Here is a 43883-nt window from a genome sequence, read left to right on the forward strand (position 1 = left end):
TTCCTCATCCTGGCTCAATGTAAAATGGTATTCCAGATCGCCGGGATCTGTATTTGTGACTTCTGCTGTGCACTCCTGTTGGCTTGCCCGCGTCTGGATCAGACTCCATACCTGCTGCGCAAAACGCAGTTGCTCACCATCAGTAATACTCACCGGATGTTCGGACCCAACTTCCTCATAACACCAGGTTTGCTCAGCGCTATTAAAATAGACTATTAGCTCAGGATCAGACTCACTTGGCAGTAAATGATAATTTTCCAGCTGGATCACAGGTACCTGCTCATCAACAAGCTCATCGTGACTATAAGGCACCAGTAAGTCCTCTGGTGGTGCCAGGTCCGTTACACTGAAGCTATGACTGCTTGAATCTGAAAAGCGAATTTCATCATTCACATTTAGAGCAACATCCTGGTTATAGGGAACGCGTGCGTCATTTAGCCAGGTGCCGTTACGACTCAAATCTCGTAAATACCAGTACCCTTGTTGCCATTCAATAACGGCATGAATGCGGGAAATAGCCAGTTCGTCAAAGCAACTGTCCACTGAATGCCTTAGCCGACCAAATCGATGAAAGGACTTTAAATACAAATACTTAGATTGCTGTTTATGTTGTAACGTGGCCATGCTCGCTCCTCGATAACTGTTCCGGGCAGCCGCCATAGCACATCAATCGACCTGACCCGGAAAACTGTTCCTTAATAAGCATATCACTGTTTCGCAAAAACACCGATTTCACCACATTACACCAAAATATTGCCATATCTAAAACAATCTCATCCGACCTACTCACCTGATAGACTGGCATTTGATTTGCTTAACCGTTACTATTGCTATTCGGTACATGTCGTTCTTTTTGAACGTCATTTTTCCGGCGATACATATGCCCTCCAGGCATTGCCACTCCTAAGGTACAAGATAAAAAAGAAAATGGATAAATCGCAGCCATCAACTAACTCAGAGCAGCCCAAAGGGGAATCCTCCATTTCTCAGCAGAGGGGTTTGCCCGAACACTATCATGTTATAAAAGTGTTAGGAGAAGGCGGAATGGGCGAAGTTCTGTTGGCGCAAGATATCCGGCTCAACCGTAAAGTGGCAATAAAGCGTCTCAAAACACAGGCTGCAGGCACCGAGGTCTCTCTCGCGGTCGCTGAGGCACAAATTCTTGCCAGGTTAAACCACACATACATAGTTCAGCTTTACGACATAATAACAACCTCAGAGCAGGTTTATCTGGTGATGGAATACGTCGATGGCACCACATTGTTTTATCACCAAAAAACTCAGATACTGAGCCTGGAGCAAAAGCTAACCCTGCTGATTCAGGTTGCAAATGGTATTGCAGCCGCTCATCAGTGTGGCGTGATACATTGTGACCTAAAGCCCGCCAATATCTTGCTGGATCAGGATCAACAGATAAAAATTACCGACTTCGGTATCGCCCGCATCACACACTCACCCCAGACTGCAGCTCACGCTGACACAACACAAAGCCACGCCAGTATGACCGCCACTTCGCCCGAACAGCTTAAAGGCGAAGCACTTTCACCTCAGTCGGACCTATTTGCTTTTGGTGTCCTTGCTTATGAATTGATAAGCGCCCGTCACCCTTTTGGTAAAACTCAGTTGCGTGAGCGTATATTACAAGGTAAGCATGACGATGCCGCGGAGATCTTGCCGGCTCTGCCTGAACCTCTGATTCACCTGTTAAACCAGCTGTTGTCGGTTGACCCTGAAAAACGTCCGGCCAATGCCAGACAAGTGGCCAAACGACTTGAGCAAATTCTGATAGCAATTACACAAAACGCTATCATGGAACAAGAAACTGTGCCTTTCGAGCCTGATGTATCGGCACCAGTTGCTCCACAGCCATCTCATACACAGCCAAATAAGCGCGCTAAATTCCTCGCTATAATCGCTTGCTCTCTGGTGTTTGTAGCCATATTAGTCGTCTGGCTGTTTAGCCAGCCCCCACAAGAGAAGCGATATGTGTTGGTGCTTAAGCCTCAACTTACCCTGACAAAACAGCTCAGTGACGAGCGAACAAAGAGCACCCTTGCCAGCGTCGATCACGCGCTGCGCCAGCTCATCATTGACGGAAAGTATACTGAATTGATTGCTCACCGCCCGGAGGCGGAACGCTCTTTGCTCCAGCTGGCTGCAACGACGGGGGCAACAGACATAATTAGCACTGAGCTTACCTGTAGTGAACATAGCTGTGAAACAGTTGTAAAACGGCTGGGAGGCGAGAAGTGGACCGTTCAGCAGCAGATCAGCTGGCCAATGGCACTTACCAGTGAAATAGAAAACTTTTATTCCACCCAAGCGCAGGCTGTCAAACTGTTTCCTGATCTAACGCCTAACAGCTTGCCTCTCGAAACCATCAGGCAGCAAGATTACCTGAGCTATCTGCAAATTTACCAGGATGTATCTAACCAGGGTGCTTATAACCTGGGCAATCTGGACAAGTTACGGCAGGTGCTGACGAATTCCCCCTACCTGTTTGCGGCCTATGGACTATATAGCGACATAAGCTTAACGGTATACGATCAGACCAAAAGAGAAGAATTACTAACACAACTGCGCGCTACTTTGAGAAATGCACCCGCACGTTACAAGCAAAAAGCCATTTTTAACAAAGAGATGATGCTACTTGCCCTGACCAGCAATGATGAGGCCTTGTTCGAAACGCACCTCGCGCTCGCCCGGGCACGACATTTTAGTGTTTACGACATCGAAGTGATCCTGTCAAAACGGGCCAAGCAGCAAGGCGATCTTAAAGCGGCAATTGCACACCTTCATGAGGCTATGGCACTTAGAAAAAATACTTCTATCATGTTCAACCTTGCGAATACCTACTATCAGAATGGTCAATTTGAACAGGCATGGCATTATCTTGATGAAGTACTCAGATTGGACCCAGATGACTACTTAGCCAATCAGTTGCTCGCAGACATTCACCTTACTGAGGGTAGAGTTTCAGCGGCAATTGAGCGCTACAAGAAAGTGATCTCGGTAGATGCTCAACCTTTCGACATCAACGCACTCGTACTGTCTTATATGCTTGACGGACAATTCTCAGAAGCATTATCCGCCGCTAAACCCCTCACGCAAATCGAGAACAATTCTTTGTTTTTACTCAATCTGGCTGACATTGAAAAGCTCAACGGCAACATGGAAAAAGCGGCGTATTTTTATGAGCAGGTAATAGAGAAAAACAAAGCATCTGATGATTTTTATGACCTACTTGATGTCGCTCAGGCTCATGCCCAGCTCAGTAACCATGAACAGGCCGTGACAGTACTCAACCGGGCCATAAAACAGTCTCCCGACAATCGCGAGTACGCATTTACAGCAGCCCTTGTATATACTCAGGTGGGGGAGCTCACTTCCGCCATGGTGAACGTAAAATCAGCACTGGAACTTGGCTACGGTGCAGTCTGGTTTAATTTGCCGTGGTTTGAAGCGCTTTGCCAGCGAGATGAATTTAAACAGATTATTTCAAGCTATCACAAAGCAACGCTTTGTCAGAAGCGTCAACCCTAAAGCTGACGCTCTGTCACCGTACAACTGATGATTATGCTGGCTTATCGCGTCGCACGCCAAGACGCGGATCTTGAGAATAGAAGATTTCGTTAAGTGCACCTGCTGAATTGTTTAGTCTGACAGCCACAAACCTGAAGTCGATTTCATCAAATTTGCCTGCTGCGGATGCCACACCACTCAGTACATTATTGATAGTCAAAACCAGTGTCTTACCTTGATTCTGAATATCGGTGGTCAGTTTATAATCCTGCGCATCCTGCTCACACGATAGAGAAATACCACTTTGCCAGAAGCGCCAGTCACTATCTGCACAATCTTCCATCTCTACAATGAACACAGCCTGCTGCTTCGAGATCAAAGCACGACGCGCATTCTCTGAAATACCCGGTATGTCACCCAGATTAAACACGACATCAAGCTGAGTACCTTGGGGAACCGGTCTATATTCTCCACTTTCGCTATCGTAATACTGCAACCCCCAATCTTCAGTGGTCGTTGTTGGGCTCAGTCGAAATAAATAGCTGTCGCTGTTTAGGTCAAAGCTTAAAATTTCATTTTGCATTTTAGTCACTCCTTATTGGTTTTTGCGCTCAACAAGCTTACGCTGAGTTTTTTAAAAACACCAATGAAATCCGATAATTATTAATGCATTTAACACAACTATCTAAACTTTCCCGTTCAACACAGCACATGTAATGCCGGTGTAATGGTTACCAGCAGCAGATCCCTTCATAGTACCAGGCAGTAAAGTTGACTGACTAAGTTATGACAATGGCTTTTGAACATAAAAAATGCTCTGGTGTATCGGAAAAAGCAATCTATATGACGGGTGTTCAGGTACGGCCTGACGGTTTGGACGGGGCTAAGCTTATTGCTATCGGTGGTGAAAAAGCCTTTCAGGCGCATCTGGATACCACACGGAAAAATTACCCTGCGACAAAGCTGTTACTAAGCCTGTCACCCGATGATAACGGCCTGCGCTATCTGAGTCAGGATATCAATGGTCGTCAGGTATTCTGCCAAAGTGTGGTTGAATTTTTGCAACAATATCAACTGGACGGGCTAAATCTGGATGCCGCGTTTTATCATGCCCAACTTGAAACGCAAGCCATTAGTGGAAGTGCCCATTTTCAGAATATTGCCGTCATCTCACCACATGATTTTGATGCACTCTTCCTGGGTTTAAAATACCAATTTGACCAAGCCGCTGTGCTTAACGGGCAAACCTATCTGCTCACACAGATCTCTAACAGTACAGCACCTTTGCTAAATCATAGTTATCCGGGCGAGCTGGCACCGAGCAGTGACATAGCTGGAGAGATGCTGGCTGCAACAGAGACGTCGTCAGACCCTACTCGCCTGAGCAAGGAAGAGGCTGCATCCTTGAGTGGTGGCAGTGCCACAACCAACCTGCGCGGTGTCGTCAGGTATCATGATACACCACTGACCAGCACGCAGGAACGTGATTACTTCAGGTACAGCCGCTAATTATAAGGTGGATAATTACCTGTGTACGTGAAGGTTGTCAGCTTGACGCAGCGAGTTCGACCAATGCATTCAGGGCAGCCTGCGCATGTTCAGTTTTAACAAAGAGATGATCATGATAAAAAGCAGCGACCACATTGGCACTGATCCCGTGTTCGGTCAGGCACTGCGCCACAGCTGCAGTCAGCCCTACCGCATCTAAACTGGAATGCACGCTTAAAGTTAATTGTCGAAAAGGCCCCTCAAACTCAAGCCCATAGGACTGTGCTGCAGCTTTTTCAACTATCAGGGTTAGCCCTTCTTGCTCCCTAAATGTTGCCAGCGGATGTAGTGGTGCATACTCTTCAAGACTACCTGATACGCTACAAAAGACATATTCTTCTGGGTTTAGAACCGGCTCCATCGTTTTAAGAAGCGCCGTCAAATTAACAATGCCTGACATTATTTTATTTCCTTTATTATTTGCTTAGCGAAAGGTACTAGTTCACAGAACCACGCAATTGCGTAAATCGCGCCTTATAATACAGAGCTCTGTCTATATCACCAGCATCATTATAATATTTTGCGGCAATGTCGAAACACTCTATCAGTCGATTGGTTAACTCAAGCGAAGCAAAGTGCTTTATAGCAATATCAAGCGCAGCAGGCACCTTGCTCTGCTCTGTGGCGATACGCCAAACCAGATTGTGATAAATGACAAAAGACAGCACCTCTATGTTGTTCAGCGCTTTGTCGGCTTTGAGCTTGAATAGTGTCTCAATGTCTTTTTCAGCCTGTAACCAGTCAAGCCTGGATGGTGCATATTGCCAGCCGACCCAGCGATAATAAATGCGCCTTTGCGCATCGTCGGCGAACCGGGTTTGTAATTGTTCTACCAATGCCAGCGCCTGAGCTTGCTGTCCTCTGGCAAATGCCAGCTTACTGCGCATAAAATCAATTGCCGGTTTCAGCTCTGTATGCTCATTTTTATCAAACATCACCGCCTCAGCAATTTTATCTTCGGCTTGTGTTGTGTGTCCCTGGCTAATGTATACCGCAGCTTGCTTGAGCCGGGCCAACCCCATTTGTTGTGGATCATGCCTTCTGCTGGCATAGCGATACGCATTATCGTAATAACGCAATGCCAGCTGATACTTCCCCTGCTGACGCTGACTGTCTCCTTGCGCCAGCCAGGCCGCAGCTTGGCGTTTGAATCGGGTGACCTGATAGTCTCGTTCCGGTGCCGAAGAACATCCTGACAGCCAGAGCATGCAGATCAGAAATAGCCATACCACTTTAATCATGCATTTCTATCTCCCCATTTTTTACCGGGGTACTGATCCCGTCCCTGAACACCGGATGATTATTCAATGCCTCCAGAGTTTTTTCCATCTGTTCAAGCACCTGCTGCACACTATGAACAGTCAGCGCAAACTGTTCACGTTCACCGTGAACATCTTTAAGCATTTGCTGCATCACTGTCAGGTTGGCATTGAGGTTGTGAAGCACCAGAGGTAGCTGACTATCGGTCATCTCTTTGACAAGTTCGGTGGGCTGTCCATAAGTGGTTAACGTGCTTTGTGCCTGCGTTAGCATGCCATCAGTCTTCACCAGCGTTTGGTTTAACTGAGCGAGTAATTGTGGCATCTGGGCAAGCCATACCTGGCTTTGTTTTAGTGTTTTCTCAGCCTCGGGCAACAACTCACTTTCACGCAACTCTTCGCTGACAATCATGATATGGTCACTGATTTTGGCAACCCTGTCGAGCGCTCGGAACAAAGAGCCTGCTTCCGGGTTATCCTCTTTTTGCAGGTTTTGTAACAGCTCCTGAATACTGGCCAAAATAGATTCCACATCGTCTTTAGAGCGAGACACGTAACCTGCTGTCAGATACTGCTGGCCCAGTGCACTGTTAATATGGGGTACCAGTGCCCCGGCAGGCAGAGCCACAAAGGGGCCGACTTTATCGGGCTCAGGTAAAATCAGGTCTAATGTCGTGACGTCATCAAAAATGGGGTGTTGCTCACCGGTCAGCAACGCATATTTCACCACTTTAGTGCTGTATTCCTGAAATACCCAAAACTCCACGTCAATTTCGTTGTTTTGCAAATTTAGCCGGTAATCATCTATGCGCCCAATCTCCATACCTTTAAAGTAGATCGCCGGTAAGGCGCTCAGTCCCCGGGCATTATCCAACACGGTTTTGTAATAAACCTTGTCTGCAAAAGTGTGATTATTCACTAAGATCATGATACAAAACGTGGCTAGCAACAGCACGCCGGTAAGGCTAAATGCTATCACTATCCTATTGGCATTTTTGGGCTTGTGCTGCATGCGCTCCCCCTGACGCTAATTCTTCCGGTAACCCAAGCTGAAGCTGCTGGTCTGCTAAGCTCACGATCAACTCCTGGCGATTAGAGCAGAGAATTAACGTTGTTCCTTTTTCTTTGAGGTGCTTAAGTAAAGCCAGCTCATGACGGCACCAATGTCTGTCCACCTGCGCCATAGGGGCATCCCAAATCAACGCCTTTGGCTCCATGAGCAAGGCTCTCGCTAACCCAGCCAGAGACGCCAGCCCTGAGGAGAGTCGATCGGTGCGTTGATCCAGATACTGAGTCAGACCAAACTCTTCACAGATCCCGTACACCTTTTGCAGCTTTTCATCGTGACTTAAACGGCTATGGTGACGATTCAATGGCAGAAGCAGGTTTTCTTCCAGAGTCAGATTAGATATCAACGCCGAAACCTGAAAAATAACCCCCAGATCACGACGAAAACGCGCATATTGCAGCGCAGTCATTGCTGGCATTGCTATGTCATCAATCAATACCGTCCCTTGCTGAGGTCGGGTAATGTCACAAATGATACTGAATAACAGCGACTTGCCACTACCAGAGCGACCAGTGATCAGCAAGCACTGCCCGCTTTCAACAGTGATGCTGATATTGGCCAATATGGGTTGTTCAGCCAGGCTGTGACTAATATTCCTAAGTTCTATTTTCATCACCAGTCACTCATTAGCGCAAAGTACAGCAAAGTGAACAGTACGTGGATAATACACAAGGCAATCAATCCGCGGCCAACGGCTTTTATGTTTCGTTGCGGCACTTCAGTGATCGCACTTTTGACGGTCAGGCCGTGATAGCTGGCTATCAGGCTAATCATCAACCCGGAAAATGCGACTTTGGCCAGCATAATCACCATATCCAGCCAGTGCAGTTGTGCCATCAGCTTAACAAAGAAAGTGCTCACTGGAATCGAGGCAAACGCGTTACTCACCAAATAGCCACCAAAAATGCCACAAGCAACAAAGTAACTCATCAGCAGGATCAAAGACGCGACCATACCCAACACCCGGGGCGCAACCAGATACGAAATTGGTGACACCCCCATTGCTATCAGTGCGTCAATTTCCTTGCGCACTACCATGTTCCCCAGTTCTGTAGTAATTGCCGTGCCTGAACGAGCCAACACCACAAAACACACAATAAAAGGACCGAGATCTCTCACAATTGTTGATATTAAAATGGCGTAGATCCATTTGACCTGGCCGATAGAAGACAACAAAGGATAGCCCTGGACAATGATCAATGCCCCGATTAACAAAGCAATCAACATGACCAGCCCAAGGGCTTCAACTCCGGTGAAGCGGATCTGTCGTAATAAGATTTCCAGGCTAATAGAACGGTTGCGATGAAAGACTAAAAAGTCTGAAACCACATAAGCCGAAAAAGGCAAAAATCCATAATTAATCATTACTGCTCCCTATTGTATTGGTACAACAGACACAGCATGCTCTGGCCCTAATTGATTCAGTTAACTTTAAGCGTAGCAGTAATTTGATGTATTACAGTGAACAAAAAGTGATTACTTAGTGAACTGTGGTTGATGTTGATAATTAGCACGCAAGTTGGGCACTCAGAGGGGTTTTTCCATCGTGTAATTAATCAAAGTGACGCCATGCCTCACAATTTCGTTGCGTTTTACCATTGCAAAACCGCGCGTGGCAAAAAAGCGACGTGCAGGTTTAGAAGCTTCGACATACAAACGGGGCAGCCCCTGCTCTCTGGCCTGCGCTTCTAACTTACGGTAAAGCGCGCTTGCAATGCCCTGTCCCTGAAACTCTGGGTGCGTATAGGCGCAATCGATATGACCATCATCATCCAGTTCGATAAAACCTGCAATACGTCCGTTTAGCACAGCGACCCAGGGACGCTTGTTTGCCAACCGCTGTGACCAAAATGCATAGTCGGGCGGTGTTGGCGCCCACACGGCTTTTTGCGCCTGAGTGTAGTCGTTTTTAGCAATTGCATGCACTGCACTATGAAATAAGTCTGCAATTTCTCTGGCCCAGCTACTTTGATACCGCTTAATATCCATACAATACTCCGTACTCAAAGCGCCAGTGTACCTCAGGTTTGCACGTGATTTAACAGTGATAGCAGACAAAATCTGACGCCAGTCATTGCCTGCACTAACCGGGTGAATTCTTCTCGTTTGATGCGGGTCAATGTAGCATAAAATGGCTATGCTAGGATAATCACTCTAATCGTGCTCATCCAGTCAGGGATATTGTTATGACAGACATTCAAACTCCAGATGCACCAGCCAACCTGCTACAAAAAAAGCGGCTCTGGCTGCAAATAGTGGTTGCGTTGATACTTGGCATCACCATAGGTTTACTACTTTCTCCGCAGGGCATGGCGCTGGTCAGCCAATCGGCAGCAATGGACATTGCTCAATGGGTAGCGCTACCCGGGCGGGTGTTTCTCGCCCTGATCCAAATGGTTGTTATCCCGCTGGTACTTTCCTCGATCATTCTTGGTATCGCAGGTAATAAAGATACCGCGTTTTTAAAAAAAGTTGGGGTCCGCATCTTACCTTACTTTGTTACAACCACTTTCGTCGCGGTCATTCTGGGCCTGGCTGTGGTCTACCTCATTGAACCGGGTAACTATGTCGATAGCGCTCTGTTTAGCGCAATTGCCGATCAGCCTGCGCAAGTCGTGGCGACCCAAGTAACGCAGACCTCGCTGCCAGATAAAGTGGCGGCCATTATCCCGGCGAATCCAACTCAGTCCACACTGGACAAAGACATGTTCGCCATCGTCATTTATGCAAGTTTTATTGGTATGGCGTTGACGACATTGGCCGCACAGCGCAAGGCACTGATGATAGATTTTATGGACGGGATCCAGTCTGTTTCATTACAAATTGTGAACTGGGCCATGTTACTGGCTCCCCTTGCAGTGTTTGGCCTGCTGTGTGATATAACAATCCGTATTGGCGTAGATGCCCTGATTGGCGTATCCGCTTATGTCGCCACGGTATTGTTAGGACTCGCCGGGTTATTACTCATTTATACCCTGGTCGCTTCGTTTGTTGCCAAAGTACACCCCATGGCCTTTTTAAAGGCTATCCGAAGCGCGCAATTGCTCGCATTCTCAACCTCCAGTTCTGCTGCCGTTATGCCATTGTCAATGCGCACAGCCCAGGAGCAACTGGGTGTAAAAAAACCGATAGTGCAATTTATCATACCACTTGGTGCCACCATCAACATGGATGGAACGGCACTTTACCAGGTGGTTGCGGCTATTTTCCTCACTCAGGTTTTCGGTGTGGATTTATCGGTGAATCAGGTGATATTACTTATTCTCACCACGGTGGGCGCATCCATTGGCTCGCCCAGCACACCTGGGGTAGGCATCGTGATCCTCGCATCTGTGCTCGCTACGTTTGGCATACCAGCAACTGGCATTGCGCTTATCCTGGGTGTCGACCGTATTCTGGATATGTGCCGTACGGTGATCAACGTTAGTGGTGACCTGACTGCCTGTGTGGTGATGAACCGCTGGTTGAGAAATGAAACATCTTTGGTTGAACGGGCGCAAATAGGCAACGATAAGGTTGTGACCAGTTAAGGTTCAGGGCGCTAGGCTCAAATTATTGCTTATGCGTCCATATTCGCTGCAAGTGAGGTACATATGCTTTGTCCTCACTTGTGAAGAGTGCCTCACTTATCAACACATTACTTACCTTGTAAACTTTCAATCTCCTGCCAGATTGATTCTGCCTCTGCAGTGAGCATCGCATAACCACGAATATCACCATTACGCTGTGCATGCATGGCTTGCTCTAGTTTGGCATCATAGGCCTTACGCAGCTTTTTGACCGGATCACGTTTTAAGAACTGAAACATTGTTAGATTTTCCTGATGGCAAATTTAACCTGTTAAACGAGCCTCAAACCTCTGCGGATCATCGCATAGTCGGAACTATACCTGCTCAAAGTATTAATAAGCGCCGATAAAGGCCCACTTTTGCAAACTGTAATCTGCTGTAATTGCCCTCATGAATGGCATGACCTATAAAGTTCCAGATAATACCGATTCGGACAATCACAACGGCCAATCCCTGATCACCATTCGCGAACCAAAAGGACCAATATCATGACTGAAATTTCGACCATGCCTTTACCTGCGCCTATAAATTGGGACGAAAAAAGCTCGGAAGCAGAACTACATATACTGGGCCTGGATGGCGTGTTTTTAGAAAATCAGCTCAATTTGCTGTGGTATCTCGAGGCTCTGGCAGAGGTATGTTCTGAAGTAAACCTTGCCAGACGCAAAGATATCGCAACTTTCTGGCAGCCCTATTTATACAGAGAGCCCGGATTTACGCTGCAAAATTTCTTTTCTCAATGGTTAACTTATACCCCAACACCGGACAACCCGGGTTTATACATCGAATACTGGGACTACCTGGTCAATACCGAGTCCGGTTTAAAGCTGGCTAATGACGGCTATTTCAGAGGCTGGTTTCGACAGTTTCTGAACTTTCATGGTGACTGGATAAACAGCACATCGTCAACAGACACATTAAGTGCCTGGATGACATATACAGGTACAGAAGAGCACCCGTTTAATATTGATCATTATGAGCGCCCGGATCCACATAGCCCACAAGGGGGGTTTCGGTCTTTTAATCAGTTTTTTTTACGTAACCTCAAGCCCGGACAGCGGCCTTTGTGCAACTGTGCAAGTGACAGTGGTGTCGTGATCTCCCCCTGTGATGGTGGCGTGTTTTTTTTAGAGCGCGGCAGCAATGAGCACAACGATAGCCAGGCAAGCAATCGCTACTTGCTACCGGGTAAATCGGGAGATCATTTTAATCTGATTGAAGCTATCCCCGGTTATGGCCGCTGCTTTGTCGGTGGTCCTCTACTTGACATTCTGCTCTGGTTTACCGATTACCACCATTTCCATGCCCCCGTATCCGGCACCGTCATAGAACAGGGTTTGTATGAGGGCTCTTATAATTATGACTTTGACAATTTTAACCCGAGACACCCCTATGATCCGCTACCACCAAAAAACAGCGACAAAGTTGGTTGGTACCAGAAACTGGGTAAGCATCAGCGTTATGTCTGGGTGATTAAAACACCCGATCTGGGGTTAGTCGCCATGGTTGCGATTGGCTTTTGGGGTGTGGGCAGCATAGTCAACGCCATTGAAACCGGCGCAGACATTGAAAAAGGCCAGTTTATGGGCCACTTTGGCTATGGCGGCTCTTCTATCGTGCTGGCTTTTGAACCAGGCCGAAACTATCAATTTAAAGTTGGCGATCAGCCTGTGCGCGGACCGAATGAACCAACCCTTATGAAGGTAAGAGAATGCCTGGGTCGCGCTGTGCCGCCACTTGAGTGGTAATGGCAAGGAATCAAGATAGATACAACCCCGGGGACTGGATTTGCCTGTTAAGATAAAACCAACAGTCCCCGGCATCCATGCGACAGGTATTGTTCTCCACTGGCGTCCTTGCGAGGGAGAGGCACGCAATAGATGCAGTATTAACCTTGCTTGACCTCTAACATTGCGTCCATACCATAAGCGCCGTAGATATGTTGCATCGCCTTTTCTCTGGCTTCATTGACAGCTTCAATAACTGGATTCAGACCGGTGCCGTCTACCGTTGTTCTGAACGGACGTGCTGAAACTTGCGTCTGCAATAACTGTAATACAGCGTCAGCAACCATTTGCGGGCTGGGTGCATTTTCGGCATCGTGACCCTGTTCTGTACCCGCCCACATTTGTTCTGGTGCATCAGCATGTTCGCCATAACTTTCAGTTACAGCTTTATCACTGGATCTCAGCAAATTCGCACCAAAGTCTGTGCCAAAACCACCAGGCTGTACGATGAGTGACTGAATACCAAACTGAGACAACTCAACCCGATAGTTTTCCGCCAGACCTTCTACCGCATGTTTGGTCGCGTTGTACGAACCCAGGAATGGCAACACGAACTGGCCCAAGATACTGGAAATCTGGATTAAAGTGCCCTGCCCACGCTGTTTCATATGCGGTAATAAAGCCCGCGTCATACGCTGTACACCAAAAACATTGATATCAAACACACGCTTGAAGTCTTCAATGTTAAAACTCTCTTGCCAGCCAAGCGTACCAACGCCTGCATTATTAATCAAAACATCGATATGTCCTGCCTGCTCAAGTGCAGCATTCACGCCCATTGCAACACTATCATCGTCGGTAACATCAATATCAATAACATGAACCCCTTTACCTCTGAGCTCGTTGGCAACCGATGCATTGCGCCCTTGTGGGTCGCGCATAGTGCCCGTAACCGTAAAGCCGTGGTCTGCCAGTGTATTCGCAATAAGATAGCCAAATCCGCTGTTTGATCCGGTCACTAAAACTGATTGTGTCATGGTATTCTCCAGAATTTTTAAATTTTGTCTGTCTGGCGTACAGCTTGAGACAAGGCAGCTGTACGCATTTTGGGCTACACCTGAATGTAGCTTTATTGTTAGTCCAACTGCTTAAGTAACGCCTGCGCTACTCCAACTGACGACTTGTTGTTCTGACCGGTGATCAGCTCACGGTCGATAACAATATGCGGGTGCCAGTCTTTTTCACCCCGAGAATAATCTCCGCCGGCTTTGGTCAGCGCGTCTTGAGGCCAGTAATACAATTCGTCACCCCCCAGATAATATTGGGTTGCAACGGCTTCCTCAGAGTTACTGAATGTAGTCATGCGATATCCCTCATAAACCCAGCCCTCTGCGGGTTTTGCATTTTTGCCTGACTTCATTGCTACTTCGAATTCAGCGGCATTTGGCAGAGCTGAAAGCAAAGCAACCGGGCCATGACAGACCAAACCAGTGGGTTTTTTCTGCGCATTAAAGTGGCGCAAGAACTCTCCCAGCTGCGGGTTAGCAACCAGGTCACCCAATGGTGCGTGGCCACCCGGCACAAAGACCGCATCAAATTTATCAATACCAATTTGTTCTATGCGGGCAAAACTGACAACCGGACTGTCGGTCTTATCATCAATTTTGAGTTGGTTGAATAAGGCCCTATGAGCCTGATAATTCGACTTGCTGACGTCCAGAAAATGATCGGGTGTATCTGATACCGGATCGAGCCTTGGTGCCATGCCTTTAGGTGAAGCAAAGGTCAGTGTGTGACCTGCATCCAGAAATAACTTAACCGGTTCCATTAATTCGTTCAGATAAACGCCTGTCTTGTAGTCGTAACCGTTTTTCAATGTCATTTGTGCCGTGTCCGACATCACTACCAAAATCTCATCGGCCAGACTCAGTGGGCTTGCAATCAATGCAGTCAGTGCTGCGAGTGTTTTTAATTTCATGTTCATCTCCTGAAGTTTGATGACGTGTGTTCTTAACTTGGGTCTAGAATAAGCCGCCCCACTTCATTAATGAAATTAATTGCTTTAATATAGCCATGAATGCAAATAATGACCCTGGAGGTAGGCGTGAGTAATATTTCGGATATCGAGCTCAATCAGCTGCGTCTGTTACAGTTAATATTTGAGACTAAAAACCTCACACGAGCCGGTGAGCGTGCGGGTCTGACACAATCAGCAGTCAGCCATACGCTGAAAAAGCTGCGCCACAGCTTTAATGATTCGTTGGTTATTCGACAGGGCAATAAATTGATCCTGACCCCACGTGCAGAATACCTGCAATCCCAGCTCAATCGCTGGTTAAATGACTTTGAACGCCATATTCTTACTCAGGAGCAATTTGACCCAGCTCACTCCAGTCGTACTTTTTTTATCGCCACCAGCGATCTGGTAGAGCAATCACTGGCCCCGGATTTAATCCCACATCTAAGCAAAGTGGCCCCCAATATTCAGGTGGTATTTGCCAAGCTCGATAAACGGGGCTTTGCAAGCCAAATTGAAAGTGGTGAGGTTGATTTTTCAATCAGTGTTATCGAGTCTAGCCACCCTGCTCTGATGGTCACCACCTTGTATAAAGACGACTATGTGTCCGTAGTAAGGCAAGATCACCCTTGTCTCAGTTCTGTACTCGACCTGGCCAGTTACTGCCGCTATCCACATATTCTGGCGGGCACTGCTAAAGATATTCGGGGAACCGTGGACGACGCGCTGGACAAACTGGGACATACCCGCAAAGTTCAATATAAAGTGGCTAACTTCTCAAGTGCCCCATACATTGTCGAAACCAGTGATGCCATATTCACAGCACCACGCAAATTCATTGAGGCAGTGAGTGCTAAATTTAACATTGCAGTGTTTGAGCCGCCGCTGTCAGTCCCGCCGTTTTCGATGAAAATGTACTGGGATATTCGCAACAAAGACGATCAGGCAAGTCGGTGGTTCAGACAGGAAATCATCTCTGTCGCGCGTCAAACAACTCCCTAGACAATACAAGTATTTGCTCAGCTAAAAAGGCGCTGATCATATTAATTTTATTGGCAAATACCTGGCTTGAAGCGGAAATTCCTGTAATAGCCTGTAATGGTTTAGCGGGTATATTTGGTCCATTATTTTTGCATACCGTTATCACTCGCACTCCCTCGGCTCATACAGCAGGGAGTATGCGCGTGACCTTTGAATTAACCCGTCGAAATGACATCGACATATCACTCTCATCAGAGCCTGTTGTTAATGATCGGCGCAAAAATAAGGACTGTGCAATGACTAGCAAAACCCAACAATCATCCGTTCGCCCCTACCCCGAACTGAAAGGCAACGAACCCACGGTACCTCAGTTCGGAATACTCGATAAACTTCATGGCACCTGGGTTAACTGGAAAGGCGGCCCTAAAGGTTTGCACACTACGCCAATGCCCTCTCCCGGTACTTCCTCAGAAACCGTATTTGGGGTTTTTCATTTCAAATCGCAACAATACCGAGAGCAGTTAACCTTTTCTAAAGTAAACGCACCGGTTCGCAACCGTGCAGGCTCCAATGAACAGTTTAATGGCCCGGTCAAATACGAAACAGCCATCATTGATAACAACGATGATCTGCAACATTTTGAAAACGGCATGTACTTATGGTTGGGCGATAATACTATGCCATGGGAAGAAAATGGTCAGTATCAAAACCCGCGTACTATGTTCTCCCGCCCTTCAACCGCTGCAACCGTTGATGAAGACGGCGGCGTTCCGGTCATTGGCCCTGGCGAACAAGGTCCTCAATTTGTTCCACCTCACTCCATTTCTCGCTCAGGAGTGATCCCCCATGGCACCACCATTCACCTGACAGGCAACGTCACCCATTTTGATCAGAACCAGAAACCCAAGCCACCTGAAAGACCTGAAATAGCAAAGCTTTGGGAGCAACCCTACCTGTCTATCTCTCCGACTATGGGTATAGATCCCGAACGCGACCTGATCCCGGGCAGTCTGAAAAAGCCAGACTGGACGACCAAACCACGGGACGAGCAAATAGACTACCTTGGCCAACCTGAGGCGCATCAGGGGGTAAACAGTGCCCGCGCCTATTTCCTGAATATCTTTAACTACAATAAATATGGTGCCAAGTTCCCCTATACAGTTCAGCCAAATCTGTTGCTTTCAGAGTTCAATGAGGGATTAAACTTCAAAAGCTATGATCTGATCGAATTAGACAGCCAGCATGATACTGGGGTACAGGGTGCAACGGTCAATAATGTCATGATTGAGCGCTACTGTCGTGTGGTTCGCATGCGCCATCGCATGTGGCTGGAGCGCATCGAACTGGAAAATGGAAAAGAGATAGATCAGTTGCAGTACGAGCAAATCGTGGATTTTGAGTTTATGTTTGGTGCCAGTGGTGAAACCACTCAGTGGCCGCATATTCAGGTCAACACATTGCGACGTCTGGAAGATATCCCTGAAGAGGATCAATATGACGCTATCAAGCTGCCTGAAGAAGATGAACCCGTTACCAAACCCAAAGCCCGGGTACATTGCATGAACCATAAAGCGAAATAAGGTAACCAAACTGAGTGCAACTTCTGTCAGAGCAAAAGCTTGCAGTAGACGCACTTATCTAATCATGGTCACTTTTTGGTGCCTCTCAAACATAATGCGGGCAGCACAATCTGCGATGAAAGCTGGTGTCCTGCCTCTCACAACAGAGGTTTTTTGCAAAAACGCGGGTATCAAGTCGCCGGCGCTGTGTTTTTCGAGACTTATTTGCTGATGCCGATCCAGTTGAAAAAATTCCAAGGTGCGTTATCAATGCATAGCTGATGCTTTTCCTCCCAGTCTTGGTTAATTGTTTGCCTGGAGCGTTCAACAAGTTCTCCGTCAGAGAAAGCATACACCATCGCATCGTACGTATACCCCGTTTGAAGTGGTTCATCATCTTTGGTCTTGCAATATGTGGGCACCATATCACCCAGTCGCACCTCTATCTTTTCACTAAACCAGCTTGCTTTGACCGGATAAGCGCTTTGACCAAAAAATGGCACGGGGTCAATTAAAGGTGGGGTCTGAGAACAAGAATCCTGCACCAGCGAGGTTAACCAAAGCTTACCTTCCTTTAATTCCCAGGTCCCTTTGTAGCCTCGCCAGTTCGCTGTACACCACCCTCTGCCAACCAGCCTGGACTGAATGTCATCGTAGTTGTAAAGTGACTCGAGGGGAAACAGATCTATGCCATGCGCTTGCCCTTCGACAACAAAGACTTCCCTGACTTGGTGCGTTGCAAGGCACACCCCGCTATATAACAGCAACGCAGGTAAAAGGTAGTTATGCATAACGCCTCACTATGCCTCTAATCGGGCGCACATTTATCAGATACGGGGTATTTAAACGACTTACACGTGTATAAACAAGTGCTTTAGTTTTCATACCTATCATCTTACCGGGTTGAGCAGGGTAAGGTCCGTTACGCTTTTGGCACTTCCCCTCCCCACAATCAAGATTATTGGATGAGTACAACGAAAAATAATAAGCAAAAAGAACTAAACTGGCATACATACTGCTTATCCATGTCGGCTGTTCAACCTGACAGCACTAAACCAAGTCTGTGGTATTTAACACAGAGCCTCAGACACTTCATTTTTTCCTAAGGAGTAGAGTAAAATGAAACAACTTTTAATTTCCAGCGCCCTGTTGGTTTGTGGTACTTTTTGTCTTTCTTCTCATGCCAGCAATTTAGACCCTCAGCTTCAGGCTAAGCTGGACGAAGCTTACTATCTTTACGATTCCGGGCACTACCAGGAAGCACTGGACAATGTTCACTGGTTGGTCGAAAAAGGCGTGGCGCTCGATCACAATTTTTATGGCTACCGACTGGGTATCGTTTTTCCACTTTGGCGTAATCTGGCGCAGGATTTTGAGCCAGCTCGCATCAGTTTTAATCAGCTACTTGAGTCCAGTGTCGAAGACGCCGTTAACTCGCCACAAAACTGTGCAGCTTTTGACGATGCTCGCTCGCTGCTGAGGCTTCAGCATCGAGTTACCGATATCATCTCTGTGCTGGAGGAAAAAGAAGCGACATATCCTCAGGTGTGGTCTCGTTGCTGGGATGATACGGCCACACTTGACGCTGTGGAGTTGACGTCTAAGCCGCTAATTGATGCCTATGTTGGCGATTTATCTGATCACTTTGCTGCACACTATATCCCTAGAATTGAGCAATATTACAGCCAATGTTCAAAAGATGAGGATTATCGCGAGGCATGTCAGGAAGGAGTAAAAGAACACCTGAACGCTGTCTCATATGCATTTCGACACGCGGCCATGACCCATTACGGCCTGAATGAGGCGGGTCAGGTCGGTGCACTGACCCTTGCACTTCTGTTAAAGTGGCAAGAACAAGGTAACTAAACCCGTTCTTCTTTCCTATAAGAGGCAATTAATTGCCTCTTTTTACATACATTTTCCGAGCTGTCAGATTTATCCTACTCTTGCATCGCCAACTCACCGCTTTTCTAACACCTCGATCATCGCCTCAGCCACAGCCACCGAAGATAAATAGTTCTGTCCGGTGATCAGTCGTCCATCTATTTCTACAAAGGGTTTGTTGCGCTCACCATGACGAAAATCTCCACCTCGCGCTTCAATACGCTCGCCAATCATAAATGGAAATTCTTTCAGGTACTCAGCCCCGACACGTTCAAAAGATTCGGGGTAGCCACTGACACGTCTGTTGGCGACCAGATACTCCCCGTTGCTCAATTTCAGATTGACAATACCGGCTGTACCATGACAGACCGAAGAAACAATACCGTTATTCTGCTCATAAACCGTCATCGCAATAGCCTGAACTCCGGGATGTTCTGCAACCTCATACATAGCATTGCTGCCACCAAGGTAATGGACCGCTTGATATTCAGAGGCATTCACTTCCTCTGGTGCAAAGCTGTTACCTATCGCGTACATAAATTCGGGGTCGTAAAGATACTGCTTATGAATTGGAATTGACGTATTCACATAAGCCAGGCTTAACGCTCCACCTCGGGTACTCATAAAGTCTACTTCATACCCGACTTTGATGAATGTGTCGTAGGCATAGACCAGCTCAGAAAAACTGGTCCCGGCTGGTAAGTCACTGTCACCATGAAAACTGGCACTGGATGCAATGAAGAGAATTTTTTTATTTTTATACTGAGCACTTTGGTCCGTTGCTGTCTTACTCACAATCTGCCATTTCCCTGCAATCTGTTTAAGCAAGACATGATCTATATATGCCTGGTAAGGAGGTGCTACCGTAATTTTCAGCCGAGCCATGGCGATATCACCATCGATTTTCACAGAGAGTATCTTGCCCCGACGGTTGCGATTGTTCAGCGGCTTAAACCAGCTACTGTATTGCTCCATCGATACCGTCCAAAAGGGTTTGGTGTCATGAGACAACAGTAGCTGAGCCTGCGGATGAAAGGCATTTTTGATTTGGGCAGGCTGCCCCATTTCAGTTCCCTTTAAGTAGTCATTTAAAGCACGTAAAACGCCTGCCTCATCATCAGCCAGACTACTGCCACAAAACAGCAGGCATAGCAAGATCAGCAGGTGTCTAAAAAGAGTTTTCATGGTGTTTCTCCGGTTAACTTAATGTCACCTCACCATAAAACATAACCTTAAAAAACAAGCTCCTGAATTATAATCTAAGTGTTCAGAATGATAATTTGACAGACTTTGCACGAAACTGATTGGGAGTTTGACCACATTGCTTTTTAAACGCCGTATAAAATGTCGAGCTGGCGTTAAAGCCACACTGTTCAGCAACTTGCTCAACTGTCATGTTCTGCTCCTGTATTAACAGTTTCTGGGCGTGCTTTACTCGATAGCCATTAAGATATTGATTGAAGTTACAACCGTGTTGTTGATTCAAATGTTGAGACAATTTTGTATGGCTAACACCCAAACGTTTGGCTAACCTGGGTAAGGACATAGAAGGGTCCGTGAATAGCTGCTGCTCATTCATCAAGCTCTCTAGCATCGCGGAAATTTCCGCACTCTGTTGTGGTGAAATAACCTGTGCCGCGTATTTTTCTTTGCCTCTGCTATGCCCAGAAAAAACCACAATGCTGAGATACAACACCATAGAGAATGACAAAGCGCCCACAATGTAAGACGTATAGGCTGAGGTAAAATAGGCAAACCAGATAAGTGCGCCGCCACTAAGCGCGATAAAAGGCAAATCGCGCCATACAGGGAGGTCCGGATGCGATTTTAACTCGGCCAGTTTGTGCCGGTACACCCAAGCCGACACCAAAAGGTAACCAAGCCATACATAACTTGAGCCGCGATACACCCAGGTTTGCCACAATTCAGGATAACTTTGATACGGGTATATCACGCCAACGAGGGCAACCAAAACAAGCCACAATGCAAAATGCCCGCGCAGTAGCCAGCGAGCTTTGTTTGGGTAAAGGCTACGAAAACAAAACGAAAAAAGGCTCGGTCCAATCAAACAGCAGGCACTCAACCCCAGCTGCAAAAAGTCTTTGCTCAGCCCGGGACTAAAGTAAAACGCAACCGATTTGCCAATCCGAATACTCAGCATAATCAACAGCAAAGACAGCCAGGGAGCTGCGGCAATTTCCCTGCGTTTATGATAAACCCAGGCAGCCAGTAAAACGCCATTAAATGCCCCAAGTGAGGCGAAGAAAAACAGAAAGTAGCGCGAAAATTCCATTACGATATTGTTTTAATCACAGACCCCTGCACTATCGCATATCAACATGGCTCAGCCAAGCGCGAAAGGGCCTCAGCGTACCCGATATCGTCAGACGCTTCAGGCTCCTCACTCACCCCCCTTGCTCTCTTCCTGCTCTATCACCTGGATGGTTCTTTCTACAAACCTTTTATAAGCTGTGTCTGGTAAAAACGGCACCTTGCCTTGCACATTAAATCTGGCGACAATTTTCTTACTCTCATTCTCTGCCATAATTTTCTCAACACTGTAGCCTTTTTTTCTGAACACACGTACGGTCTCCACCCACAGGAGCGTATTGGCTCTGAATTCACGCAGTGACGCTTTATTTGACACAGCGCCATGCCCGGGAATGATCACACTCTGTTCGTCTCCGATTTGTAAAATGATCTCGATGGCATCTTTAAAGCCCTGCACCCCTCCCGCATAAAAGGTGGGATGCCAGCTGGTATCAAACACATCTCCGACAAAAATCGTGTTACTCGGCTTGTGATAAAAAATGTTGTCTACCGAGGTATGAGACTTAACCATAACACGGGTGAACCCGGCCAGTTTAACGTCGCCTTCGACAAGCTGAGCTCCACGTTCCATGAAATAAGCATTGCCTCCCGAGTGGTCTTCGTGATTATGCGTATTTAAAATATGGGTAACCGGTTTATGGTGAATTTGATCAACAGTTTTATATAGCTGGGCCAAGTTAGTTTTACCTGGCATAGGGTCGATTAGTACCACGCCGTCGGAGGATTTAAACAATCCGATATTTGTGCCGTAGTCTTGCTCCGTAAGAATATGCAGGTGTTGCGATACAGCCTGAACCTGAATAGTGGCTGCAAGTGTTACGAAACTACCAGCAAGCAATGGCGTTATCAACAATGCTTTTAACATGGTCAACATGACTCCCTTTCTTATTATTGTGAGGCACAAGCGGTCTGTACCGGTTTACCGTGCTACTATGATTAAGCATAAATTAGAGTTAACATCTAGCTTCTATTCGACCAAAGGAATGAAGCCTGATGAACAGCGTACTCTTGCTTTTAATTAGCGTACTGAGCTGCTCGCTCGCCTATGCAAAAGATGAGGTTCACTCTGCACCGTTAGAGTTTGCCCACACTTTGACATTTAACTCTCAGATACTGAAACAGAATCGCTCAGTAAACGTCTATTTACCAGCAGAATATCAAAAAAATACACAACAAACATACCCGGTTATTTATCTACTGGACGGTTCAAAAGATGAAGACTTTATTCACATTGCCGGATTGGTACAATTTGCCAACTTTCCCTGGCTAAACTATCTTCCACCCAGCATTGTTGTGGGTATTAGTAACCAAGACAGAAAACGGGATTTCACCACCCAAAGTAACAATGCACTGGATAAACGTGACCTGCCGACCCACGGTGGCGCTAAATCATTTATTGCATTTCTGGAGAATGAACTCCGACCAATGATAGATAAGCGTTACCGCACCAACCAATCAGATACCCTTATCGGTCAATCGTTGGGGGGCTTACTCGCCAGTGAAATTCTGTTTCATCACACGTCACTGTTTGATCACTATGTCATTGTCAGTCCCAGTCTGTGGTGGAACAACGAGTCTTTACTCGCCAGTAAATTTGCCCCCACTAGTCTGCCAAAGTCTGTTTACATTGCGGTAGGTAAAGAAGGTGACGTAATGGAACGTGTTGCGAAACAGCTATACGATAAAATAGCCACTCAACTTAAGGGCAAAAGCCAGTTACATTTTCGTTATTTTGAAGAACTGGATCACGGAGATACCCTACATCTCGCTGTATACGACGCATTTAAACAAGTTGAGTATAAATAAGAACGTGTTGCGAAACAGCTACACGATAAAATAGCCACTCAACTTAAGGGCAAAAGCCAGTTACATTTTCGTTATTTTGAAGAACTGGATCACGGAGATACCCTACACCTGGCGGTGTACGACGCATTTAAACAAGTTGAGTATAAATAAGAACGTGTTGCGAAACGGCTATACGATAAAATAGCCACTCAACTGGTATGCGGCTTAAGTGTCTGGGCAAGTTTATAATAATCAGTTGTAAAGACAACGACCAAAACGCCATTAAAAACCCCATATGAAGCGAGGAGATGCATAAAGAAGCGCGAAAGGGGTCGCCTCACGCTCAGTGCTCATTTGTCCGATTTATCATCGCTTGCAGGTAGCGCTAATATGAACATTGCACCGTTGAGTATCTCGCTGGTACCCACCTCTATCGTACCAAAGTGCTGGTCACATATTTTTCTGACTATTGATAACCCCAGTCCATGTCCGCTTTGCGCTTTGTTTCTTGCTTTATCGGCGACATAAAAGGGCTCAAAAATATGGGCCTGATGCGTGAGCGCTACACCGGGGCCATCATCATGTACTGTGATATATACTAATTGCGCCTGCGCATAACATACCAAACGCACTTCGTTATCAGCATATTTAAAAGCATTGCGTACGAGGTTGTCGAGCGCCCGCATGAGTAATCGTTTGTCAGCCACAACAATAAGGCTGTCTGGGGTAATTTGGATTGTCAGGTTCACAGTGCACGGCTTATCTTTTTGCCACCGTTTTTTACCGTCATGTAATAATGCAGCCAATTCAATTGGTTCCGGCGACAGTGCACCATGATCGCTTTCCATTCTGGTATAATGCAGAAGCTCGTCGACCATCTGCTCCATTTCCTCCGAGTCTTCAATGATGCTGTCAACCGTCGCCGCTTGTGATTCATCCAGTTTCGTTTCTTGCAATAGTTCAGCCTGCCACTGGACCCGAAATATCGGTGTACGAAGCTCATGGGCAATCGCATTTGTCAGTGCTCGATTGCTTTCAATTAACTGTGCAATGCGGTCAGCCATGTCGTTAAATGACTGATTGAGCGAGCCTAACCTGTTGGAACTGGATAACTCTGCCCTGCACGACAAATCTCCCCGGGCAAAGCGTCGTGTTGTATTTTCCAACATTCTGACACGACGTAAAATCAACCAAATATTCACCAGATTAAAGAGAACGAAACTGCCAAGCATAAAGATCCATGCCAGGTCCTCTTCCAAATCAATTTTCTGCCTGACAAGACTACTGTGGTCAGGCACATAACTGAATATGGCTGTATTTCCAGCCAGACGAAACCACAAGGTACGGTCTTCATCAAAATAAATATACTGCGATGAATTCTCATTGAAGAACTCAGAGACAATTGCGGTTGGTCTCTCATGTGACTGTAAAAGCAAATGAGACTGCTGTGCATACTGCTTCATTGCTGCCAATGCAGACGCGCCCCCCTGATGATCGGCAATATTCTGTAGCAGCTGTTGATGTGCCAGTGCCTCGTCATCTTCCAGTACAAACTCATAGTCTACTGCCAGTTCGTAAACAAGAATTTCATAAGCAACCAGTGCCCCGATAAAGCAGGCAAACAGAATAGCCAGTGATTCAACAAAGATGCGTTTCATTATTTCCCAGCTTGTCTCGGGTTAATCAGATATTTACTACGACCACGCAGTACTGGCAAACAAGTAGCCTTTGCCTCTTATAGTCAGGATCCGCTTTGATGCCTCCTGACTGTCATTGAGCAGCTTGCGTAAGCGCACGACTTTATTGTCTACCGTCCGATCGATGCCATCATACTCAATACCACGTAGTGCTCTGGTCAGCTCATCCCGTGACATCACTTGGTCTGGATGACTGGCTAATATCCACAGTAGATCAAATTCACTGTCGGTTAGTTGAATAACCTCGCCGTCCAGTTCGCAACGCTTGTACTTATTTTCAAGCCTGAGCAAACCCAGCTGCATAACCTCCGGGTCCGCCTCCATTTCGTGGCTCGGTCGGCGAAGCAAGGAACGAACACGTGCAAGCAGTACTCTTGGTTTAATTGGTTTCATCACATAGTCATCAGCGCCAATCTCCAAACCTGCAACATGGTCAAAGTCATCATTACTTGCTGTCAGGATTAAAATCTTACCCCGAAACTGATTACGGCTTTGTCTGCATATTGTCAGCCCGTCGGTGACAGGCAACATTAAGTCGAGTAGTACTATGTCCGGTTGTGTATCACACATAGTGCTGACTGCATGGCTGCCGTCTTCTAAAGTCGTGACGTCAAACCCCTGATTGATAAAGTATTCACTAAGTAGTCTTCGAAGTTTCTCGTCATCTTCGATGATTAGCATATGTTGCCGGGTCATGGTCACCAATTTTTATATTCTACTAATGGCAATAGTATACCCGCGCTTTGTCAGAGCCCGAAATACATTCCTGTACATCTTGATGACTGAAGCCGCCTTCACACTCGGTTACCATGCACTCAACAAAATTTTTGCGTGGAGATATCACTATGAAAACCTTTAAATTATTGCTCGTTGCAGCCTGTGTAGCCTCTGTATCAGGGTGTAATTCGGGCTCATCAAAATCGACCGGTCAAAAGACTACACCAACCAAATCTGTCACACCTACAAAAGTAGAACGACCAGCAGCAGATCATACCTTTTCAAATACTGAGCTGGAGGCTCTGCTCACTGAACGTAACCAGATACTGAATTCTGTTAAAATGAGCTTCGAAGGTAAGTCTTACAATCAGGTTCAGTACGCTGAAGAGTTAGATGAAGGACAATGGGTGATCAAACTTCAGAGTTCAGATGCTAGTACAGTAGACTTGTGGTTAAGTAATGCTGACGACGGTGACTGTTTGATTTACCAGCCATCTGTCATTACAGATATTTTTAAATGTGGCGAATCTACTCGTACAAGCTCTGATAACAGCACGGTGATTCAATCTACGACTCAAAACAGAAAATCTGACATTCAAGTCGAATTCCAGACTGACGCACTCAAACACATAAGCAGCATTGGTAACACCGTGCTGACAGCTAGCAATAAAGACAACAAAGTCACAATCAACACCACTTTTGCATTCAACGAGTTCTTTCGTGAAATACTTAACAAGGATGGCAGTAAAGAGCGTATTAACGCAACACTCGGCGTGACAACATACTTGCAAATGAAAGACATTACGAGCCGCTTTGAAGGTTCCGAAATGACCCTGGCATTTTCAACCCACATTGGCGGCAGTGCAGACGACGACATTAATATGTATACAGGGCTGCTTATCAAAGATAATAAAATGGCAACCCATGTAACCCGAACAGGTTCCGTTTTTTCAGGTGGCACCGACCTTTTTGCGGCGGGTAATCCGCGTATTTTACAAAAAGCGAGTGACACAATAGCAATCGAAAGCAACAAACAAATTGGCGTACACAGTTGGGGAAACGGTGAAAAAACGGCTTTAGACATTCCCTATACTGATGTAAGTCACCGTAAGCAAGCGACCTATTTTGACAAGGTGCTGGGCCAGCAGGGTATCGACTTTTATATTTTTACTCTCAAGTCAGCGCCATTTAACGGCGAGCACTGGATAACCCAGGCTGATTCTGACAAATATAACTTTATTACCGTTATTGAGTAAGCCTCAGGTAAATACCCTACCACTTGCTTGATTCATCGAGTAGCTGTGCCATGTGAGTATCATTACTCTTATGGCACACAACTGGCCTGACAAAGGTATACAACTACCGTTTTAGTTACCATCTATGTCTGAGTTGCACAGTCATGTGCTTTACAACATCCCCCATCAGCGCCGCTTCATGCTGTGTAAAAGCACCCAGAAAAGCTTCAACACTCTCAGAGCTAGCTTACATACACAATTTGGCCGGCAGATGAACAAAACAATCACATCTTCCTGCTTTTTTATCCCTTTTGTGATGCAAAGTTCATATTAGCCACGTATATTGCTTGGTTCTGTTTTTTTGTAGTAATGATGTTATGCGCAGTTATGTATTTCTGGCCATGCTGGCTCCAGCTTTTGCACATTCAGCTGATATGCAGCTAAAGTATCTTGACGAGGTGATTGTTCCTGCTGACTTGCGGATCGATGGCGATAAGGTCGGTGGCTTGTCAAGCATTGAGTACACCAACGGCAAATATTTGCTGATAGCAGATGACTCTAAAAAACCGCGATATTTTCAGGCAAATATCAGTATTAACGGCAAGAAGATTGAGCAGGTTCAATTCGAAAAGTCTTTACCTCTGGTTGATAAAAAAACACATTCAGGGGTTGTTGATCCTGAAAGTTTACGCGTTGCTCCTGGCAGCGGCGATATTATCTGGACCAGCGAAGGAAGTATAAAATACAAACACGCCCCCGCAATTTTTATGCAAACACAGCAAGGCCAGGTAAATTTCGAGCTGCCCGCAATGTTCGATATCACCAAAAGTTCCGGGCCAAGGCACAACGCGGTATTTGAAGGCTTAACGGTTGCGCATTCAGGTCAGGGAATATGGGTGTCTGCAGAAGGTGCATTGAAACAAGACGGTGAAGAATCCACCATTGAGCAAGGCAGCATGGTTCGTATCTCCTACTTTGATTTTGCCTCGAAAAAAATGCAAAAGCAGTTTGCTTATTATCTTGAGCCCATGGTCAACCGCCCCGAAGCAAAACCCGATGCATTTCGCACCACGGGTTTGGTTGAGATATTACAGGTTAATGAGCACCAGTTTTTAACAATGGAACGTTCATATACTTCAGGCATAGCGGACGGTGGCAATGATGTCAGCATCTACCTTGTAGATATAAAAGGCACAACTGACACCAGTCGAATGACATCATTAAAAAACCAAACTTTGCGCCCTGCCAGCAAGACTTTATTGCTGGATATGGCCACCATCAAACATCAACTGCACTCCAAACACATTGATAACCTTGAAGGCATGACCTTTGGGCCAGTGCTAGACAATGGCAACCGAAGCTTACTCATGGTATCTGATGATAATTTTAACGTGCATGGGAAGCAGCTAAGTCAAATTTTATTGTTTGAGGTTGATACCCTGCAACCGCTACGTTAAGCCCATTAGGTGAGCGCCATTTTATTTTGCGAGCCTTGTTCGAACTTTATACACACCAGTGCTGAGCGCTACGGCAGGTACGATAAATGAATTAGACCTGAGCTCAGCTTCACTGGCTGGTGTGCAGCTCCTATCTGAAGAAGAAAATGTGACTCAGCCCAAAAAGCTAAGCATAGTCTGACGGCTGAGCGACTCAAACGTCATGAAACACTGAACCTGGCCAATCAGTTTGCTGCTTAGACCACTTTGCAATCGCTTCTCTGGGTGTACCTATAGGCTTGACTTACTTCCACCTTGGTGTAATTTATATGTGAACGAAGTAAACAAAAAACACTAAAAGGAAATTATTATGAAAGCTTATCTGTTACTCGCCGCTTTGGGTCTGGGTGTCACAAGTCTGTCAAGCCAGGCCGCGACCGTAGAATGTGTTATTAGCGGAACACCAACGCCTCAGGAATGGAGCAGCCCGGTATGTGCCAGCCCCACAACATCAACGGCTTCTTCCGTTGTTTTTCGACTCAATACCAGTAAACCCGTGGCAGAAGTCAGCTGGACTTACCATAGCCAGCATAGCGGCCGTTGGGATTGCAGAAATGGGCAATATTGCCGCTTTAGTAACTACTCTTCATCGCCCAGTGGCAGTGCAGAAGCTTGCGCAACCAGAGTCTTATATAAGGACGGAACATGGGAAAACCTGAACAGCTGCGCTTATGGTTCTTACTGGCACGGCTCAGGCCCAATCTTGAAGTCATTCAACGTCGATGTACCTGAAGCGGCTTTTTCATCCGAGCAATTAATCGACTAATACCCTCAGTTACAAAGCTGATCTGAGGTATTGACCTTGAGTATAAAAAAGCCCCACTGCTAACAGCGGGGGTTTTTTTGACACTATATTAAACATCCTGAAAGGATGAGCCTTGCGTCGCTATTCCCAACCATTGCGTCCTTATCGAATAGAAGGCGCATAACTTGGCGGTCTGTTGTCAGGTGCCTGTCCGAATGCTTTGTTTGGCGTATCACTCAAAGTAAAGTCCAGTGTCACAGGCGTGTTGATGTAAGACTCATCAATCCAGCTATTCAACGTCGTTTTTCCGTTTACTTTCAAAGCTTCAATGTAAATATGCTCATCCGAAGCCTGCGGCGCGTTCAGTGTTAAATTGCCTATCCTCGCCTTTTTAAACTGTGGGCTGGACAATACCAGATCTGCGCGGCCCGGATACTTAGGGTATAACCCCAGGCTGCTGAATACGTACCAGGAAGACATCTGGCCAAGATCATCCTGCCCGGGAATGCCATCAGGTGTATCCAGCCAAAGATCCTTCATTGTTTGACGTACCGTCTGCTGTGTTTTGTATGCCTCGCCAGTATGCAGATACATCCAGGGAGACAAGATCGATGGTTGGTTTGAAACATCGGAGAACTCAGCTGAATCGCGATACAGTACCCAGGTACCGTCAGGCTTGCGGAAGTGACTATCAAGCCGCTGGCTCATAGCCTGTTCACCGCCCAATACTTTCGCAAGCCCTGCACCATCGTGCGGGATCATCCACAGGTATTGAGCCGGACTGCCCTCGACAAACAAATGACCCGAGAAAGGATCAAAGTCTCCTTTCCAGCTGCCGTCTTTATTGCGCCCCTGGATATAGCCCAGTGATTCGGTTGCGGCCGGGTTGTAAATATTGCGCCAAAAGCCAGCTTCGTTTACGAAACGAGATGCATCCTGGTGCTTACCCAAACGTGCTGCGAGTTGAGACAAAGAAAAGTAGCTGGATGCTTGCTCAAGCGTTTCCGAAGCCCCTTCCCAGCTGTTTGATTGATCCGATATATAGCCTAATTGTTGCCACTGATCTAAGGAAGGCTTTTGACCACGACAAAATACCGGACAACCAACATCAGATAAGTCAAACTCAGTCGGTTCGGTCGCGGCTTTGTATAGAGAGTCATATGCTCCGGCGACATCAAAGTCATTCGCTCCAAATGCCACAAAATTGGCAATCGCAATAGTCGATGGGTCGCCACTCATCACGCCCGTTGGTCCGGCGTTGTGGGTCCAGCGATCCCATATACCGTTAAACTGATTTGCCTGATTAAATAGCGACTGAGCGATATCACTGCCACGCTTTTTGTCTAACAAAGTCACCAACTGTAATTGAGAGCGATAGACGTCCCACCCGGAAAAATTGGCATATTGCTGAGTTTGGGTCTCCTGGACGGCGTGCACCTGCTGATCAAACCCCATGTACTGGCCGTTTACGTCTGAAAAAACATTGGGATGATACAAGCTGTGATATAGGGCCGTGTAAAACACACTCAGCTTGCTGGTGTCGTCAGACTCAACACTCACCTTGGAGAGCTCCTCTTCCCACGCGTTTTGCGCATTTTGACGTACTTGAGCAAAACTCTGTTCTGACTGCTCTTTTTGCAGGTTTTCTCGTGCATTATCCAGGCTCACGTATGAAATGCCGACACGCATCTGTACCGTTTCTCCCGAGTTTATATCGAGATCGACCCAGACCCCCGACCCTTTCCCTATATCCGGCCAGCCATTTTCACCGTACCCCATCCCTCCTTGTGAGGAATTCTGCCCGGCAAAAACCTCCGCGTCTTTCCACGCACCAGAGCCTGAAATAGGTTTATCCAGCTTGGCAACAAAGTGGAGGGTGTAATAATCTCTGCGATTATACTCCCCCAGATAACCACAAAAGTTTCCAGAAGTGACATACCCGGTAATTTCGCCCTTGCTGGCGTTAACCTTTACATAAGCGTCGCCACTGCCGAGCTGGGAATAAGCCGTTCTGAATAGCAGTTTGGCGTTGTCGGCCTCCTCAAACGTAAAATTCGCGATACCTGTACGGGTTGTCGCGGCAAGCTCTACGTTCACTCCATTATCCAGCCCAACCTGATAATAACCTGGCGTCGCCGTTTCATTTTCATGAGTAAAGCCGGCACTATAGTACGCGTTAATCGGATCAGTCGCGGGAGAAAAAGTCACATCTTTGGTGAAAGGCATAACGGGAATATCGCCGGATGCACCCAGACACCCGGTACCAGATAAACGAGTAAAGGAGAACCCTTTTACACGACTTGCCTGATAGTTATAGCCACCGGGAGAAACGGGCACACGCTTCTTTTCTTCCAGAATCTTCTTTGCGATCCCTTCCGACTCCGCCAGCAAGTCTTCGGTGTAGGCATGCTCAGGACCAAAGTTAAACATACCGAATGGCACCAAAGCGCCAGGAGAAACATTGCCGGCCTGTCTGTGATTGAACGGGCCCTTAGTTCCTATCAAAGGATCGACATACGACACCACATCGGACACATAATTTGATTGCATGTTTACGTTCTGTATTGCATTTTTGTCAGCTGTGTTGGGCGCTTGACCACAGGCTACCAAAATAGCCGATGCAAGAGCTGCTAGGGCCAGATGCCTGGCTGGTTTATTTTGATTCATGACTGATTCCCACTAAAATGGATCGTTCCAATTTTTGTTTTTGATATTGATTAATTTGCGGGCACAGTGCCACTATTTTAGGTATTTGCACAAATTTAATGCGCTGGTTTGAAGGTTATAAGCGATAACCTGCACTTTGAAAGCAGCCCAATAAGATTTGAAAAATACATTCAGACTGTTTGTCTCACGCCCAATGCATAACATTGGGTGAGCCTGTGAATTGCATATTGGAGGCGTATTTCTGGTTTGGGCGCAACACCTTCTCATTACCAGCTTGTTCTGCAGCCTGCATTTAAAATGCACCTAGACAATTTATTCATTAACTTGCCTTGCAAATACAGTGCTCTTAGGTTCATATCGACCTATACTCAGCTAAGTGCTTATCATTTAGCCAATACTAACACGCTATTAGCACGAGCCTTAGCTACACGCGTTCAATCAGTTGGTATTGCTGAAAACAAACAACACAATAAGGTAGATTGCTATGTCAGGGATCCGCATTCCTAGTGAACAAATAGGCTCTATTCCCAGAAACCCATGTCTAATAGACGCTTATAAAGACTACAAACAGGGAAAAATTAACTACGCACACCTGAACGACATTGCAGAACGTGAAACGTGCCAGGTGATCCGTGAATTAGAAAGCCTGGGCTGTGAGGTCATAAGTGATGGTGAGCAGCGAAAGTTTGATGGCTTCGCGCATTATTGTCTGCATAACTCTCCCAGCTATTCTGACCAGGGCTTATTGGTTGATTTTAATGACGGTCACACCCGAGTGTTTGCACCGCACCTTAAGGTAGCACCATTTCGCTATGAACACACCGCCGACGAATTTCTTGCTTTTGCGCTCAGACATGCAAATGTACCAGTCAAGCAGGCGGTTATCTCTCCTTCTATGCTGAGCCTAGTGTATCCACCTCAAGGGATTGAAGACTACGATCATCAGCGCTTTGTGGCCGATCTTGTCAACGAGCACGTCGGCGAAGTAAGGCGCTGCCTTGATCTGGGTGCACATAAAGTGCAGCTCGATTTTACCGAGGCACGACTTTCGTTAAAGCTGGATCCATCTGGCCAAACGCTCAAGTCTTTTGTCGAGCTTATCAACAAATGCCTGTCTCACTTTAGTGACGAAGAAAGGCAACGTATCGGTATTCATACCTGCCCTGGTGCCGACATTGACTCAACACACAGTGCCGACATCGACTATAAATATCTGTTACCTACTCTGTTTGAAATAAATGCTGGTAATTTTTACGTCGCACTCAGGGGGGAAGCAAACCCCAAGAAAACGCTTAAGCTCATAAGTCGCATCCTTAAGCCCTTCCAGCGCGTTTTTATTGGCGTGATCAACCCAAATAGTACTGAGTTAGAAAGCCCCGAATCGGTCAGGGACTTGGTGTTACTCGCCACTGAGTTTATTCCCATTTCGCAGCTTGGTACCTGCGACGATTGTGGCTTTTCGCCATTTGCAGATGACAGCTCCACCACCAGAGAGTTAGTCTACAATAAAATAAGGTCCCGCCTTGTTGGGACAAAGCTAGCCGAAGAGCTGCTCAATAAAAAGACGTAGCAATCACCCAAATAAATCTATGGTTCGGATATGAGTTCAGTACCGCCACATACATCAGATGATGAAAAGGCCATCACCAGACTGGAAGATGAGATACTGGCGTTGGAGTTAGAAAACAACCGTCTACAACAAATTCTGCGTGACAGCGAATACGACAAAAAAGCGCTCGTTGATATTCAAAAACTCGCAAACGTGGGGACATGGCGCCTGAACCACCTAACCTATGACGTAAAGCTGAGCGAAAAACTCAGCACCATGTTGGACATACCCATTAGAAAAAGCATGCAGTGGAGTGCGTTTATCACTGCATTAGACCCACATGGCGAACTGGGGCTGAAACAGTCACTACAGGATGTGTTCATGGGCGGTGGTGCAATGAATTTTGAACACACTATTACCCGCTCAAGCGGATCGCTTATTCATGTACGTCACCACTGCGAAACTCACCTAAATGGCATAGGACAGCCTCTAGATTCAATTGGCCTGGTGCAGGACATCACACAGGACAAAGAAAGAGCAGCACAGTTAGAAATACTGTCAAATAAAGATGATCTTACCTGCCTGTATAACAGAAGAAAAATGAATCAGGCACTCACTGAAGAGTCCGCTATCTGTATGGATAACGGCCTCTCTCTTAGCTGCATCCTTCTGGATTTAGACAACTTTAAACAAGTCAATGATCGGTTTGGGCATCATATTGGTGACGAAGTACTGGTCCGTGTATCTGAGGCAATTCAAAACAGCCTGCGATTAAGCGATATCGCGTCTCGCTGGGGCGGTGAGGAATTTCTTATTCTGTGCCCCAATACAGCCCCAAATGACGCTGAGGTGGTTGCCGAACGCATTCGTCGGGCTATAGAGCACATTCAGTTATCTTGTGAGCACACAATTACAGCTAGTTTTGGCGTAAGTTGTTTACGCAGTGCTCAGGAGCTGCCAGAGATGTTAAAGCGTATCGATATGGCACTCTATGAGGCAAAAAAAACGGGCCGAAATTGTGTGCGGATGATATGTTGAATCGCTGAACAAGCGAGTGTCATTCCTTTACACCAAGACGCCCCTGGCCCTATTTGGGCGCAAACTGATGATGTCAAAAGAGTCGGTCATACAACATAACAGTGCCCATTATTACATAGACAATTACGAAAATGATAATGCCCAGTCGATAAGGCACAAAGTAAATAATGGCCTCTTTTTTTTTCGATGTATTGAACAGTCTGTCAAAAAAGCAATGGTATATCACCATGCCTAAGCAGCATACCGTAAAAGACAGATAAACAAATGCGACTGGAAAAAAGCCAGCTCCCTTTGCAGTCATGAGGCTAAATACCAAAACGGTAAAGTTAGTCCAACCCAGAACCCGAACTAGTGCTAACATGCTACTTCCTTAATTACTCACTCCAAAAGCCACTTATTACCGCCCAATATACATATTTGGAAAAGTTTATATAGTTTAGTTGTGATCATGATGGTTACCCATAGTATCAGCACTTACATCAGGTGAACTCGATTGCTCAAAAAAACGGCTTTAAATTATTACACAAATTAGGTAGGGTAAAGCCAAGCACTGATTTTTATTAAGCACATGTTAACGCGTGTGCTGCGAACAGGGCTCAATCTATAGATTACCAATAATGTATCCAGAATAAGGAAATATAAAATGAAAGTACAACTGAAAAAGAAAAATCTAAAAACACTGAACAATAGCAATCAACTTGCAAACCAGGCAACACCGCAAGTTGCAGGTGGTGCAGAAGTCTCTATTTACCCAAAATGCATGCCAACAAACCCTGCTATTTGCTGGACAGATGGCACCTGGCACGGCTGTGTTCCTAGATAATCATCACAGATTATCAATAACGCTTAGGCTTATAGCCTAATCACCTGCGCCTTTGGGAGTAAGCTTTCATTGCTCTTAAAGGTGCAGTTTTGCATGTGCACTGCTATATATCGACAGTCCAAATATGAATAGAAACAAGTTTACTCTGTTCACCAGGGCTCCCTTGTAAATATTTAAAAACCGCTATACTCCCCTTGCTTACGCAGGCGTTTAGTTTGTTGTAGTTTGTTTACTTAATTCAACTTTAACCAGGCAGCCCATCTATCATGGGGATATGGCCTAAGTCTTGATTCCATTCTGCCCTGATTGAAACAAATATATGGGCGCTTGGCTTTTTTAAAATTTTGGTTCAATACTGCCAGCAGGAACAGCCAAAAATTTCTCAGCTATTTGCACATTTAGAAAAGCAGAACCATAGTTCGAACAAAAACGCTTCACATGCCTTGTTGATGGCAGGCTAAAAGTTATCACATTGTTTTCGCCTGAAATCCACGTTAGTGAGGCACCAACCGAAAACAAGTTAGATGCATGAGCCGAAACTATGTCTTTTCGACAATGTTGACAATGGTACAGGAAAAAACTTTCAAATTCGCTCTGCTTCAAAGTTTACTTCATCTCAAAGGCATGGCCTATATGTTTTTCGCTCTAACAATATTCCCTACTATACGAGTTGAAATAGATTAGCATTAGGCTTGAATCATCTGTCAATGAAGAAGAGTAGCGCTGTTTTCTCATTATGTTTTATTTTTAAACTGAATGTATTTAACATGCACTTTATTACCGACAGTACCATAGGCTTTGCTTAAGACCGTTGCTTTTTTAAGACCTCTGACTATTACCCGAGAGTGTATTCTGGGCGGGTTGATACTCAATATTTTCAGGTTTATTACTTTACCTGCATCAGATACGTCAAACTCCACGGTGCCTTCTGTATTTATGACTGAACAAGCAGACGGTAGTGAAGAGTTAAACAGTATTGTGCCGGGCTCAAAAATACGGCCTTTTTCCTGAATTGGTTCAACAGTACTGATAGGTTCATCTAGCAATTCAATGTCAGGATCATTGCATGCTTTAGCTACCCCAAACTGGACACCTGCTACGAGTAGTAATGTACTAAACACACTGCCTCCTGAAACAATAGTGCCCCGATCTGAAGGCTCCCCTGAGATTCATATTTAAACTCAATGTGATGGACACGCATGCATTCTTATACTAAATTTATTTCAAAAAAATATTTTGATAACAACACCGTGCATGCACGATAGCAATCAACTGTCTCTTAGTGAGTTGGGTCGCAACATAACCCCCTGTCGCTGCCAAGCACAACATTAGATATATGTAACACCACTATGCATAGCGTTCGCTTTCTAATTACTGCTTTTATACACGCCTGAATAGCTCGACCAGGCTCCGCATCAAACTTGTGTACCATACTGAGCAGCTTTTCTTGGCTGCTTTAGGTGACTGTCCTCGTAACTTGTTGAAGGAATCATCGCCAGCTGCTGCCCCACTCTATCTACCGCTTTATCGGCTTAATAGATACCCAGGCATGGCAAAATCCACTACAAGGGATGTACTTAGATATAATACCACAGCCAAATAGGCCGGTTTCCTGCAGTCCAAACTAGCCCTTCATGTTAATTTTTCTTCTTTTATTTCAATGATAAATGTCAAAGCTAAATACGTTGAATAGTAAAAAAACGCACCCATTTCAGTTGAAACATCAAAGTTTCCTCTTAAGTAATAACCATAAAGAAATGCACAACCTCCCCCTCCATATAAATACAATGCAAGTGAATAGATTTTATTCTTCTCTCTAAAAAATAAAGGTTCTACAATAATATTGTATAAAAGAGTTAGCTTAAAAAGGCACATCATAAAGAAAAAATAATGATTAAGGCTATCATAAAAGTAGACGGTAACTTTCTCACAAGAGAAATAAACTGCAAAATATAAAATACATAAAACCGTAGCCTTGCTGATCACAAGTGCAACTTTTTGCTCTTCTTTTTTAGGCTCCATGTTCCCTCTCATTCACTTAAACCCATTGAAAGAATAACTTGCACGCTAGAGAGCAATGAGAAGAGTTTACAAGCCATATACGGGCGCTCCCGAGAAACCTATCCAACAGTTACGAACCCAACTTTAGGACCTTGTTATGCCGAGCTTTTTCATCTTTTAAAGTGTTGATAAAAGTTTCTGGCACGTTTACACCCAAATACACTATATTTTTTCCATTGATAGGTGAACTGAGTTTGATTACAACATTTGGAACACCAGAATAGTTGAATCGTTTGACGTTACTTGAACGTTTAACATAACAATTGTTTAGGCGTATTTCTGATATATTATCAAGCGGAATTGTGAAAGGCGCATACAGACCGTAACGAATGATTAAATTATTTCCATAAATTGAAATGGGGCGCTTGCCAACAGCTTTGTATTCCGCAAAGAAAAAGACTAACCCGAACAACGTAAGTCCTGTTGTGATATTTGCAGCAGTGCTGGACCATAAAAAGTGCAGAAGTAGGTGTACAAGTGGAATTTCGATAACAATAAGAAGGATAAAGCCCAAAAGGTTACTTTGAGCGCCATCTTTTTTATCATAATAAAAATGTTGTTTGCCTTTATAAGCACTACTTCGTATCCGTGAAGCAAAAAGTGCAAAGCTCCAGACGCGTCCTTCAAGTGCTAATGTTGAGCTGAAAAAAGAGGAACCAAAGATTTTCTCGATAGGATTCGCCACAGCTAAATCTGGGTCTTCTTGTCTTGCGAGCAAAGCGCGAACGGCTAAACACACAGTTATAAAAGCTGACAGCTCGAGAACAAGAATTATGGATAAAACAAAATAACGGCCACTTTCGAGAAAATGGAAAATTACTTTATTATGTTCCGGAATGATCAAGCTTCCTATGAACACCGAGGTGCAACATAGCACAGCCGCTTTTAAAAGAGCTTTTTGTTTATCTGATTCGCATAAGAAACATAAGACGGGAAGCACCAGGAGTGTATCGAGCATAAACAGCCACTCATAATTCGCGTTCCCATATGCATTAAGCGCATTAAACGATGAATAGTAAAACCACCACCAAATCGATACAATGGTTAAAAACGCCAGTGGTACTTTTCTTTTAATACTCGGTTTCATAATATCCTTTTAGCAGTATAACGCATGGTTAGTGGATAAAATTATCTGTATTTATTCTGTCCGTTATGCTTAATAGAGAAACAGTAAATCCTCCTTATATAGCAGCTTTTCCATGGAAATAGAAACCCACGCACCTAAAACCCAATTGAACACTTTACGCACTGTTTAGCGCTTTTTATAATCTTAAGTAATTTACAGTGCTATGATTGCCAACAATACTTGCACGATGTGACTACCTATATTAATTGAATGATTGTTTTGTTTAAAATATACACTTCATTTTTATGACCTATTCCAAGTAGGAAAACTGGAATGAGAAATCATAAAACCAGGATTTTCTTTGACTACTGCTAACCCTCTCCAGTATTTCTTCATATCTCTACGTCATATAAGCTTCAATATGGGACCTTATTATTTACGCGTCCCAACCCATTTTTTTGGCGATCATAATTGATTTGTTAGCTTTAACCACACTTGGCGATTGTTGATAACGTATCTTTCCAAGCCGCTACTGCATCAAAGCTTTCAACCAAACCATCGTTAGTACTTTGGCCTGTGAAGGCTCCGATCCCATGCTGAATCATATAAGTTGGTTTATATGCCGGTGCACCTAGATCAGTTAGGCTTTGACAAATCTCAATATTATCAGAACTTAATTTTGTAAGAGCCATTTGAAACTTATCAATATTACCTTGTGATTGCGCACCAAACAAATTCATACGCAGCACACTAATCGCTTGATGTGCCGTTTTATCTGAAACACGTTTTGTATCAAAAAAGCCATAAGACATGCCAGCAAAATATAGCTCAGCTGCATTAGAATAGTTTTTTTCGGTCAAGCAAATATTAAGTCCTGTAAATATATCAACAGGGTTCTGCGTGTTCGATAGCTCGGCCACTGAAACACATTTAGCTGGTCTCGTGGATCCCAAACTTCCATCAGCCTCATAATTTGTGACACTACTTTTAGGTGTGGAATTACAAGCTGAAATCAGCAAAGCCGATAAAGCTGCCAATATTATTTTCCTATCCATGAGCCGAAGCCCCCTTTTAACGCATTGTTCATTGTAGTTTGTGTTCGAGTGCAACAAATTTGTCAGGCTTTTATTAAACTCAACAAACTATTGATGACTAAATCTCTGATCCCATTTGCTACTCGCTCAGCTCTAGCTTTGGCCTGGACAGAAAGCTTATGAAATTGCATTTTGTTTAAGTCAACAACATCCTCCATTAACTCTTCAAACTCGTCATTGGTCAACTGGCCAAGGGCACGTAACTTAATAAATTCTTCAGTAAGATCGCCCATATGCTTAATGAAAACTCTATTGTCATTTTTGGCCTCTTTTACGAGCACCTTAAGTTCATCTCTTGCAAAGTCAACTGTTTCATCAAGCAATGTATCTAGAAATTCACTTATACCGGACATGGTTAACTCTCCTATTTAAATTCTTCTATTTTGGATTGTTCGGTTGTTATTGCAATATCGAATGCCGTTTCGAGAATTTTCCACTTTGCGATGCAATATCCGGTAGTTAAGCAGCCAGTTGATGCATCTGGAGCTACTCCCCCGGCTCTGGCTTCACAAGTTGAGCCAGAATATACATTGCTGGAATATCTAGATTTAACTTCGACAATGGTTTTCTCCAGTGTCTTTAATTGAGAAATAGTATCGTCATTTAAGCCTTTGCCTTTTTCATACTCATAGGCTTTGGCGCTAGAGAGCACAAACCCATCGATCGCTGACAGTGCATCTTCTCCCTTTGCAACCTCTTTCTGGCATGACTGAAAAAAAACCTTCGTCTCTCCTTTCATGTCAGTCAGGTTTTTATAAGACACAGAATCATAATAAGACACGAGATGGACACAACCACTGATAGCTAACATCATGAAAATGCTGATATATATTTTAATGTATTTCATACTTACACTCCTTTTTTGGATGATAGAACCGCTGAGAAACGAGTCCGCCATCATGCGATGATTAGGCTTTTTTGCGCTACGAATACGCATTTTTAAATTGCAATGTCATCAACTTTTTTAGGTACTCAATTATTTCTGTTGTATTGCCACCCAACTTATGTGTTGCAATTAAATTAGTGCCCCAGACTCTCCGCGCAGTATAGCAAAAGCCGCAGCGCCCATGTTTTTTATGATCTCGCTATTGTAAACAACACCATTATCAATACCTGCATCAAGAATTCATCGAACACAGCCAGGAGCGCGGCCCACGATTGCAGAAAATAGCGGGTTACGAACTGACAGACGGACGTCCAGGCCACATCCACTTTGTAGTAGCAATTCAACAGTGCCTCATGCCCCCCACTAGCTGCATCTCAGATGGAGGTTATATTTTCTCGTTTATCACCCGTATTTACATCTATGCCGCATTCCATGAGCACTTTTATGGATCTAAGTTTTCCTTTTTGCACTGCATAACCAAGCCACGTAGAATCACTAAAAGGTGTAAAGAATGCAATTTGATCTCGTTTTCTCTGAATATCTTTCTGATTTCGTCACAATCTTCAGATTTAACAGCATCTACAATTTGTATCGGAATTGATTTTTCGCCATATCTGTCAAGGGCCCTAACGCCTCACTTAGCAGGCTAAAGTTAGTGACAAAGAAGCGCCAATCTGCTGTTTTGCGTCCTTATTTAAACTTTGGTTAGGCATACTTTTTAACCACCCATTTGATCGGCTTACGAAAGAATACCCATAAAAGCGAAGTTAGTAATAGTGTATATAGAATAATATTTAACAGCGATGACTCATAATGTGGCTTGTCATCAATATACAAATCCACAATTAAGTGGTTATCTTTCAAAAATCTGCCGGAAAGCTTTTTGTTTTCAACCAAGTGTTTGAAAGCTTTACAACTGCTAAAGTTGTTTTTCAAATAATACTTTTCTGTTCCTTTATGAAGGTATCCCTTGTACCCACCGTACTTGCCCTCGCCTTTGTACTCACAGGAGAAAGGTTCTCCTGTGAAATCATACTCTCCCGTATTTCCAAAAGAGTTGGTATTGAGCATCTGCAGTGACACAAAAAACAAAAAAGTAAGAAAAATGACAATGTCTGTTTTGTGCTTCTGAATAATCATTATCTATAGAACTCTACTAATAATCCTAATACCTTGTAGCCGGCTAACAATAGTTGGCTAATTTTTTGTGAGGTATCAACAAAGCCAACCGTTTTGTATCCACATTGAGGGCCGTGTTATATTTCTAATAAATATATCTTTGCCAAACAACAGTATAAATAGCTAAACCTTACATAAAAAACAAAGTCGCTCTGTAGAAGTAACCTCTGAAAACACTAATTTCTTTAGTTACAAACTGCACGAAGCCAAAACCAATACCAAATGCTCTGGTGCAACCAGCCAATGCTCCCAAACCGAGAGTGTAAGGTAGGTAAAGCTCCAAGCCATGCATACCAGCAAACATAATTGAAGCAATGCCCGCAAACATACCAACGTAAGGCCAAATTATTAATTCTGCTAACAGTTTATCCGCTTTGCTCAAATGCATAGAGAATATAACACCTCAGTCATCCGACACATTGGCAGTCGATTGCATTGACTTGCTATGCACTCTCATCCCAGTTAATTCATCGAGCTTTGGCAGCTCAACGGCTTTTGTTCTTCTGGGTTCATCACTCCCCTCTTAGACGCCTAACGCTTAGCTCTAAGAAATCCACAGACATTTATATTTAAAATCAATGTGATGGAAGCATACGGCATTATTTTATCTCATTTATTTCGTCAAAAGCCAAATAGATAACAACACCATACGAGAAACCACCATCCTACACAATATGCTCAGAAAAAATGCCACCAAATTCATGCCCAACGCCTTGAGTCGTGGGAGTTGGCAACTGAAACTTTGCTCAATAGCAATCAACTTTCTCTTACGGAGCTGGGGCGAAATATGAAGGCCCTGTCGCTGCAAAACACAACATTAAACGTATGGACCGACGGCTGGTAACACTGCTATGCATATCGTTCGGCTTACTATATACCGCTTTCATGCGCGCCAGAATAAATCGACCAGGATCCGTCCCAATCTTGTTCACCTTACTGAACAACTTTTCTTGGCTGTTTTTGGTGACGGTCCTCGTAACTTATATACTAACCAGTCTCATTGATGCTCACATGACTTACCCATTCAGCGGTCTTTACCATACAAAAATGCGCGCCTCACACAATGAGAAATATATTGGTAATATTTGGTATCCGATAAGCTGGCCTGTCTCTTCCTTGCCATTGGCATAATTTATCCTCCTCGATATACATAACACCTTAACGTTGGCAACTTTATACGTTTTTCAGCAAATCAACTAATCTGGTTACTTGTACTTCACCCAAACGTCTGTTTCCTGACATAAAGTACCCTTTTGTCCCTATCTGCAATTTTTGCACATGAACCTTTTCACGCATTTCGGGAACAAGTATCCACATGGACGCAAAGCCTTCTGACGGTATTGGCTCTTCTGCCAGAAGCGGCTTTCCATTTTTATCTAAGAACTCAGGATGAATCATATAAATACCAGACTTTTCAATATCGTCATCTGCATATGCAAAATCACAGCGCATGTGTTGAGAAGGTGATTCTAAACCGCCTTCACTTTGAGAGTACAAGCGATACGATACTTCAAAGTCTTGTTTATGCCCGTGGATATCTTCGTAACTCTTCATAATGTATAATACCAATCTCACTTAATATCTGTTCAATTTGAAGGAGCAAATTGGATAACAGTGTATTAGCGTAAATACTGGTTAAACCCAACACCCAAAGCTCAACCACGAACAAACTTTAATCATAATAATTACAATAACCTACCACCATTGCTCTCACTGCTCAAGCCAAAACGATGCTGTAGAAACCGAGCATTGCACATAGCGAGACATGGGCTCTCGTTATGTAAAGCTACTAGACTTTTGAATTTATTAAACTTGCACCAGTGCCCCACTTAAACGAGGCCTTCAAGCATGGATAAGACGAGAAATGTAACATGGAAGCTGGTACGCTCACTGCTACTTGGGCTTAGGCTTCGGTCGCCAAAGTACCGGCTTGTTTACTAAACGAGGCTTACGAAACTTAAACAAAGATACAGTTAACTCAACCAACCATAAGATAAACCAAAGAATAACTTCAAAGAGCAGAACAATTAACAGTAAAGCTAAATCAATGAAAGTAAGAGTTTCACCAGCAGCAACAAAAAAGCCTGCTATAAATTCTACTAAAGCTGATATCAAAGCAAAAGTTGCTTCTGCTATCGCTGTAACTATTGAAAGCAATCCTTCGAGCAAAGTACAAAATCCTTGATACTTATAACGCCGTGCTAAGCCGACACGGAATGGTGCTTGGCTGTATGTGAATATCTTCCACGCATACAGTCAAACGAAGTGTAGTTGGTCAGCTTGAGCACTTGTATGGATAATAGACCCATCAAATTTATTTATTTTACCGATTTAGGGTAAAGTGAGACCCAGGCTTTAGCTGCAACTAAAGCCTTCTTT

The 43883-nt window shown here is 44.9% G+C and carries 43 protein-coding genes and 1 pseudogene (1 of these 44 only partly in view); 14 read left to right on the top strand and 30 right to left on the bottom strand.

The window, feature by feature from the left end; all coding sequences use genetic code 11:
• Positions 1 to 624, bottom strand: partial view of an FHA domain-containing protein gene (locus ACXAH1_RS20595; RefSeq protein ID WP_475199224.1) — the 5' portion only. The gene continues 378 nt to the left of window position 1, outside the view; only the first 624 of its 1002 coding nucleotides appear in the window; its start codon is at positions 622 to 624; its stop codon lies off the left edge, out of view.
• Between the two features lie 303 nt (positions 625 to 927).
• Between ACXAH1_RS20595 and ACXAH1_RS20600 the strand changes: the two genes are divergently transcribed.
• Positions 928 to 3543, top strand: a complete 2616-nt coding sequence (locus tag ACXAH1_RS20600) for a protein kinase domain-containing protein (protein ID WP_475199225.1) — start codon at positions 928 to 930, stop codon at positions 3541 to 3543.
• A 31-nt stretch (positions 3544 to 3574) separates the two neighbouring features.
• Here ACXAH1_RS20600 and ACXAH1_RS20605 read toward each other — a convergent pair whose 3' ends face one another.
• Positions 3575 to 4105, bottom strand: a complete 531-nt coding sequence (locus ACXAH1_RS20605) for a hypothetical protein (protein ID WP_475199227.1) — start codon at positions 4103 to 4105, stop codon at positions 3575 to 3577.
• Between the two features lie 209 nt (positions 4106 to 4314).
• Here ACXAH1_RS20605 and ACXAH1_RS20610 point away from each other — a divergent pair, with 209 nt between their 5' ends.
• Positions 4315 to 5031 carry a glycosyl hydrolase family 18 protein gene (locus ACXAH1_RS20610; RefSeq protein WP_475199229.1) on the top strand — a complete coding sequence of 239 codons (717 nt, stop codon included), beginning with the start codon at positions 4315 to 4317 and terminating at the stop codon, positions 5029 to 5031.
• A gap of 37 nt (positions 5032 to 5068) precedes the next feature.
• Here the strand turns inward: ACXAH1_RS20610 and ACXAH1_RS20615 are convergent, their stop codons facing one another.
• From ACXAH1_RS20615 to ACXAH1_RS20640, 6 genes are all read right to left on the bottom strand, one after another.
• Positions 5069 to 5470: an ACT domain-containing protein gene (locus tag ACXAH1_RS20615; RefSeq protein ID WP_475199230.1), complete on the bottom strand. Its 402-nt coding sequence runs from the start codon at positions 5468 to 5470 to the stop codon at positions 5069 to 5071.
• Positions 5471 to 5507: 37 nt separating this feature from the next.
• Positions 5508 to 6311, bottom strand: coding sequence for a tetratricopeptide repeat protein (locus tag ACXAH1_RS20620; RefSeq protein WP_475199234.1), 804 nt, complete (start codon positions 6309 to 6311; stop codon positions 5508 to 5510).
• Complete coding sequence (locus ACXAH1_RS20625) at positions 6304 to 7341, bottom strand: MlaD family protein (RefSeq protein WP_253046458.1); 1038 nt, start codon at positions 7339 to 7341, stop codon at positions 6304 to 6306. Before ACXAH1_RS20625 ends, ACXAH1_RS20620 begins: the two co-directional genes overlap by 8 nt.
• On the bottom strand, positions 7313 to 8011 hold the full coding sequence (locus ACXAH1_RS20630; RefSeq protein WP_253046456.1) for an ATP-binding cassette domain-containing protein: 699 nt from the start codon (positions 8009 to 8011) through the stop codon (positions 7313 to 7315). Before ACXAH1_RS20630 ends, ACXAH1_RS20625 begins: the two co-directional genes overlap by 29 nt.
• Positions 8011 to 8763, bottom strand: a complete 753-nt coding sequence (locus ACXAH1_RS20635) for an ABC transporter permease (protein WP_054017591.1) — start codon at positions 8761 to 8763, stop codon at positions 8011 to 8013. The genes ACXAH1_RS20630 and ACXAH1_RS20635 overlap by 1 nt, the downstream gene beginning before the upstream one ends.
• A 162-nt stretch (positions 8764 to 8925) precedes the next feature.
• Positions 8926 to 9387, bottom strand: coding sequence for a GNAT family N-acetyltransferase (locus tag ACXAH1_RS20640; RefSeq protein ID WP_475199238.1), 462 nt, complete (start codon positions 9385 to 9387; stop codon positions 8926 to 8928).
• Positions 9388 to 9584: 197 nt separating this feature from the next.
• On the opposite strand from ACXAH1_RS20640, the gene ACXAH1_RS20645 reads away from it, so the two are divergent.
• Complete coding sequence (locus tag ACXAH1_RS20645; protein ID WP_475199240.1) at positions 9585 to 10928, top strand: dicarboxylate/amino acid:cation symporter; 1344 nt, start codon at positions 9585 to 9587, stop codon at positions 10926 to 10928.
• 107 nt (positions 10929 to 11035) lie between these two features.
• On the opposite strand, the gene ACXAH1_RS20650 is transcribed toward ACXAH1_RS20645, so the two are convergent.
• Positions 11036 to 11206 (bottom strand): DUF6435 family protein, encoded by a 171-nt coding sequence (locus ACXAH1_RS20650; RefSeq protein ID WP_138551441.1) that lies wholly within the window; start codon positions 11204 to 11206, stop codon positions 11036 to 11038.
• Between the two features lie 249 nt (positions 11207 to 11455).
• Between ACXAH1_RS20650 and ACXAH1_RS20655 the strand changes: the two genes are divergently transcribed.
• Complete coding sequence (locus tag ACXAH1_RS20655) at positions 11456 to 12715, top strand: phosphatidylserine decarboxylase (protein WP_475199241.1); 1260 nt, start codon at positions 11456 to 11458, stop codon at positions 12713 to 12715.
• A gap of 140 nt (positions 12716 to 12855) precedes the next feature.
• Here the strand turns inward: ACXAH1_RS20655 and ACXAH1_RS20660 are convergent, their stop codons facing one another.
• Entirely contained in the window at positions 12856 to 13731 is an 876-nt protein-coding gene (locus ACXAH1_RS20660) for an SDR family oxidoreductase (protein WP_138543667.1), read from the bottom strand.
• Between the two features lie 98 nt (positions 13732 to 13829).
• On the bottom strand, positions 13830 to 14672 hold the full coding sequence (locus ACXAH1_RS20665; RefSeq protein ID WP_475199242.1) for a type 1 glutamine amidotransferase domain-containing protein: 843 nt from the start codon (positions 14670 to 14672) through the stop codon (positions 13830 to 13832).
• A 126-nt stretch (positions 14673 to 14798) separates the two neighbouring features.
• Between ACXAH1_RS20665 and ACXAH1_RS20670 the strand changes: the two genes are divergently transcribed.
• Together ACXAH1_RS20670 and ACXAH1_RS20675 are read left to right on the top strand one after the other, a co-directional pair.
• Complete coding sequence (locus tag ACXAH1_RS20670; protein WP_475199244.1) at positions 14799 to 15713, top strand: LysR family transcriptional regulator; 915 nt, start codon at positions 14799 to 14801, stop codon at positions 15711 to 15713.
• Between the two features lie 275 nt (positions 15714 to 15988).
• Positions 15989 to 17272 carry a peroxidase, FMP-type gene (locus ACXAH1_RS20675; protein ID WP_475199245.1) on the top strand — a complete coding sequence of 428 codons (1284 nt, stop codon included), beginning with the start codon at positions 15989 to 15991 and terminating at the stop codon, positions 17270 to 17272.
• Between the two features lie 200 nt (positions 17273 to 17472).
• Here ACXAH1_RS20675 and ACXAH1_RS20680 read toward each other — a convergent pair whose 3' ends face one another.
• Positions 17473 to 18042, bottom strand: a complete 570-nt coding sequence (locus ACXAH1_RS20680; RefSeq protein WP_475199247.1) for a hypothetical protein — start codon at positions 18040 to 18042, stop codon at positions 17473 to 17475.
• A 328-nt stretch (positions 18043 to 18370) separates the two neighbouring features.
• Between ACXAH1_RS20680 and ACXAH1_RS20685 the strand changes: the two genes are divergently transcribed.
• A complete protein-coding gene (locus ACXAH1_RS20685; RefSeq protein WP_475199249.1) occupies positions 18371 to 19117 on the top strand; it encodes a hypothetical protein in 747 nt (248 codons plus the stop codon).
• A 93-nt stretch (positions 19118 to 19210) separates the two neighbouring features.
• Here ACXAH1_RS20685 and ACXAH1_RS20690 read toward each other — a convergent pair whose 3' ends face one another.
• The 3 genes from ACXAH1_RS20690 to ACXAH1_RS20700 all read right to left on the bottom strand — a co-directional run bounded on the left by ACXAH1_RS20690 (position 19211) and on the right by ACXAH1_RS20700 (position 22340).
• Positions 19211 to 20320, bottom strand: coding sequence for a nuclear transport factor 2 family protein (locus ACXAH1_RS20690; RefSeq protein ID WP_475199250.1), 1110 nt, complete (start codon positions 20318 to 20320; stop codon positions 19211 to 19213).
• Positions 20321 to 20402: 82 nt separating this feature from the next.
• Complete coding sequence (locus ACXAH1_RS20695) at positions 20403 to 21428, bottom strand: helix-turn-helix domain-containing protein (RefSeq protein WP_475199252.1); 1026 nt, start codon at positions 21426 to 21428, stop codon at positions 20403 to 20405.
• A gap of 108 nt (positions 21429 to 21536) precedes the next feature.
• Positions 21537 to 22340, bottom strand: a complete 804-nt coding sequence (locus tag ACXAH1_RS20700) for an MBL fold metallo-hydrolase (protein ID WP_475199256.1) — start codon at positions 22338 to 22340, stop codon at positions 21537 to 21539.
• Positions 22341 to 22459: 119 nt separating this feature from the next.
• Here ACXAH1_RS20700 and ACXAH1_RS20705 point away from each other — a divergent pair, with 119 nt between their 5' ends.
• Positions 22460 to 23272 carry an alpha/beta hydrolase gene (locus tag ACXAH1_RS20705; RefSeq protein ID WP_475199258.1) on the top strand — a complete coding sequence of 271 codons (813 nt, stop codon included), beginning with the start codon at positions 22460 to 22462 and terminating at the stop codon, positions 23270 to 23272.
• 329 nt (positions 23273 to 23601) lie between these two features.
• Here the strand turns inward: ACXAH1_RS20705 and ACXAH1_RS20710 are convergent, their stop codons facing one another.
• Both ACXAH1_RS20710 and ACXAH1_RS20715 read right to left on the bottom strand, forming a co-directional pair.
• On the bottom strand, positions 23602 to 24909 hold the full coding sequence (locus ACXAH1_RS20710) for an ATP-binding protein (protein ID WP_475199260.1): 1308 nt from the start codon (positions 24907 to 24909) through the stop codon (positions 23602 to 23604).
• Positions 24910 to 24945: 36 nt separating this feature from the next.
• The gene (locus ACXAH1_RS20715; RefSeq protein ID WP_475199263.1) at positions 24946 to 25629 is read right to left on the bottom strand and encodes a response regulator; all 684 of its coding nucleotides are present in this window, start codon (positions 25627 to 25629) and stop codon (positions 24946 to 24948) included.
• 164 nt (positions 25630 to 25793) lie between these two features.
• Here ACXAH1_RS20715 and ACXAH1_RS20720 point away from each other — a divergent pair, with 164 nt between their 5' ends.
• From ACXAH1_RS20720 to ACXAH1_RS20730, 3 genes are all read left to right on the top strand, one after another.
• Positions 25794 to 26921 carry a hypothetical protein gene (locus tag ACXAH1_RS20720; RefSeq protein ID WP_475199264.1) on the top strand — a complete coding sequence of 376 codons (1128 nt, stop codon included), beginning with the start codon at positions 25794 to 25796 and terminating at the stop codon, positions 26919 to 26921.
• Positions 26922 to 27277: 356 nt separating this feature from the next.
• A complete protein-coding gene (locus ACXAH1_RS20725; RefSeq protein ID WP_475199266.1) occupies positions 27278 to 28357 on the top strand; it encodes an esterase-like activity of phytase family protein in 1080 nt (359 codons plus the stop codon).
• 349 nt (positions 28358 to 28706) lie between these two features.
• Positions 28707 to 29162, top strand: coding sequence for a hypothetical protein (locus tag ACXAH1_RS20730; protein ID WP_475199267.1), 456 nt, complete (start codon positions 28707 to 28709; stop codon positions 29160 to 29162).
• A gap of 141 nt (positions 29163 to 29303) precedes the next feature.
• Here ACXAH1_RS20730 and ACXAH1_RS20735 read toward each other — a convergent pair whose 3' ends face one another.
• Positions 29304 to 31808, bottom strand: a complete 2505-nt coding sequence (locus tag ACXAH1_RS20735; RefSeq protein WP_475199268.1) for a GH92 family glycosyl hydrolase — start codon at positions 31806 to 31808, stop codon at positions 29304 to 29306.
• A 484-nt stretch (positions 31809 to 32292) separates the two neighbouring features.
• On the opposite strand from ACXAH1_RS20735, the gene ACXAH1_RS20740 reads away from it, so the two are divergent.
• From ACXAH1_RS20740 to ACXAH1_RS20750, 3 genes are all read left to right on the top strand, one after another.
• Positions 32293 to 33378: a uroporphyrinogen decarboxylase/cobalamine-independent methonine synthase family protein gene (locus tag ACXAH1_RS20740; protein WP_475199270.1), complete on the top strand. Its 1086-nt coding sequence runs from the start codon at positions 32293 to 32295 to the stop codon at positions 33376 to 33378.
• A gap of 30 nt (positions 33379 to 33408) precedes the next feature.
• Positions 33409 to 34395 carry a GGDEF domain-containing protein gene (locus tag ACXAH1_RS20745; protein ID WP_475199272.1) on the top strand — a complete coding sequence of 329 codons (987 nt, stop codon included), beginning with the start codon at positions 33409 to 33411 and terminating at the stop codon, positions 34393 to 34395.
• Between the two features lie 643 nt (positions 34396 to 35038).
• Positions 35039 to 35218, top strand: coding sequence for a hypothetical protein (locus tag ACXAH1_RS20750; protein ID WP_253046402.1), 180 nt, complete (start codon positions 35039 to 35041; stop codon positions 35216 to 35218).
• Positions 35219 to 35554: 336 nt separating this feature from the next.
• Here the strand turns inward: ACXAH1_RS20750 and ACXAH1_RS20755 are convergent, their stop codons facing one another.
• The 12 genes and pseudogenes from ACXAH1_RS20755 to ACXAH1_RS20810 form a co-directional block, all read right to left on the bottom strand.
• Positions 35555 to 35821 (bottom strand): GFA family protein, encoded by a 267-nt coding sequence (locus ACXAH1_RS20755; RefSeq protein ID WP_475199275.1) that lies wholly within the window; start codon positions 35819 to 35821, stop codon positions 35555 to 35557.
• Between the two features lie 131 nt (positions 35822 to 35952).
• Complete coding sequence (locus ACXAH1_RS20760) at positions 35953 to 36339, bottom strand: hypothetical protein (protein ID WP_475199277.1); 387 nt, start codon at positions 36337 to 36339, stop codon at positions 35953 to 35955.
• A gap of 511 nt (positions 36340 to 36850) precedes the next feature.
• The gene (locus ACXAH1_RS20765) at positions 36851 to 37240 is read right to left on the bottom strand and encodes a hypothetical protein (protein WP_475199279.1); all 390 of its coding nucleotides are present in this window, start codon (positions 37238 to 37240) and stop codon (positions 36851 to 36853) included.
• A 109-nt stretch (positions 37241 to 37349) separates the two neighbouring features.
• Entirely contained in the window at positions 37350 to 38366 is a 1017-nt protein-coding gene (locus ACXAH1_RS20770; RefSeq protein WP_475199282.1) for a hypothetical protein, read from the bottom strand.
• 464 nt (positions 38367 to 38830) lie between these two features.
• Positions 38831 to 39400 carry a hypothetical protein gene (locus tag ACXAH1_RS20775; protein WP_475199283.1) on the bottom strand — a complete coding sequence of 190 codons (570 nt, stop codon included), beginning with the start codon at positions 39398 to 39400 and terminating at the stop codon, positions 38831 to 38833.
• 62 nt (positions 39401 to 39462) lie between these two features.
• Positions 39463 to 39792 (bottom strand): hypothetical protein, encoded by a 330-nt coding sequence (locus ACXAH1_RS20780; protein ID WP_253046392.1) that lies wholly within the window; start codon positions 39790 to 39792, stop codon positions 39463 to 39465.
• A gap of 11 nt (positions 39793 to 39803) precedes the next feature.
• A complete protein-coding gene (locus ACXAH1_RS20785; protein ID WP_475199287.1) occupies positions 39804 to 40286 on the bottom strand; it encodes a hypothetical protein in 483 nt (160 codons plus the stop codon).
• A 744-nt stretch (positions 40287 to 41030) separates the two neighbouring features.
• Positions 41031 to 41465 carry a hypothetical protein gene (locus tag ACXAH1_RS20790; protein WP_475199288.1) on the bottom strand — a complete coding sequence of 145 codons (435 nt, stop codon included), beginning with the start codon at positions 41463 to 41465 and terminating at the stop codon, positions 41031 to 41033.
• A 169-nt stretch (positions 41466 to 41634) separates the two neighbouring features.
• Complete coding sequence (locus tag ACXAH1_RS20795; protein WP_475199290.1) at positions 41635 to 41892, bottom strand: hypothetical protein; 258 nt, start codon at positions 41890 to 41892, stop codon at positions 41635 to 41637.
• Between the two features lie 639 nt (positions 41893 to 42531).
• A pseudogene (locus tag ACXAH1_RS20800) lies at positions 42532 to 42633 on the bottom strand (transposase); the annotation flags it as partial.
• A gap of 44 nt (positions 42634 to 42677) precedes the next feature.
• A complete protein-coding gene (locus ACXAH1_RS20805) occupies positions 42678 to 43058 on the bottom strand; it encodes a hypothetical protein (RefSeq protein WP_475199292.1) in 381 nt (126 codons plus the stop codon).
• Between the two features lie 339 nt (positions 43059 to 43397).
• Positions 43398 to 43673, bottom strand: a complete 276-nt coding sequence (locus tag ACXAH1_RS20810; RefSeq protein ID WP_475199293.1) for a hypothetical protein — start codon at positions 43671 to 43673, stop codon at positions 43398 to 43400.
• Between the last annotated feature and the right edge of the window lie 210 nt (positions 43674 to 43883).

This window comes from Pseudoalteromonas sp. AWH4_217 (assembly GCF_056161105.1).

Excerpts from the sequence above, each read along its gene's own strand:
- ACXAH1_RS20600 (WP_475199225.1), top strand. The coding sequence starts at position 928 with ATGGATAAATCGCAGCCATCAACTAACTCAGAGCAGCCCAAAGGGGAA.
- ACXAH1_RS20605 (WP_475199227.1), bottom strand. The coding sequence starts at position 4,105 with ATGCAAAATGAAATTTTAAGCTTTGACCTAAACAGCGACAGCTATTTA.
- ACXAH1_RS20610 (WP_475199229.1), top strand. The coding sequence starts at position 4,315 with ATGGCTTTTGAACATAAAAAATGCTCTGGTGTATCGGAAAAAGCAATC.
- ACXAH1_RS20615 (WP_475199230.1), bottom strand. The coding sequence starts at position 5,470 with ATGTCAGGCATTGTTAATTTGACGGCGCTTCTTAAAACGATGGAGCCG.
- ACXAH1_RS20620 (WP_475199234.1), bottom strand. The coding sequence starts at position 6,311 with ATGATTAAAGTGGTATGGCTATTTCTGATCTGCATGCTCTGGCTGTCA.
- ACXAH1_RS20625 (WP_253046458.1), bottom strand. The coding sequence starts at position 7,341 with ATGCAGCACAAGCCCAAAAATGCCAATAGGATAGTGATAGCATTTAGC.
- ACXAH1_RS20630 (WP_253046456.1), bottom strand. The coding sequence starts at position 8,011 with ATGAAAATAGAACTTAGGAATATTAGTCACAGCCTGGCTGAACAACCC.
- ACXAH1_RS20635 (WP_054017591.1), bottom strand. The coding sequence starts at position 8,763 with ATGATTAATTATGGATTTTTGCCTTTTTCGGCTTATGTGGTTTCAGAC.
- ACXAH1_RS20640 (WP_475199238.1), bottom strand. The coding sequence starts at position 9,387 with ATGGATATTAAGCGGTATCAAAGTAGCTGGGCCAGAGAAATTGCAGAC.
- ACXAH1_RS20645 (WP_475199240.1), top strand. The coding sequence starts at position 9,585 with ATGACAGACATTCAAACTCCAGATGCACCAGCCAACCTGCTACAAAAA.
- ACXAH1_RS20650 (WP_138551441.1), bottom strand. The coding sequence starts at position 11,206 with ATGTTTCAGTTCTTAAAACGTGATCCGGTCAAAAAGCTGCGTAAGGCC.
- ACXAH1_RS20655 (WP_475199241.1), top strand. The coding sequence starts at position 11,456 with ATGACTGAAATTTCGACCATGCCTTTACCTGCGCCTATAAATTGGGAC.
- ACXAH1_RS20660 (WP_138543667.1), bottom strand. The coding sequence starts at position 13,731 with ATGACACAATCAGTTTTAGTGACCGGATCAAACAGCGGATTTGGCTAT.
- ACXAH1_RS20665 (WP_475199242.1), bottom strand. The coding sequence starts at position 14,672 with ATGAAATTAAAAACACTCGCAGCACTGACTGCATTGATTGCAAGCCCA.
- ACXAH1_RS20675 (WP_475199245.1), top strand. The coding sequence starts at position 15,989 with ATGACTAGCAAAACCCAACAATCATCCGTTCGCCCCTACCCCGAACTG.
- ACXAH1_RS20680 (WP_475199247.1), bottom strand. The coding sequence starts at position 18,042 with ATGCATAACTACCTTTTACCTGCGTTGCTGTTATATAGCGGGGTGTGC.
- ACXAH1_RS20685 (WP_475199249.1), top strand. The coding sequence starts at position 18,371 with ATGAAACAACTTTTAATTTCCAGCGCCCTGTTGGTTTGTGGTACTTTT.
- ACXAH1_RS20690 (WP_475199250.1), bottom strand. The coding sequence starts at position 20,320 with ATGAAAACTCTTTTTAGACACCTGCTGATCTTGCTATGCCTGCTGTTT.
- ACXAH1_RS20695 (WP_475199252.1), bottom strand. The coding sequence starts at position 21,428 with ATGGAATTTTCGCGCTACTTTCTGTTTTTCTTCGCCTCACTTGGGGCA.
- ACXAH1_RS20700 (WP_475199256.1), bottom strand. The coding sequence starts at position 22,340 with ATGTTGACCATGTTAAAAGCATTGTTGATAACGCCATTGCTTGCTGGT.
- ACXAH1_RS20705 (WP_475199258.1), top strand. The coding sequence starts at position 22,460 with ATGAACAGCGTACTCTTGCTTTTAATTAGCGTACTGAGCTGCTCGCTC.
- ACXAH1_RS20710 (WP_475199260.1), bottom strand. The coding sequence starts at position 24,909 with ATGAAACGCATCTTTGTTGAATCACTGGCTATTCTGTTTGCCTGCTTT.
- ACXAH1_RS20715 (WP_475199263.1), bottom strand. The coding sequence starts at position 25,629 with ATGCTAATCATCGAAGATGACGAGAAACTTCGAAGACTACTTAGTGAA.
- ACXAH1_RS20720 (WP_475199264.1), top strand. The coding sequence starts at position 25,794 with ATGAAAACCTTTAAATTATTGCTCGTTGCAGCCTGTGTAGCCTCTGTA.
- ACXAH1_RS20725 (WP_475199266.1), top strand. The coding sequence starts at position 27,278 with ATGCGCAGTTATGTATTTCTGGCCATGCTGGCTCCAGCTTTTGCACAT.
- ACXAH1_RS20730 (WP_475199267.1), top strand. The coding sequence starts at position 28,707 with ATGAAAGCTTATCTGTTACTCGCCGCTTTGGGTCTGGGTGTCACAAGT.
- ACXAH1_RS20735 (WP_475199268.1), bottom strand. The coding sequence starts at position 31,808 with ATGAATCAAAATAAACCAGCCAGGCATCTGGCCCTAGCAGCTCTTGCA.
- ACXAH1_RS20740 (WP_475199270.1), top strand. The coding sequence starts at position 32,293 with ATGTCAGGGATCCGCATTCCTAGTGAACAAATAGGCTCTATTCCCAGA.
- ACXAH1_RS20745 (WP_475199272.1), top strand. The coding sequence starts at position 33,409 with ATGAGTTCAGTACCGCCACATACATCAGATGATGAAAAGGCCATCACC.
- ACXAH1_RS20750 (WP_253046402.1), top strand. The coding sequence starts at position 35,039 with ATGAAAGTACAACTGAAAAAGAAAAATCTAAAAACACTGAACAATAGC.
- ACXAH1_RS20765 (WP_475199279.1), bottom strand. The coding sequence starts at position 37,240 with ATGGAGCCTAAAAAAGAAGAGCAAAAAGTTGCACTTGTGATCAGCAAG.
- ACXAH1_RS20770 (WP_475199282.1), bottom strand. The coding sequence starts at position 38,366 with ATGAAACCGAGTATTAAAAGAAAAGTACCACTGGCGTTTTTAACCATT.
- ACXAH1_RS20775 (WP_475199283.1), bottom strand. The coding sequence starts at position 39,400 with ATGGATAGGAAAATAATATTGGCAGCTTTATCGGCTTTGCTGATTTCA.
- ACXAH1_RS20780 (WP_253046392.1), bottom strand. The coding sequence starts at position 39,792 with ATGTCCGGTATAAGTGAATTTCTAGATACATTGCTTGATGAAACAGTT.
- ACXAH1_RS20785 (WP_475199287.1), bottom strand. The coding sequence starts at position 40,286 with ATGAAATACATTAAAATATATATCAGCATTTTCATGATGTTAGCTATC.
- ACXAH1_RS20790 (WP_475199288.1), bottom strand. The coding sequence starts at position 41,465 with ATGATTATTCAGAAGCACAAAACAGACATTGTCATTTTTCTTACTTTT.
- ACXAH1_RS20795 (WP_475199290.1), bottom strand. The coding sequence starts at position 41,892 with ATGCATTTGAGCAAAGCGGATAAACTGTTAGCAGAATTAATAATTTGG.
- ACXAH1_RS20805 (WP_475199292.1), bottom strand. The coding sequence starts at position 43,058 with ATGAAGAGTTACGAAGATATCCACGGGCATAAACAAGACTTTGAAGTA.